The organism is Curtobacterium sp. MCBA15_004 (genome assembly GCF_001865055.2).
GTDB lineage: Bacteria > Actinomycetota > Actinomycetes > Actinomycetales > Microbacteriaceae > Curtobacterium.
The window spans coordinates 625,077-682,747 of the sequence record NZ_CP126266.1 but is presented as its reverse complement, the minus strand read 5'-3'; the positions used below and the strand labels follow the sequence as shown (position 1 = coordinate 682,747).

Sequence of the window (57,671 nt, the reverse complement as noted above, 5' to 3'; positions counted from 1 at the left end):
GGTCGTGTACCCGACACGACCATGCATGACGAAGGAACACCCGTGCCCTCCTCGCACCGCGCCCGACCGCGCCGCCGAACCCTCCGGCTGGTCGCCGGGACCATCGCAACGACACTCGTCGCCGGGAGCGCAGCGCTCCTGAGCCCGATGACGGCCTCCGCGATGGCCAACCTGCCCGTGTCCGGCCTGTACGCCACCGTGAACGGCGACTCGACCATCTACTCGATCGACCGCGCGAGCGGCGCGGCCGCACCGTTCATCACGTCCCCGGGGAAGGTGACCGGGCTGAACCAGCTCGGCGTCTCCGGTGACGGCGGCACGGCGTTCTTCACCAACGGCTCGAACATCTTCCAGTGGACCGCGTCCACCGAGACGTTCAAGACCATCCCCCGGCCGAGCTCCCCGACGGTCGCGACCCAGATGGGTGGCGTCGACCCCAAGACCGGACGGTTCTACTTCGGCGGTCTGGACACGAACACGAACCTCTTCACGTTCCTGTACTACGACCCGGCGACCGGCCTCGTCGCGTCGAAGGCCGTGTCGGTCAAGCCGACCACGACCCCTCCGGGCGGCGCGGGCGACCTCGCGTTCGACCGCCAGGGCAACATGTACTTCATCTCGAGCGGCACGAAGTCCGCTCAGGTGTACCGCGTGAACGCCGCGGACCTCGGTTCCGACAGCACCAAGGCCACGCCGGTCGGACCGGCGATCGGCACGTCGGTCAACCTCACCTCGTTGGCGTTCGGCGACGACGGCTACATCTACATCAGCGGGTCCGGTGCGAACACCTACATGCAGGTGGACCCGGTCACCGGCGCCGTCAGCCCGGCGAAGTCGATCCGCTCCGGCACCACGGCGCTGAACGTGTACGACCTCGGATCGCGTGCGCTCCCGTCCACCGGCCAGTCGCAGGGCGGCTTCGACGAGGGCCGTGCGAAGCCGAGCGACGAGCTGACCACGACCATCAGCGGCGGGGGCATCCCGACGCCGGTGAGCGGGACCACGACTCCGGGAACCGACACCGTCACCGTCGGCCCGATCATCCTGCTGCCCGGCAAGACCTACACGGTCGACCAGACCCCGGGGAACAGCACGACCGACCCGAACGCCTACGACACGACGTACACGTGCACGGACCTGGTCAGTGGCGCGACCGTCGCACAGGGGACGGGCACCACGGCGACCTTCACCGTCCCCGCGGGCGGCGGCGACGTGCAGTGCGTGTTCTCGAACCCGCCCAAGCCGACCGTCACGAACACCTCGTCGACGGGCAACACCGCCGGCCAGCCGGTGACCGTCGACCCGCTGCAGGGCTCCGTCGGCACCATCGACAAGACCACTGTCACGCTCACCCCGAACACGCCGGGCTCGACCGTGTCGAACGGCGGCAAGCAGCTGACCGTCCCCGGCGAGGGCACGTGGACCGTCGACCCGCAGTCGGGCACGGTCACGTTCACGCCGGCGAGCGGCGCCACGGGGAACCCGACCCCGGTGACCTACACGGTCGCCGACACCCACGGCGCCCAGACGTCCGGCCAGATCGCCGTGACGTACAAGGGCAACGCGCAGCCCGACTCCGCGACGACCACCCAGGGTGCGGCCGTGACGATCGACGTCCTCGCGAACGACCAGGGCAGCACCGTCGCCTCGAGCGTCGTGTTCCCCACGAGTGGCCAGCCGAAGGGCGCGCAGGTCTCCACCGACGGCCGGCAGGTGACGATCCCCGGCCAGGGCACGTCCACGATCGACCGGACGACCGGCAAGGTCACCTTCACCCCGGACCCGTCCTTCCGCGGCACCGCGTCCCCGGTCAGCTACCGGGTCGCCGACGCCGACGGGGCGACGTCCACCGCGACGATCACCGTCCGGGTCGACGCCGTCGGCCCCACGGTCACGAACGAGACCGCCACGACGCAGCAGAACACCCTGACCACGGTCGACGTCGTCCGCGACGCCGCTCCAGGCGTGCAGGGCGGGAGTGCCGTCGACCCGACGAAGGTCACCTTCCCGAGCACCGGACAGCCAGCCGGTGCCACCACGAGCACCGACGGCCGCCAAATGACGGTCCCCGGCCAGGGCACGTACGCCGCTGACCCGACCACCGGGAAGATCACCTTCACCCCGGCGCAGGGCTCCACCGGCGCCACGACGCCCATGACCTACCAGGTCGGTGACACCGGCGGCGCGACCGGCACCGGCACGCTGACCGTCACGGTCACCGCCGTCGCACCGACCGCGACCGCCGACACCGTCACCCTCGCGCAGGGCGACTCGACCACGATCGACGTCCTCCGCAACGACACCGCGGGCAACGCGGCGACCCCGCTCGACCCGACCTCGGTGACGTTCACCGGCACCACCGGAACCGGAGCCAGCACCGGCACCGGCACCGCGGTCAGCACCGGCACCGGCACCGCGATCAGCACCGGCACCGGCACCGGGGCCAGCACCGTCAGCACGGACGGCAAGCAGCTGACCGTCCCCGGCGAGGGCACGTACGTGATCGACCCGAAGACCGGGAAGGTCACGTTCACCCCCGAGCCGACCTTCCGCGGCACGACGACGCCCGTGTCCTACCGGGTCGCCGACGTCGACGGCCACCCGGCGACCGCGACGATCACCGCGACGGTCACCCCGGTCGGCCCGGCGGCGCAGGACGACACCGCCACGACCGAGCAGAACACCCCGGTGTCGATCGACGTCCTCGGCAACGACGTCCCCGGCGTCGCGAAGGGCACCCCGATCGACCCGACCAGCGTGGTGTTCCCCGCTGCCGGCCAGCCCGTCGGCGCCTCGGCGTCGGCCGACGGTCGGACGCTCACGGTCCCCGCGGAGGGCACGTACGTGGTCGACCCGTCCACCGGCTCGGTGACGTTCACCCCCGCACCGGGCAGCGTCGGCACGACCACACCGGTGACCTACCGGGTCGCCGACACCGGGAAGGCGACGGCCACGGCGACCATCGCCGTCACCGTCACGTCGGTCAGCCCGACGGCGCACGACGACTGGGCGACGACCCCGAGCGGCACGACCGTGACGATGTCCGTCCTCGGCAACGACGAGGCGGGCAACGTCGCGACGCCGATCATGCGCACCCGCGTGCTGCTCCTCGACGCCTCTCGGGCCTCGGTCTCCCGCATCGCGGTGCCGCGGGTCGGTACCTGGTCGGTCGACGCCGTCGACGGTGCGGTCTCCTTCGCGCCGGCGGCCGGCTTCTCGGGCCCGACGTCGGGGAACTACCGGATCCAGGACGTCGACGGCCACACCAGCGACGCGGTCATGACCGTCACGGTGGGCACCCCGCCCACCGCCGCAGACGACCACCGTGCCGGCGAGCCCGGCACCGGGATCAACGTCGACGTCCTCGGCAACGACAAGGCGGGCACGACCCCGCTCGACCCGTCGTCGGTCCGACTCGTCGACCCGAGCACCGGCACGCTCGTCGGCACCGTGACGGTCCCGTCCGAGGGCACCTTCACGGTCCGACCCACGGGCACGGTCACCTTCACGCCGGTCGCCGGGTACGTCGGCACCGCGACGGTCGACTACTCGGTCGCCGACCAGGACGGCAGCCGCGCCACCGCGACGCTCGCGGTGACCTTCGCGGCCGTCCCGGGCCTCGCGCAGAACCCGGCACCGGGCGGCGGCGTGGTCGTCACCATGCCGAGCGGCGACCGGTTGGCCTTCACCGGCTCGGACGTGCTGTGGCCGGGCCTGGTCGCCTCGTTCGTGCTCATGGCGATCGGGATCGGCATGGTGCTGCTGCACCGCCGCCGCACCGCGACGGCACCCTGACCCGGACGAGACACCGCCGCCGCCCCGCGACGGCACGCTGACCCGGACGGGACGCAGAACGCCGGAGGGCCGGGGACACGTGATCGTGTCCCCGGCCCTCCGGCGTTGCGTCAGCTGATCACCGGGTCAGCAGTCCAGCGGTTCAGACGAGCGTGCGTCGCACGTCGGGCAGCAGCTCGTGGAGCCGCTCGGCCAGACGGTCCTGGGCTTCGTCGAGCGACCGGAAGTCGCCGACGTACTGCCCGTAGGTGTCCGACACGAAGAAGTGCGCACCCTGCTGGTCCACCACTCCCCCGTAGTAGCCGCCGTAGTTCGCGGCCCACAGGCCACTGTCGGCCTCCGACCACACGACGTGCGCGCGGCTCGGAGCGTCCGCGGAGACGACACCGGCGGCGATGCCGGTGATGACCTCGATGGTCGCCGTGTCCACGGTCATCGCGGACTGCTCGCGGTCGGCGACGATCGTGCTCATGGTACTGCTCCTGCGGTTCGGGGTGTGGCTGGTGGTACGGGTGGTGCGCGCACTGCTGGTGGTGCTGGCACTGCTGGTGGAGATGAGGGTGCTCCTGTCGCGTCCGCCGGGTGGCGGACCGGGATGGTCGCTCGGCATCAGAGCGGGCGGATGACCGCCGGCAGCATCACGTGGAGCTGGTCAGCGAGCTTGGTCTGGGCCTCTTCGAGGGTCGCGAACTCACCCACGACGAGCCCGAAGGTGTCGGAGGCGACGTAACGGCCGTCGCGCTTGTCGACGCTGCCGCCGAAGTAGCCGCCGTACGTGGCGACCCACTCGCCCTGGTCTTCCTGGGTCCACGTGGTCTTGGCACGGGAGGCGCGGCCGGCGTGCTCGGCTTCTGCCTCGAGGATCGCGATGATGTCGACGGTCTCCGTGTCGAGGGTGACCTCAGCGCGGGTGTCGGTGGTGACGGTGGTGCTCATGTCGCTCTCCTTCGCGATCCGGGGTACATCTGCTGACACCTGAAACCTACGAGACCGACCCCGTCCGACGCCAGCGAGGCCCGCCGATTCACGGTTCGCACCAATGCGGCCCGGGGGACAGCCCCGGATTCCCGGGCTTCGCGTGCCCCGAAGCGGGGTACAGCAGGAAAACGGGGTACTCGTTCCGCGGATGAACCATCCGGAGGTCGGCTCGCGCGGTCGTGGGGTCGCCGCGACGGCCGGGAGGCACGGCACAGTACGGTCGGGTCCCGTGACCACTGCGCGGAGGACGACACTCGTGCGGATCGTGCTGTGCGCGGCCGTCGTGCTCGTGGTCGCCCTCCTCCTCGTGCCCGGTGTGTCGGAGACGCTGCGGACCGTCGCCGCGCACGCGGCGGGCGCGCTCCGCGCGCTCGGACACGGCACCCTGGCCGTCGACGAGCGGTTCGCGCTCGCGATGGCGGTGACGGCGGTGACCACCCCGCTGCCGCTGCTGCTGGCGGGGGCGAGCCGCGCCTCCCGGCCGGACCGGGTGCGGCAGCGCGCGGTCGTGAGCGGTCTGCTCGTCCTGGTGCTGGCGGTGCTCGCGGCGGCGCACGCCGACGCGCGGGTCGACCGCTTCCGGTCCGTCCTGGTCGCGGGGCTCGTGGGCGTCGCGGTCGGTGCGCTCCTCGACGCGGCCGTGCACGCGCGCGAGCGGGCCGCGCACGCCTCGGTGCGCAGCAAGCGCGTCGCCTGGACGCTGGCGGCCTGCTACGCGGTCGTGGTGGTCCTGGTGGCGACCGCGGGCTCCCCCGTCGACGGCGGCATCCAGCCGTGGCTGACGCGGGCGATCGCGGCCGGACACCGGCTCGGGGCGCCGACCTGGCTCGGGTACGACGCGGTCGAGTTCACCGCGAACGTGGTCTTCTTCGCGCCGTTCGGGTTCCTGGCCGTGCTGCTGTTGGGTGCCCGGCGCTGGTGGGTGGGCATGGCCGGCGGCTTCGTCGTGAGCGTGTGCATCGAGACCGTGCAGGCGCTGTTCCTGCCGGCGCGGTTCGCGTCGGTCGACGACGTGCTCGCGAACACGTCGGGCGCGGTGCTCGGGGTGCTGGCCGGGATCGTGGTGCTGGGGCGGGTGCGGGACCGGTCGTGACCGGCGGCGCGACCGGTCGTGGTCGCGTGCCCGTCGTGGCCCGGTGTTGCGGGGTGCATCCTGCTGAGGCCGTTCGCAGCCCTGCCCGGCATCGGCACCGGCGGCTGGAGATGTGCTCGGAGCGCACCTGTCGGAAACACACGTGATCTACCGTCAGCGCATGGCCCGACCCGAACGCCGCCCGTACCGACCGCCCTCGATGTTCCCGTGGTGGTTGTGGATCGTCGCGCCGCTGGCGGTGGTCGCCGTCGTGGCGATCGCGTTGGTGGTCGCCTGATCGATCATCGGTGCGGAGCGCGCCGACAACGAGGAAGGACCCCCGGCACCGAGGTGCCGGGGGTCCTTCTCAGTGGAGCGAGGCTCAGACGGTCTCGCGCTGGCGACGGACCGACTTGCGGACGACCAGCAGGCCGCCACCGAGGACGATGGCGCCACCGGCTGCCCAGAGGCCGAGGGTGGAGATGGTGCCACCGGTGAAGGCGAGCTGACCGGGGGTGCCGGAGTTGCCGTTGGCGGCGACCGAGGTCGCGCCGGCCGGGACGATGGTGAAGTTGGCGAAGCCGGTGACACCCGAGGTCGCACCGGTGGCGGTGAGGTTGTAGGTGCCCGAGCCGCCGGCCGGGAAGGTGACGCGCACGGTGAGCGAGCCGTCGGCGTTCGCGGTGTAGTTCCGCGAGGTGGTCGCGACGGGCAGGGCACCGAGGGTGACGTTGCCGGCACCGGTGACCTGGACGCGGACGGCCTCGTTGTTCTGGAACGCACCCTTGGTGAACGCGACGGTGGCGGTGCCGCCGGCGGTGTAGGAACCCGAGACGGACACGTCGGAGTCCGGCGTGTAGCCGGCAGCGTTGGCCGCGGTCGGGACGGCGATGAACGCTGCGCCCGCGAGGACGGCAGCGGCGATGAGCTTCTTCATGAAGTGGTTCCCCTAGTGATCTGATCCTTCAGACCCTGACACCCAGAGCCCGTGCACCGCTCGCAAGCCACGTGGTGAACGCACTTGCTATGGCGAAGTTCCCTCAATCTAGCGGGAATCCTCAGGTTGTTGCCACCAGATCCGAAAGTTCTTCGCCCCGTTACAAAGAGGAAACGCAGCCAGGCGGGCCATAGCCGCTGGACACTCCGTAGTTTGGAACAGAAATCCCAGTTCACGGCGGGCTTCGATCATGCTGATGGTCCGCTGGCCGTCGAGGTCCCGGTTGTCGCAAGTACTCAGATTGCGCGGACACCCCCCATTTTGGGGACGGGGTCGACTGCGTTCTGCGGAGCAACACGCCGAGACTTCGCCGACTGACGACCGGCGGAGTCCTATGGTTCGCGCTAGCCCTGCGGGACCGGCGTGGCGCAGTCGAAGCGCAGCGGCAGCGTCTTCGACTGCTGGACGCCCGGCGTGGACAGCACCTCGGTGCCTGCCTTCGCGTCCTGCACCTCGCCGAGGAACGCGACCCGGAAGGTCGCGCTCTCGCCCGGCGCCAGGACCGTCCGGAGCTGTGCGACCGGGTGGCCGTCGTCGATGGCGGTCTGCGCGCCGACCGCCTTGCCGTCCTGCGAGGCACCGAGGAAGATCGCGTTCTTCGGCGCGTAGACCGCGATGAGCGTCTTGATCTTGCCGGGCTCGGTCCCGAAGGCGCCGCCGCCAGTGACGTAATTCGGCAGGCTCGTCGCCGCGTCGGCCGGGGCCGTGTTCGTGATGGTGACCTCGACCGCGGAGGTCGGGAGTCCGTCCTTGCGACAGACCGACGACCCGACCGAGATCGTCTTCTGCAGGTAGTAGTCCATCTTCGACCCGGTGCCGTCGTTCAAGTAGACGCCGAACTGGCGGGTCTCCCGTGACACCGTCGGCAGCTGGCCTGCCAGCGACGTGCCGGCGATGAGCCGCTCTTCGCCGCTGTCAGCACTCCACAGTCGCAGCCGGTCCTCGCCCGACGCCTTCGTCAGCGCCGCGATGAACTGCTTCGCGTCGAACCCCCCGCTCGAGATCTTCTGGAACACCGAGCTCGCGGCGGAGGCGAAGAACGCGTCCTGCACCGCCGGGTTCGGGTACCGGGCGTACACCTCGTTCAGCAGCAGCGGTACCGCGTTGTCCGAGTTCAGCGTGTCGCCGGTCGGGAGCTGCACCGGGCCCGTGGCTTGCAGCAGGTAGCCGAGCGTAACGGGGTCCATCGCGAGGACACCGTCGACCTCGGTGCCGGTCTCGCGCTTCCACATCTCACGCGCGAGCGTCGCGGACACGTCGAACCGCGGCGTCAGCGTGACGTCCTGCATGTAGCGACCCGTGATGTCCCCGTACAGGCCCTTCGTGCCGTCGTCGAGCGGCAACACGGACTCCGGGTACGGGCCGAAGGAACTGCCGGACCGTTGGTCCTGCAACGCGATGCCGCCGTCCTGCACGTTGAGCAGGGCCACGGCGCCGGGGATCCCGCCTCCGGCACGGAGCTCCGCGTTGTTCTGGAAGAGCAGCAGGTACCGGCGATCACCGTCACGACCGAGCATCGCCGGGGCGAGCTGGACGACCCGGTTCGCGACGTCGACCTGGCTCGACACGGTCTGCAGCGCGTTCCGGAGCTGGTCGACCGCGGACGTGACCGGCGACAGCGTCCCGCTGACGTCGATCGCGTCGGCGTCCTGCTTCGCCTTGTCGATCGTCGTCGCCGCCTGCTGCACCGGTGCCTGGGCACGCACGAGGGGCTCGAGGTCGACCTTGCCGTCCTTCGGCGCGAACGAGTCGGTGCCGACCTCACCGACGACGCCGGAGACCGGCTTGATGGCACCGGTCGCGATGTCGTCGACGACCACGGAGACCTGACGGACGGCACGCAGGTTCGTCCCGAAGAACGGTACGTACTGCGACGCGCCCCAGATCGGATCGGCGGTCAGGGACCGCGCCGCGCCGGCCTCGTCCTGCAGGTGGGAGGCGGTCTTCAGCGCACCGTCGGTGTCGCCGCTGCCGAGTTGCGAGCGGAGCGTGCCGACGTCGGCGACGGCGTTCTCCAGGTGCCCCTTCGCGAGCACCCCGCGCACCCCCACCCAGGCGACGGCGAGGATCAGCAGGAGGACGACGGCCAGGACGATCCACAGCACGGTCCGGGCCCTGTTCCCCCGGGGTGCAGCAGCGCGTCGCGACTCGGGCTGGTCGGACATGGGCTCGATACTACGGGTTCCTCATGTCCGATCAGGGTCACTGGCGGATCGAGTCGGCGTGCGCGTGGAACCAGTCGATCGTGCTCCGCAGGCCGTCCTCGAGCCCGATCTGCGCCGTCCAGCCGGCCTCGGCCAACTTCGACACGTCGAGCAGCTTCTGGGGTGTGCCGTCGGGCTTCGACGAGTCCCACATCGTCTCGCCCTCGAACCCGACGACCTTCGCGATCGTCTCGGCGATCTCGCGGATCGTGACGTCGGAGCCGGTTCCGACGTTCACCTGGTCGGGGCCGTCGTAGTGCTCGATGAGGTGGAAGACCGCAGCGGCCATGTCATCGACGTGCAGGAACTCGCGCCGCGGCGTCCCCGTGCCCCAGTTCTCGACCGTGTCGACGCCGTTCTTCACCGCCTCGTCGTACCGGCGGATCAGCGCGGGCAGGACGTGCGACCCCGTCGGCGAGAAGTTGTCGCCGGGCCCGTAGAGGTTCGTCGGCATCGCGGAGATCCACGGCAGACCGTGCTGACGACGCACCGCCTGCACCTGGAGGATGCCGGCGATCTTCGCGATGGCGTACGCGTCGTTGGTCGGCTCGAGGTGCCCGGTCAACAGGGCGTCCTCGTGGATCGGCTGATCAGCCATCTTCGGGTAGATGCACGAGGACCCGAGGAAGACGAGGCGCTCGACGCCGTGCTCGACCGCGGCGTCCATGACGTTGACCTGGATCTGCAGGTTCTCGCTGAGGAAGTCGTGCGGGTACGTGTTGTTCGCCAGGATGCCGCCGACCTTCGCCGCGGCGAGGACGACGTGCTTCGGCCGCTCGCTCGCGAAGAAGTCGAAGACGGCCCCGCGGTCCTTCAGGTCGAGTTCCGAGGACGTCCGGCCGATCACGTCGGTGAACCCCTCGGCCTCGAGCTTGCGGGTCACCGCCGAGCCGACGAGTCCGCGGTGTCCGGCGACGTAGACCCGGTCAGACCGGTCGAGGGGGCCAGGGGTGAACGTGGTCTCGGGCATCAGGACTCCCAGCTCGCGAGCTTCACGGTGTCGATCCACGGGCGACCCTCGTGCTCGAGCGCCTCGATGTCGGCGTCGACCATGATGCGGGCGAGCTCGGCCGTGTCGACCGTCGCCTCCCACCCGAGCTTCTCCTTGGCCTTCGAGGCGTCACCGACCAGGGCGTCGACCTCGCTCGGACGCAGGTACCGCTCGTCGAACCGCACGTGGTCCTCCCAGTTCAGCCCGGCGTGCGAGAACGCGGTCGACAGGAAGTCCTTGACGGTGAAGTTGCCCCCGGTCGCGAGCACGAAGTCGTCAGGCTCGTCGACCTGCAGCATCCGCCACATGCCCTCGACGTACTCCGCGGCGTAGCCCCAGTCGCGGACGGAGTCGAGGTTGCCGAGGTAGACGTGGTCCTCGAGCCCGGCCTTGATGCGTGCGACGGCACGGGTGATCTTGCGGGTCACGAACGTCTCGCCGCGGCGCGGGGACTCGTGGTTGAAGAGGATGCCGTTGACCGCGAACATGCCGTAGGCCTCGCGGTAGTTCCGGGTCACCCAGTAGCTGTAGACCTTCGCGGCGCCGTACGGCGAACGCGGCCAGAACGGCGTCTCCTCGTGCTGCGGCGGCGGGGTCGCGCCGAACATCTCGGACGACGACGCCTGGTAGAACCGCGTGTGGATGCCCGACATGCGGACCGCCTCGAGCATGCGCATCGAGCCCACACCGGTGACGTCACCGGTGTGCTCGGGCTCGTCGAACGAGACCCGCACGTGCGACTGGGCGGCGAGGTTGTAGACCTCGTCCGGCTTCAGCTCTCCGAGCAGGCTCACCAGGCGTGCACCGTCACCGAGGTCGCCGTAGTGCAGGAACAGCTTGGCATCGGGGTTGTGCGGGTCGACGTACAGGTGGTCGATCCGCGAGGTGTTGAACGTGGACGCACGACGGATGACCCCGTGCACCTCGTACCCCTTGCGGAGGAGCAGCTCGGCCAGGTACGACCCGTCCTGCCCGGTGATGCCCGTGATGAGTGCGCGCTTGGTCAACCGTTCCCCACTTCGTCGGCCGAGCGCGACGACGGTGCACTCGGTGTGAGCACGAGCATACGGAGTGCGCGAGCGTCACTCGAATAAGTGTGAACCCGGGGAGTCGCATCGCGCTCCAGGAGTGGCGACGCCTCCCGAAGCGATGACGTTGTCGTGAGTCTCAAACTGGAGGTCCGAGAGGCCGCGCGCCCTAGTGTGTTCCTTGTCGGATGCTCAGGTATCAGCCGAAGGTGCCGACCGAGACGGGCAAGGGGGCCTGCGATGGCTCGGGTGATGATCGTGCAGCCGTACGTGCCGAAGTACCGTCAGCCGCTCTTCGAAGGGCTTAGCGACCGATTGCGCGAACACGGGCACGAGCTGATCATCGTCTCGGGTCAGCCTCAGCGGGGGCAGGCCGTCCGCGGCGATGCGGTCGGCTTGAGCTCGACAAAGGAGCATCTCTACAAGAGCAGATCGGTGAGATTCGGGGCGTTCACCGTCCGATTGGCCCCGTCCCCGCGTGTGTGGAAGGGAGCAGACGCTGTCATCGTGGAACTCGCTGCTGGGTCTCTCGCCTCGTACAGGGCGTTGCTCGGGCGTCTTCCGGTCGGCGTCTGGGGCCACGTCGGCAGTTACGTCGCGCGCGACCGGACGTTGCTCCGCTGGCTGCGAGCTTGGCAGGTGCGACGAGCAGACCACGTTCTTGCCTACACGGAGACAGGAATCGAAACAGCCGTCGCATACGGCGCACGAGTCGACGATGTGACAGCAGTCATGAACACTGTGGACACGACGTCCCTGCGGCGCGCAGTTCTGGCGGAGCGTGAACGCCCGGAGAACGATGTGAGAGCGGATCTCGGCGATCTCTCCGGCCCCCTCTTCGCGGTGATCGGTGGGCTCGATGAAAGCAAGCGAATCGATCTCCTTGTTTCGACGCTCGACCACCTGTGGGCTTCGAGGTCGAACATCCGATTCGTGGTGGCCGGGAAAGGAGCGCTGGAACATCTCCTGCACCCCGCCAGGGACCGTGGGCAGATCGTCCTGGTCGGGTACGCAGACGATGCCGTCAAGGCTCGGATGGCACGAGTCTGCACGGCGATCTTCAATCCCGGCAGAGTCGGTCTCATCGCAGTTGAAAGCCTCGTCCTCGGTCTACCCATCGTGGCAGGTGCCCAACAAGATCACGCGCCGGAGTTCGAATACCTCCGCCCCGACCAGGATTGCGTGATCGTCGCTCCTGATGCGCCAGCCATGGCAGCCGCACTGGTCGGTCTCACGCTCGATCCAGTCCGGACTTCCAGCCTCGCGCGCGCCGCCGAGGCTCGAGCAGACGAATACCCTCTGGACTTCACGATCTCTGCGATGTTCCTTGCGATCGAGGCGCTCCTGTCGAAGCGCGACCGCCGGGGGACACCGGAAGCTTGACACCTGTACTACGTACGTAGGTCCGTCCATCCAGTCGCGTGACACAGATTTCGAGGAACCACAGATGACACTGGTCGGTCGCATCATCGCTGCTCGACGCGGATCGTTCCACCGACTGATCGTGGAACTACTTGCCGTTTACGGGATCGAGATACCGAAGAGCGTCGAGATCGGACCCGGCTTCCGAGTCATGCACCGCGGGTTCGGGATCGTTCTGCACCCGAAGACGCGGATCGGAGCAAACGTGACGCTCTACCACGGCGTCACCATCGGCAGGGGTGACGTGTGGCGCCCGGAGTGCGAGTCCGCACTGCAGGGCTTTGTCCTGGAGGATGGCGCCATCATCGGAGCCGGCGCGAAGATCCTCTGCAGCGACGGCATCCTGGTGATCGGCGAGGGAGCTGTTGTCGGAGCGAATGCAGTCGTGACACATTCGATCCCGCCTGGCGAGATCTGGGCCGGTGCGCCGGCTGGCAAGGTCGGCATCCGTTGATGCGGAACACACGAGCAGACACGAGGATCGGCCTCAGATCATTCCTTGCTGACGACGCTGACAAGCACCGACCCGAAGTGATCCATGGCGGAAGTTTGGGACAGCAGCCTCCGGTAGTACTCGACGCCTGAACGTCCGAATGTCTCCGCGCGTTCTTCATCGGCCCCGATCTCGACGACCGCCGCGAGCAGCGCACGCTCATCCCCCGCGGGGACACACAGGCCAGCGCCGGAGGCCTCGATCTCCTCAGCAGTTACCCCGCCAGGATCGGTTGCCGCCACGACCGGACGACCAGATGCGAAGTACGAAGTCAGCTTGCTCGGTACCGCCATCCCTGAGACGCCGGGAAGCTCGTTCACGAGGAGCACATCGGCAGCGACGAGGGCGAGCGCGTAGTCCTCGTCCGGGAGCGAGGCTATGAAGTCGAGCGCGGGAACACCCTCGCCGGCAGCCACGAGTCGGTCCCGTTGATTACCTCCACCGAGGAGCACGAAACGTATCTTCGGCCCCTCTTCGTTCACCAGAGCAGCCGCTCGGACGACGGTCTCCAGCCCCTGCTTCACTCCCATGTTCCCGGAGTGCAGAGCAATGATCTCGTCGTCTGCCCAACCAATCCTCCTTCTGGCCTCGGCACGACGATCCGACGAGACAGGCTCGATGTGCGTCCAGTTGCGAACGACGTCCACCTGGTCCGACGGCACTCCGAAGAGCCGTTCCACCGACTGCCTGAAGCGGTCGTGGATGACGACGGTCCTGGCGCCCGCCCGCAGGAGCGCTCCTTCGACCCTCCCCACCAAGCGGGCCGCGGCAGCACCCGATCCCGTCTCGGCGACTCCGAGGGTGTAGAGGTCCTGCACCCAGGTGACGACAGGCGTCCGAGGTCTGAGGAGACGCGCTCGGATCATCGTCAGAGCGCAGGCGAACATGCTCGGAGACACGAGGACGATGACATCCGGCCGCCCCCATCTGGTGAACACGGACCTGAGGCCGAAGGAGAGCTCTGACAGGAGCCGGCGAGCCGCAGTCGGGCGGCGCGGCACGTAGTGGAGCTTGCGGCGCAGTGTCACTCCGGCCCGCTCTTCATCATGAGCCCACTCGCCGTACCCTGGAGCGATGCGCCAGTCGGGGTAGTACGGATGAGCAGTGATCACACGCACCTCGAACCGTCCGCTGGCCACGAGGCCTTCCGCGAGCGAGGTGACGTAGGGAGCGTTCCCGCTCGGTTCAGGTGCGTAGTTCTGTGCGAACATAACGACAGACACTCGGGTCGACACCTGAGGACAGTAACAGTCGCTTCGTTGCTGCACCGACCCAGGGAATCGGAAAATCGTGACACGCCAAGATCCTGCTGCTGAGCCGATACGTGTGATCAACCTGAAGGATGCACCCGGTGAACGCTCCTCGTGGGGCAGGTCCGCAGTGCGGGTCTACCTGTGGGGCGTGGTCGAGCTGTTCCTGGTGACGAACCCGCTTCAGATCAGCTCTCGATTGCGGGTCGCTGCCCTCCGGGCCTTCGGAGCGGTGATCGGCGACGGCGTCATCTTCCGCCCACGAACGCGGGTCCGTTTTCCGTGGAAGCTCGAGATCGGCAACGATTGTTGGATAGGTGAGGGCGTCTGGATCCACAACCAGGACGCGGTGAAGATCGGACGGGACGTCGTCGTTTCTCAGGACAGCTTCATCACTACCGGGAGCCACGCCCATCGCCGAGACATGGGACTCATCACCAAGCCGATCAGCATCGATGACGGCGCCTGGGTCACGGCGCGTTGTGTCGTCCTGGGTGGCGCTCGAATCGGGCGTTCGGCCCTGATCCAGCCGATGTCGGTCGTACGGGGTCTCGTCCCGGACAATGCAGTCGCGGTCGGTAATCCGGCCGAAGTCATCGGACAGCGCTTTGCGTGATCGCTCCGTCCGTCACATCGTGACGCTCGTGTCTGCCGACGGTCGCTTCGGAGGCCCCACCAAGGTGGCTCTCGATCTGTGCGCGGAACAACGCCGCAGAGGACAGGACTCCAGCGTGTACGGCGGAGCCGCCGGCTTCGATGATCTCCCCCGAGAGTTCGGTGGCGTCCCGGTGGTCCTCGCACCGACGTGGTCGCTCGTACCGAAGCTCGGTTTCGCCGCGCTCGTCGCACCGGGCCTGACCCGCATGGCGACCAAGGGTCTGACCGGTCACGAGGTCTTTCACGTCCATCTCGCCCGCGATCTCGTCACCTTGCCGGTGGCGATCGAGCTTCGTCGTCGTGGGCTGCCCTACGTGATTCAGACTCACGGCATGATCGACGCGTCTGAGCGACGACTGGCGGGCCTGATTGATCGCCTCATGACACGACGCGCAGTGTCCGGCGCCACCTCGGCATTCGTCCTCACACATGAGGAGCAGACCGAGATCCGGCGACTCTCACGCGGGCAGACGAATGCCCTGATACTCGAGAACGGGGTACCGGATCCGAGCGGCACTTCGGATGACGTCGATCGGCTGGGCGCGCTCTTCCTCGGGCGCCTCCACCCGAGGAAAGGCGCCGCGCTCTTCGCAGCTGCCGCGGGGCACCTGGCGGCCGATCACCCTGCAGGAACGTTCCGGATCGCGGGGCCCGACGAGGGTGACCTGCAGAATGTACGGCATGCCCTTCGGGGTCGTGCAGGAGGCGAGCGAGTGCATCTGGTCGGACCGGTCCAGCCTGACGCAGTGACCACAGTCATGAACGAAGCTGCCGTCTTCGTGCAACCTGCACATGACGAACCGTTCGGCATGACGATCCTCGAGGCCATGTCCGTCGGAACGCCGCCGATCCTGCACGTCACGTCGGCGTTGGCGCCACTCGTGACCGCAGCGAGAGCAGGGTGGACCTTCGACACCGAGGAGGACCTCACGCGCCTTCTCGCGGATCTCCTGGCCGACGAAACTCGCACCAAGGCCGCCGGTCACAATGCGCGAGAGCTTGTCGCCGAACGGTTCTCTGTTCGCGCAGTTGTCGACCGGCTCGAAGGGCTGTACCCAGTTGTTGCCTGATCACTCGGAGCTGATCCCGCCGAGAACTCGTGTGTCGCGTCGTATCCTCTGGGTCACGAACATCGCCGCGCCCTATCGGGTTCCCGTGTGGGAAGCGTTGTCCGCGAGAGCCGACCTCACCGTCGCCCTGCTCGAGAGCGACGAACAGCGTCGACGCGAAGGGCGGAGGGGCAATGACTGGCGTACGGAACTGCTGACAACGGTCCGCCACCGCACTCTCCGAACGCTGAAGTTCCGGCGCGGCGAAACGAGCCTCTACGCACTCATCGACCCTTGGCCTCTTCTGCGGCGCCGTCCCGATGCCGTGCTCCTCGGGGGTTGGGAATCCCCTGCCTACTGGCAACTCCTCCTCTTGGCGCGGCTGGGTCGAGTACGTGCTGTGGGTTTCTACGAATCGACGTTGCACACGAATCGCTTCCGCCGCGGGGTCGTGGCCGCGGCGCGCGCTTGGTATCTGAGGCAGCTCGACGGCATCGTCGTCCCAGGGATCGCTGCGGAGCAAGCGCTCCTCGCGTTCGGTGTCAGCCCGAACCGCATCTTCCGAGGTTTCAACGCTGTCGATGTCAGCAAGATCGCATCGCGGGCAGAGCGGTCTTGTCGGGAACGCTCGGGACACGGCGGCCACACTTTCCTCTTCGTCGGACAGTTGATCGAAAGGAAGCAGCCCGATGTCCTGCTACGCGCCTTCGCATCGATCAGACAGCCCTCTGACGTCCTGCGATTCGTCGGGGACGGAGAGCTCCGCGCCGAGCTCGAGATCGCGGCGAAACAACTGGGGGTCGCTCACCAGGTGATCTTCTCTGGGGTCCTCGACAACGACGACACGATCGACGCCATGGTTCTCTCGGACACGCTTGTCCTCCCCTCGGTCGAGGAAGTGTGGGGCCTCGTCGTCAACGAGGCTCTCGCGGCAGGAATGCACGTGGTGGTGAGCAAGAACAGCGGCGTTGCTGCGTCCACCGCCACGATGCGCGGCGTCTACATCACCGAACCGAACGAAGTCGACCTGACGGAAGTGATGACGCTCTCGCGTGAGGAGTGGACCGGCCGGATCCGTGACCCTGAGGTACTAGCTCACACACCCGATGCCTTCGCAGACGTATTCCTTCAAGCACTGTCTGAGGGGCGACCCAGGGCTCTGTTCACGTCCAGCTGACGTCGCCGCGCACCACACGAGCAGGATTACCTGCGATCAAGCTGCGCGGCTCAGTCACGCTGCGCGTGACGACCGAGCCCCCGGCGACCACGCAGCCATCTGCGATGTGCACGCCCTTGAAGATCATCGCGCCGCTTCCGATCCAGACCGAATCGCCGATCACGATGGGTCGAGAGCGCACCGCCGAGCCATCGCGGCTCTCGAAGAGGTGCTGATCGTCGTCCAGGATCTGAACGTTCCACCCGATGGCGCAGTTGCGACCGACGGTGAGGCGTTCAGAAACGATCACCTTCGTGTAGGGAGAGAAATACGAGTCGCGCCCGACCTCGAGCACTGCGCCTGGACCGATGTCGAACCTCGCCCCGACGCCGATCGCGACGTGCCCCTCGACTCGCATGGTCCCGCGAAGGCGCAAGATGCCGCGGTCCGCGGACGAAGCAAATCCGTATGACAGCGTGCCCAAGGTGAGACGAGACGCGGACCCCAGGAGTTGTGGCACGCCGACGACCCGGAAACGACGACCGACCAACACACGACGCCCTCGGACGAGATGACGGAGCGTGCCGAACCACGAGATTCGGAACTCTCCGAACAACAAGTCGAGCATTCTCCGCATGCACCGAACTTAGACGTAGGAGCCGCTAGCCACGGGGGCACCCGGTCGAGCTAGAGTAGGGAGGTGCAGGGGGACCGTCGTCGAGGAATCGCGCTCCTGATCGGTGTGCCGCTCACCGCAGTCCTGGCTGCAGCTGTCACGATCAGTCCACGAGCAATCCTCGTGCTGCCCGCTGCGCTAGCGCTGGTTCTCGTTGTCCGCTTCTCTTGGGCGCGAGCGGCCTTCTTCATGCTCGGGGCGTTCCTCGTGTTCCAGACTTCATCGGGACTGAGCACGCCGAAGGTCTTCTACTTCGCGGTAGTCGCACTGTCGGTGTTGGTGAGTCTCGCGAGATTGCGGCGGATCAGCCACGACCCCGTGATCCACAACCTGAAACCTGCCTATCTCGGCGGCCTCGGCATCATCCTCTGGCAGCTCCTCTTCGTTCTGCCTTACTCCGTCGGAGTTCGGGGCGTGAGCGTCGAGAACTGGCTCAGGGACGGAGCAACCTACGTGCTGATCGGATGCGCGGTCATCATCGCGATGGACGCTGTCAGCTCGACGTCTACCCGCCTGGCCCGGGGCCTCGTCATCGCCGTCGGAACCGTCGCTGCCTTCAGCTTTGCCTCTCGCTGGATCTCTGCACGAGGGCTCGTCGGTGCGGCGGACACAGATGGTGACGCCACTCTGCTCTCATCGCTCACCGCTCTGACCCTGGCCGTCGCCCTCGCGTTCACGCTCGCGCTTGCCGGCACCAGGCTCCGGTGGCTCTGGCTGCTGCTCGGAGTGGTCTTCGTACTGGCGATCCTGGTCACCGGGACTCGTACCGGAGTCGTCTTCGGAGCGGTACTCGTCGGGATCGTCGGCTCCCGTGTGAAGATGCGTGCACCGGTACGTCGTGTCCTGGCTGGAGCTGGGATAGGTGTCGCGGCGGTGGCGGCCGCTATCCCGATCACGGCGTCGTTCTTCACGAACGAAGACTTCCTGACGCAACGCCTCACGAGCATCTGGTCAACGATTCAGAACGGCGTCGGTTCGGACCAGTCGGGCGCTATTCGCGGGCGCGCCTATGAGTACTGCTTACAGATCTGGCAACAACACTTGCTGCTCGGCCGCGGCGAGGGTTGGGCGTTCGTGAACCCCACCACCGGTGTCCTCGGATCTGACTTCTCGGTGGACAGCCCTCTGGTGTACCTGGCGAAGTTCGGCATTGTTGGCTGTCTGGTACTCGCGACCTGCTTGGTGTCCATCTTCGTACCGCTGATCCGACGCGGCCGCAGCTCCAACTGGCTCCTCGAGAACACCGCCGTTCGTGGCTGTGCCGCGATCTTGCTCGCGCTTCTCCCGTTCGGCGCGACTCTCGAGGACAAGGGCTTCGGCATCACCATCGCGCTGGCGGTCCTGCTCGTCGGGTCAGCTATGCGCGCCCAACGCAGGGACGTCTCAGACCTGCTTGCGACCAGCGAAGGAAGCCAGCAGACTCTCGCCGCGCCGACGGAGGCCCTCGGCAACGCGGACCGCGCGCCCGTCGTAGACCTTCCCGGTAGAGCCTGACTGTCCCGCGAACACCGGCCGCTCGGGGAATCGAGCGATGTCCACAACACCGATCGCTGACGCACGAGCGACGGAGCCCGCCACGACGTGCTCGAGGAACACTCCCGCCCGCTCGTCGATGTGGCCCACATCGGCAAGCAGAACATCGCGCCACACTGCGACCGAGGCGCCGAGGAAACGCGTGTCTGCGAAGCTCCGGTCCACCGTCATGCGAACCGCCACTTCATGCGGTTCAAGGCGCCGGACGAGCCTTGCTGCGTTCGCGAGCACGAGGCGTCCCGTCGCCTTGTAGACCGTTCGATCCTCTCCGCATTCCAGCGCAACTGCTGCGAGCCCCCGCCTGATCGCATCGACTTCCATCGGGCCCTTGCCGACGTCGTTGATCGGCGGAGGAGCCTGGTACGTCATGACGCGAACCCCCGGCCGCAATGGTCCGGGTACCAGCGTCAAGATCTCATCGGGGTCCACTCCACTCGTCTCGACGACGACCAGTTCGGCCTTCGAGGACCGAACCAGGTCCACCCATCGCGCAATTGCGATCTTGTACTGCTCCAGCCGTACCGCCGGATCACTCTGCGCCACGTGCAACTGCGTGTTCGGCGTCACAGCGGCGGTCAACAGCACGGTACTGGTCATTTCGGAACCCCTGAGGACTGTCTCGCCCGCAAGCGGAAGACGCCGACGCCGAGGGCAATGAAAATGAACAATTGGGCGACGAGAGCGGCGGTCGCAGCGCCGAGCGCCCCCGCGCCACGTGCCAGGACCGCGACGAGCGTGAGCTGTCCGAGCGCGGCGATCAGCATGACCACGGCGACGAACCGGTCGCGGTGCATCGCTTGGAGCACCACGACCAATGGCTGGCAGATGATGGAGGGGATGACGACGAGGGCAAGCACCTGAAGAACTGCGGCTGACCCCGAGTAGGAACCGCCGAGCAGGAGGTCCACAACAGCCGGCGCGGCGAAGAACACCGCGAGCGCGAGCACTATCGCCGCAGCAGGCATCCAGATCGCTCGCCTCACCTCAAGCCACGTAGCGCGCAGGTCCGCGCTCCTCGCAGCGTAGGGCGCGAGTGCGGACGAGAAAGCTGCAGCCAACAGACTCATCGGCTGCGTCCAGCGACTCACGGCTCCGTACACACCCGCGGCAGCGCTGCCTGCGACTGAGGAGAGCAACGTCAGGTCGAGGGCCTGGGAACTCGTTGCCACGACAGTGAGCCCGAAGTAATGCGCTCCTCGCCACGGGAATCGGAAACGTACCCGTGCAGTTCGGCCTCCGTGCTGCGAGAGCCGCCGCCCGAGGATCGCAGCGCCGATCGAGCCGACCGAGAGGGATATCCACAGGGCCGTCGGGGTCGACACGCTGACCGCGAGCAAGACGAAGAAGATCACCGAGGCGAAAACGCGATCGGCGACGATCACCAGGGCGACCAAGTCGCCGCGAGCCGCGCTGCGCAGCTGCACTTGACAGGCCTGATTCGCGACGAGGGCGACCGCGATCGGGCCGGCGATCCAGATGAGCGACCCGGGGACCAAGAGCAGTGTTGCTCCGCACCACACCGCGGCTGCCAGGAGCGCTATGACTATCTTCGAAAGGAGCCGACCGTTGAACTCATCAAGAGCGAGTGTTCCTCTCGCGAGCTCGCGAGTCCAGTGGTTGTTGGTGCCGAAGTCGATGAACCCCGCGGCCGCCGTACCCAGTGCGATACCGGCGACCGTCGAGCCGAATTCTGAAGGGGTGACGCCTCGAGCGGCGAGGAGGTAGAGCACCGCGACGAGCACCTGTGATCCGCCCGTCGCGGCAGCGAGCAGGAGCGCTTGGTGTGCCATCGGCCGTTCGCTCCCGCGCAAGAGCTTCCTCACAGCAGCGCGTCGGTGAAGCCGTCGCTGCCAGTGCGCAGCACCGGCACCGGAGCTGGGAGCGTTGTTGCTCGAGAAAGGCTGTGCCCGAGCGACCCCACTGAAAGGTCTGTCCACTCGCCGAGCCCTTGCAGAGCTGCGAGATCCCTCTGCAAGCTGATCGCTCCCGCCGCGACCACGCGTGTCCCGACCGCGGCTGCCTTGCCGAGCAAGCCGCTCGGACCTTCGTTGGAGTGTGCCAACACAACGCAGTCCGCGGCCCCCACCGCGGCGTCGAGTTCCTCATCGGAGAGCAACCGATCGATGACGACTGCGGATCCGGTCTTCTCGAGCTGGCGGAGACCGGTCCGCACGTCGTTCGAGACATCCGTGTCGATGATCCCTGCGACCAGGAGGCTCCAAGGCGCTTCGACCTGCTGCAATCCGCCGAGGATGACGTCCAGGTTCTTGCGCCCGGAAATCGCACCCAACACCGCGAACCAGTAGCGGTCCTGGCGCAGGCCGTGCGCACCGCGGAACTCTGCGACCTGGCTCGCCTGAGTGCTGACGCGCACTGGGTCGACGGCTGGGGCGAAACGTGATTCGCCGGACCAACCCGCGGACTTCAACACGCGCAGATCGACTCCGCTCATCCCGTTGACTCTTCGGAAGGCAAGAGTTCGCACTCCTGACTTCACCCGGGCGATCGCTCGGGCGGCTCCGCCATCGCCACGCGGTTGAGCGTGTTCCCGCATGATGAGCAGGCTGATCCTCCCGAAGCCGGCCCAAGACCGCCTTCGAGCCAGTTCGAGGGCGAAACGATCACCATCTGGAACGACCGTCCGCGTCGCCCGAACTCGGATCGACAAAGCCGAGACTTCGGTCAGGCCCATGCGCGGTTCCCGCAGGACGTCGACGCGCCCGAGGAGAGGAGCGAGGTGGACAGCCTCAGCACGCGAGTCACCGTCGCTGTGCAGGAGCAGGATGACTGCCGCCCCGCGATCGAGGGCGGCCTGGGCCAGTAGTCGCGCGTAGAAAAGCCTGTGACCGGTCGAGTTCTGTTCGACGATCAGCACGCGGTCCTTTGCCATCAATGAGCCTCGTTCCCCGGCGACAGTACCGCACGGATGGTTCGCCAGAGGATCACGAGATCGCTCGTGATCGACCAGTTCTCCACGTAGTACAGATCCAGCCGGAGGGCGTCCTCCCAGCCGAGTGACGAGCGCCCGCCCACCTGCCACAGGCCGCTCATGCCGGGCTTGAGGAGGAGTCGTCGCTGCGCCGCGGCGTCGTAGAGCGCCACTTCGCCCTCGCGCTGGGGGCGGGGACCCACGAGACTCATCGTTCCGAAGAACACGTTGAACAGCTGCGGGAACTCGTCGAGCGAGTGCTTCCGCAAGAAGTGTCCGATCGGGGTGATGCGCGGATCGTTGTCGAGCTTGAAGAGCGGGGTGTCGCCCTTGCCTTGCGCTGCGAGCAGCGCCGCGAGCTCTGCGTCGGCGTTGACGCGCATCGAGCGGAACTTGAGCATGTCGAAGGGCACGCCGTTCAACCCGATCCGTTCCTGCTTGTAGAGCACCGGCCCGGCACTCGTCAGTTTGACCACGAGGGCGAGCACGATGAGGAGCGGGGAGAGAGCGACGATGAGGGCGGCAGAGCCCACGATGTCGAACGCGCGCTTGGCGAAGAGGGCGGAGCCGTCGTAGCGCGGCATCTCGACGTGGATCAGCGGGAGGCCGGCGACCGGACGGGTGTGGATGCGCGGGCCGTTCACCTCGGTGAGGCTCGGCGCGACGATCAGGTGTTCCCGGCCGCCCTCGAGTTCCCAGCTCAACTCCCGCACTGCTTGTGCGCCGAGATCGTCGGAGCTCGTCACGGCGACGGTGTCCGCGCCGATGCTCCGCAGTGCGACGACCGCGTCGGGAATGCGACCGAGGATCGGGACCCCCGTCGAACCCAGCGCCGAACCGACCGCGCCGGAGGGCACGCACGCTCCGACGACGCGGTACCCCTCCTCGGGGTGCCGCAGGAGCTCACGCGCGATGTGCTCGACCGACGCGGTCGACCCGACCAGCATCACGTGCGCCGAGTACCGCCCGCTGCGCCGCTGTGCGTTCAGCCACTGCCGCCACATCCACCGGGTCAGGACGAGCAGCAGGACACCGAGAGGGAAGGCGATGAAGATGTAGCCGCGCGCGATGTCGAGCTTGAAGGCGTACGCGATGATCGCGACCAACGCGAACAGGCGGATGGCGGAGTCGACGATGCGGCGGTACTCGCCCGCCCCCGTCCCGACGTAGCGTGGGTCCCTGGTGTCGTAGAGCGCCAGGACGACGAGCCATGCGGCGATGAGGACCACTGACACGGTCGTGTAGCCGAGAGCAAGGTCTGCGGGACTTCCCGCGACCCGCCGACTGTCGAAGCCAAACCATGCGATCTGCACACCGAACACGACCCAGACGAGGGCGAGCACGTCCGTGATGACGAGCCGCCGCGAGTAGGTGGCCTCCCAGCCGTCGCGCCGGACGGCAGTCCGCTCGACGACACTCACCACGTCGCGCCCCCGTCGGTCGACACCGCGACCGCGTCCCCCACCCACGTCCACACGTTGACGCCCGCACGGTCGATCGCGATCTGCGCGCCGTCGTCCGCCGGCTCGCAGCCGACGGCCTTGGCGGTGGTCGCAGGCGTCACGCCGACGGCGCTCATGGTCGCGATCTGCACGCCCTGGCACTCCGGCACACCGACGCGGGCGAGCGTGTACGAGGCGTCGTTCACGGCGACCCCGCGGACACCCGCGAGCGGCACCGACACCCACGAGCCGGTCCCAGCACGCCACTGCACGGTGGTGTCGCAGACGACGATCGCCGAGCGGACGCCCTGGAACGCGTCGAGCGGCTCCGCGCAGGGCGCCGGGACCGCGACGCCGTTGAGCAGCAGGCCGTCGGGCGTGATCGCGGCGCCGGCGGCGCCGGCGGTGGCCGCCTTCCAGGTCGCGCCGTCGTCGACGCTGGTGCGTTCGGTCGGCGTGCATCCGTCGCCGACGGCGGCGAGGATCGACAGTCCGCTGGTCGTGGCGCGCATGCCCCACAGGGCACGCACGTCCGGGCCGAGCGCGACGGGTTGCCAGGTGGTCCCCGCGTCGACGGTGTGCTCCAGCACCACGTCCGCAGCGGAACACGACGCACTGGAGGCGCGCCATGCCTCCCGGCCGTCGACGGCGGACAGCAGGTGGCGGGCCGGGATGCTCGACGCACCCTGCGCGGTGCCGCCCGCGCCCGGCGTCGCGGAGGCCGACGGCGTCGGCGACGGTGTCGCCGTCGCGTCGTCGGAGGGCTCGCTCGAGTAGGTGGGCGCCGGACGGGGCGTCCCCGTGGTGGCGGGGTCGGTGCGGCCGAGCGCGAGCGCGACGAGCACCACGTCGATGACGACCAGCGCGACGATCACGACGGCGACGCCGATCAGCGTGTTCCGTCGCAGTGCACCGCCGAGGCTTCGGGTCCCCCGGTCACGAGCCATGTCGTCGTCCCCCGTCTCAGCGGTCGGCGCGGCGCAGCGTGCCGAGCTTCCCGCGGGCCTTCTTCGGCGGCTTCGCGGACGGCTGCGACGGCTGCTCGTCGTCGAGGCCGTACCCGTAGCCGTAGCCGTAGCGCCCGTAGCCGTAGGCCCCCGGGCCACGGACCGGCATCATCGTGATGACGAAGCCGGCGATCGGCGCGCCGACGTTCTCGAGCGACGCGACCGCGGCGGCGAGCTGGCCCTTGTGCGTCTTGCCGGACGCGACCGCGAGGATGGCGCCGGACGCCTTCTTCGACAGGATCGCGGCGTCGGTGACGGGCAGCAGGGGCGGGGCGTCGAACAGCACGTAGTCGAACTGCTGCTCCAGCGTCGCGATGAGCTCCTCCATCGCCTTCGAACCGAGGAGCTCCGACGGGTTCGGCGGGATCTGCCCGGCGGGCAGGACGACGAGGTTGCCGCGACCCCAGGGGTGCGCGACGTCCTCGAGCGTGGCGCGGCCGATGAGCACGTCGGTCAGGCCGGCGGAGCCGTCGACGTCCATGTACTCGCCGACGCGCGGGCGGCGCAGGTCGGCGTCGATGAGGATGACGCGGAAGCCGGCGCTGTCGAGCGCGATCGCCAGGTTCGCGACGGTGGTGCTCTTGCCCTCGGACTGCATCGACGAGGTCATCACGAAGGTGCGCGAGCCGGTGCCGAGGTCGAGGAACTGCAGGTTCGTGCGGAGCGTGCGGAAGGACTCGGCGCGCGGGCTGCGCGGGTCGACCTGCACGATGAGGGGTCGCTCGGCGGCCTTGCCGTCGAACGCGATGCCGCCGACGACGGGCTTGTCGCTGATCTTCTCGACGTCGACCTCGGTGCGGACGCGGTTGTCGAGGGTCTCGCGCAGGACCGCGATGCCGACGCCGAGCGCGAGCCCGACGAGCAGGCCGAGGGCGATGTTCACGGGGACGTTGGGGCTGATCGGCGCGAGCGGCACGTCGGCCTGCTTCACCCGGGTCAGCTTGACGGTGCCCTTGCCGTTCGCGTCGGTGGACTCGATGTCCTGCACGACGTTGGTCAGGCTCGCCGAGACGGCGTTCGCGATCTCGGTGGCCTGCACCGGGTTCGTGTCGGTCACGGTGATCGAGATGAGCGTGGTGCTCGTCGGCGCCGTCGCCGAGACCATCGACGCGAGCTGGTCGGCGTTCATGTCGAGCCGGAGCGACGAGATGACCGGCAGGAGCACGATGGGCGTCTGCACCAGGTTCGAGTAGGTCAGCACGCGCTGCTGCGTGAACGTGTTGCCCTGCGCCAGGTCGCTCGCACTGCCCGAGGTCTCGGTCGAGACGAACACCTGCGCACTCGCCGAGTACACGGGCTTCTTGAGCAGGGAGAACCCGGCCGCCGCGGCGACACCCACGAGGGCGAGCACGACGATCAGCACCCATCCCTTGCGCAGCACTGTGATGTAGTCGCGCAGTTCCACGCGGCCCGCCTTCCCCGATCCTGACCGTTCCTGTGGTCCCGACACAGGGTCTGCAGGGGTTCTCCCAGCAGTCGGCTTGTAAATAGTGCCACACGGATGAGGCCTACTCGCCTGTTGTGGCGGAAGTGACTCGACCGTCCTCTACGCTCGCCCCATGACGACGCAGCCGGACGCGGACACCACCGAGCCCTCGACCGCCCGGCAGCGGGACCTCGTCGCCCTGCTGGTCGCCCTCGTGGTGGCCGTCGTGCTCGCCCGGATCGTGAGCAGCCTGACCCTCCGCGGGGCCATCCAGCCGCCCGCGCTGCAGGTCCTCGCAGGCAACCTGTCGGTGTGGGTGCCGCTCGTGCTCGGCGCGGTGTGGGTGATCGCACGGACGGGCAAGGGCACGCTCGGCCGGTTCCGGATCGAGCTCGGCGACCTGGTGTTCGCGCTCGGGATCGTGATCCTCGCGCGGGTGGTCGACGTCGTGCTCGCGATCGCCCTGACCGGGACCACCGGACTGACCCCGGCACCGTCGCTCGGGGCACCGGACGTGGGGCTGCTCGTCGTCTCTGCCGTCGGCATCGTGATCGTGAGCCCGGTCATCGAGGAGACGTTCTTCCGCGGGCTGTTCCAGCGGACCCTGGCGGCCGAGCTGACACCGCGCACGCAGTGGCTCGCGGTCGTGCTGACGGCGTTCCTGTTCGCCCTGTCCCACCTGTTCCTCGGCGCCGCGACGACCACGATCGCCGGGTTCCAGGTGTTCGTCACGACGTTCGTGCTCGGGCTGCTGACCGGCACCCTCGTCGCGATGACGAACCGGATCGGTGCGGCGGTCGTCGCGCACGTGCTGTTCAACGCCGTGGCGGTCGTCGCGACCTGGCCGCGCTGAGCGGCTCCTCCGGGAGTCGACCGGGCAGCGTCGGCGGCGCCGCTGCCACCGGCGTGGCCGGCTGGACGTGCTCGACCTGCTCGGCCGAGGGCCCGACCCGCCGCCGCTGGCTCGACTCGCCGCCGCCGGTCCGCTCCCCCGTCCCCGGGTGTGGTGGGGTTGCACCATGACCAGCGAGCTCGTGCCGTGGTTGGTCGCCGGGGGGCTCGCGGTCGTCGTGGTCCTCCTGGTGATCGTCCTGCGGCGGAACCAGTCCTCGGCCCGTGCCGCCCTCGCCGACGCCGAACGGCTCCGTGACCACCAGACCGGCACGCTCGAGCGGGAGCACCGCGAGCGCACCGCCGCGGCCGAGGCCGAGCACGTCCGCCAGCTCGCCGCCGCCGACGTCGCACGCCAGCAGGCCCTTGCCGACGCCGAGCAGAGCCGCGACCTCGCCCGCCGCGGCATGCGGTGGGAGGAGGCCTCGCAGCGCACCATCCACGAGGTCTGCCGTGCGGTCGGGGTGAACGGCGCCCTGTTCACCAACGTCGTCTTCGCCCCCGTCGCCCGCGCCGAGCGCGACCGGAGCCGCAGCTTCGTCGCCCAGCTCGACCACGTGCTGGTGCTCGAGTCGGGCCACGTGCTCGTCGTCGAGAACAAGCGGTGGAACGGCATCGTGTTCGACGGCCGCAAGCCGAGCACCGTGCACCACGCCTTCCGGAACCTGCTCGACGAGTCCTCGCTGACCGGCTCCTTCGCGGTGCAGGTGCGCAGCCGCCGGGTGCTCGACCACGCCGACGAGGTCGAGCACTGGTGGCAGGTGCGCGTGCAGGCCGGCGGCGCCTCGCCCGCGCGACAGGTCCGGCAGCAGGCCCGCCGGCTCAAGCACTTCCTGAGTGACGAGGACGGCGGCGGCCCCTCGTGGGTGCACTCGGCCGTGTTCTACTCCGGCGACGCCGCCGCGTACGTCCAGGCCGAGGACCGCGGGGAGAGCGAGACCGGCAGCGGCGGTGCCTCGACCGCGATCGTGACCGACGCCACCGAGCTGCAGAACCTCGTCACGACCCTGGTGCGCCGGAACGCCGTGCCGAACCGGGCCCGCACCGACGCCGTCGTGCGGAAGCTGCTCGGGCAGGGTGCCCACACGGTGACGCTCGGCACCTACCGGCTGCCCGAGCTGCGCGACTGAGCACGGCCCGGGCCACCCCGGCACACGATCCGCGCGCCCCCGCACACGACGACGCCCCCGCTGCAGTGCAGCGGGGGCGTCGTGTCGTCCGGAGGGCGGACCGGCTCAGCGCAGTGCGCGCAGGGCGTCCGCGATCGGCGCGAGTGCGGAGTCGATCTCGTCCGCGACCCGCACGTGCGTCGAGTCGGACCGCCGGTAGGGGTCGTCGACGTCGTCGTCCGCGGGGTCGGCCGGCGGCGGGACGGTCCCCCGCAGCCGGGCGATCCGGTCGACCAGGTCCTGCGCGGGCTCGATCCCGGCGAGGTCGCCCGGCTCGAGCCCGTCGAGCACGCGGGCGAACTGCTTGATCGTGAAGGCCCGCTTGGCCGTCCGGGGCGCGAGCGACACCACGGCGGCACGGTGCGACCGCTCGGCCGTCAGCACGAGGTCCGCCGACGCCGCGATCTGCTCGGTCAGGTAGCGCGAGCGGTGCGTCGACGGGTCGCCGCCGAGCCGCGCGGACTGCGCCGCGGCGGGACCGTCCATCGCGGCACCGTCGTCGGCGATCGTGCCCGCCGACTCGACCGTGAACGCGTGGGCGTCCGGGCCGAGCCGAGCGGTCAGCACCTGGGCGCCGAGCGGGGACCGGCAGATGTTGCCGCTGCAGACGAACAGGATCCGCATCGTCAGAGCGCCGCCCCGAGCAGGTCGTGCCGCACGACGATCGCGTCACGGCCCGGGCCGACGCCGATCGCCGAGATGCGGGCACCCGACATCGCCTCGACCGCGAGCACGTAGTCCTGCGCGTTCTTCGGCAGGTCGTCGAACGAGCGGGCGCCCGTGATGTCCTCGGACCAGCCGGGGAAGTCCTGGTAGATCGGCTTCGCGTGGTGGAAGTCGGACTGGTTGACCGGGACCTCGTCCACGCGCTGCCCGTCGACCTCGTACGCGACGCACACGGGGATGGTCTCGAGGCCGGTCAGGACGTCGAGCTTGGTGAGCACGAAGTCGGTCACGCCGTTGATGCGCGCCGTGTACCGGGCGATCGGGGCGTCGTACCAGCCGCAGCGACGGGGACGACCGGTCGTGGTGCCGAACTCGAAGCCGTTCGCGCGGAGGAACTCCCCCGACTCGTCGAACAGCTCGGTCGGGAACGGACCGGCGCCGACGCGGGTCGTGTACGCCTTGACGATGCCGATGATCCGCTCGAGCTTGCCCGGGCCGATGCCGGAACCGGTCGCGGCACCGCCGGCGGTCGCGGACGACGAGGTCACGAACGGGTAGGTGCCGTGGTCGACGTCGAGCATGGTGGCCTGGCCGGCCTCGAACAGGACGGTCTCGCCCCGCTCGAGCGCCTGGTGGATCTCGAGCGCGGTGTCGGCGACCATCGGGCGCAGGCGGTCGGCGTACGACAGCAGCGACTCGACGACCTCTTCGGCGTCGATCGCGCGACGGTTGAAGACCTTGACGAGTAGGTGGTTCTTCTGGTCGAGGGCCGCTTCGACCTTCTGGCGCAGGATGTTCTCGTCGAAGATGTCCTGGATGCGGATGCCGACGCGGTTGATCTTGTCGGCGTAGGTCGGCCCGATGCCGCGACCGGTCGTGCCGATCTGACGCTTGCCGAGGAAGCGCTCGGTCACCTTGTCGATCGTGCGGTGGTAGTGCGTGATGACGTGCGCGTTCGCCGAGACGCGGAGCTTCGAGACGTCGACCCCGCGGGCCTTGAGCGCGTCGAGCTCCTGGAACAGCACCTCGATGTCGACGACGACGCCGTTGCCGATGACCGGGGTGACGCCGGGCGTGAGGATGCCCGAGGGCAGCAGGTGCAGGGCGTACTTCTCGCCGCCGACGACGACCGTGTGCCCGGCGTTGTTGCCGCCGTTGAACTTCACGACGTAGTCGATGCGGGAGCCGAGGAGGTCTGTTGCCTTCCCCTTGCCCTCGTCACCCCACTGGGCACCGATGATGACTGCTGCGGGCATGGAGGTTCTCCTCACGTTGGCGGAGGACCGCACCGGCGGGCTGGGCCGGTGGTCCACCCGAGTCTATCGACTGGTCACCTCCGCGTCACCCGCCTGTGGAGAGCACGGCCGCACCGCACCGACGATATCGGGGACTCGTCCCGGCCAGGGCCGGGACCCGGGCGGTCACGGCGACCACGCGGGTCCGGCCCGACCACGGACGGACGGGAGGCGCGGTGCCAGCCGGCACCGCGCCTCCCGTCCGTCGTGGGGTGACGTTCCGCGCTCAGATGCGGAAGAAGTCCTGGTAGGACGGGTCGCCGACCGGCTGGGAGTGACCCGGCTCGGCGAGGCGTTCCTCGATCATCGCCTGGATGACGTCCGGCGGCGTGAGGCCGCGACGACGCCACTCCATCGGGTTCGCCCGGAGCTGCATCAGGCTGTTCTGCGTTCGCATGCCTGCAGCGTGTCACCGATTGTCTAGTTTGTCTAACTACATGTCCCCTTGCCGCACTGGGCGCCCGGGCGCGGGGAGGAACCGGACAGCAGGACGCCCCGCCACCGTTCCGTGACGGGGCGTCCTGCTGTCGGCTAGCGGCGCGGAGCCACCGCCGCGGTCTCGGCGGAGGTCGCCGTGCCGTCCTGGTAGCCGGACGCCTTCGCGGTGACCGTCACCTGGAAGCGGTGCCCCGCGTCCGTGGTGCCGAGCGAGTACTGCTGCCCGGTCGCACCCGGCACCGCGACACCGTCACGGAGCCACTGGTACGAGTACGTCACCTTCTTGCCGTCCCACGACCCGTGCTGCGCCTTGAGGGTCTTGCCGACCTTCGGGGTGCCCGAGATCGTGACCGCGCTGCCCGGGCGGAGCGCCAGCGTCGGCGCGGTCTGCGCCGCCGCGAGGGTGTCCGCCTGGTCGCCCACCGCGTTGCCGAGGTGGAGCAGCAGGATGCGCGCGTTCGTGACGTCGGCCGGACGCGTGACCTGCAGCGAGCCCTGGTCCGCGAAGAGCACACCGGTGGTGGTGCCCTGCGCGAAGGTCAGCGCCGGCTTCGTCGGGTCGTACGTCGCCTGGGCGGTCTCGTCGACGACGTTGGAGCCGCTCGTGGCGAGGGCCGGGGCGTACGCCGACTCGGTGAGCACCGAGTAGTCGAACGGACCGGTCGCGCCGATCGTCGACGCCGAGACCGTCAGGACCTTCACGGCGCTGTCGAACGTGTTGACGTCCTGCCCCGCGGTCCCGCCGTTCAGCGGCTGCGAGTCGACGGTCTCGCCCGTCGCCAGGTCCACCGTGGTGGCGAACGTGGCGTCGACCGTCGCCGACTTCGCGTCGTACACCAGGTAGTCCGGCTTGCCGTCGCGGTTCGTGTCGATCATGACCTCGACGTTCGTGACGGCACCGGGGTTCGCGTCGGCGCCGGCGGTCTGCACGCCGAACGCGAGCGTGTCGGACGCCTTGTCGTAGTTCGCACCGTACGAGCGGATGTCCGCCGCCTGGAGCGACTGCTTCGCCGCACCGGCCGGGAACGACTCCTGGCCGTCCGTCCCGCCGAGCACGAACGGCGCGACGACCGAGTGGTACCCGGTCACGGCGTCGCCCTGGTCGACCGCACGCCCGGCGAGCGCGAGGTCGGCCTGCGTCTGGGTGCCCGAGAACGCGATGTCCTTGCCGTGCACCGCGCTGACCGGCTTCGGCGCCACGTACGCACCGAGGCGGAGCGGGTTGAGCGACGTGTCGGTCGGCGTGAAGGCCACGACGCCCGAGGCCGCCGCGACGAACTCACGCTGGTACCCGGACTGCACCGACTCCTGGGTGGGGTCGATGACGCGACGCAGCTTCGACGGGTCGGCGATCGTGAACGTCAGCTTGACCGTCGCGGTGCCGTGGGCCGGAGCCGTGACCCGCTTGGTGCTCAGCGTGAACGCGACGCCCGGCTGGTCGACCTGCGGCTGGTAGGCCACGTCGTAGGTGTGCGCCCGGCCGTCGGTGTTCTGGATCTGCAGCGTGCGGGACTCGGTCGCGGCACCGCTGACCTCCACGACACCGTACGAGGCGGTGACGAGCTGGTCGTTCTCGACGCTGCGGACCGTGGTGCCGGCGGTGACCGCCTGCAGCGCGTCGACGCGGCCGGTGCCCTGGCGGAGCAGCGTGGCCGTGCGGTCGCCCTGCTCCACGTCGTGCGTCGCGGTGTTCATCACGGCGGCCTTGACCTGCGGGGCCGTCCACGACGGGTGCGACTGGAACGTCAGCGCGACGATGCCGGCCACGTGCGGGGTCGCCATCGAGGTGCCGCTCATCGACATGCGGCCGTCACCGGTGCCGTTGGCCGCCGAGATCACGTTGACCCCGGGGCCGGCGACGTCGGGCTTGACGATGTCGTCGAACGAGCCGTGCACACCACGGCTGGTGAACGACGCGAGCGTGTTCACGTTCGCCTGCTCGGTCGCCAGCTGGAAGCCCTTGAGCTCCTGTGCGAACTGCACGTGCAGGGTCCCGGCCCGGGCAGCGGCCTGGAGGCTCGCCACACTGTCCGACGTGAGCTCGGCCCCCGGGATGGTCGCGTTGCCCGCGACGCCCGAGTCGAAGCTCGTCACGGTGCCGGCGAGCAGGACGCCGATGCCGCCCGCTGCCTGCACGTTGGTGAAGCGGACGCCCGAGCCGCACTCGAGTGCGCCGTCGGTCCACTTCAGCCAGACGACCTTGCCCTTCACCTCGGCAGCCTCGTCGGCGCTGAACGCCTGGCAGCCGTCGACGTTGGTGGTCGGCACGACGACGTCGCCCTCGACCGGCAGGGTGCCCTGGTAGTTCTGCGAGTACTGCGACCGGTAGGTCTTCGCGACGTCCGCGGGGGCGGTCGCCTTCACGCCGTCGAACAGGGACTGCCCGGTGGCGCTCGCGGCGACGGTCAGCGCGCCCTCGGCGTTGCCCGGCGAACCACCGATGTCGGTGAAGTCGTCGGCGTTGCCCGAGGCGATGACGGGCAGGACACCGCGGGCGGTGAGCGCGTCGATCTTGGCGTTGTCGGGGTCGTCCGGTGCGCCGTAGTCGGAACCGAGCGACAGGTTGAGGACGTTGATGTCCTTGCCCTCGGTCAGGGCCTTGCCGACCCAGTCGAGCGCGGCGCCGGTGAGGTCGGTCGAACCGCCGCCGTCACCGAACACCTTGAGGGCGTACAGGCCGGCCTGGGGCGCGGTGCCCGGACCGATCCACATGTCCTGGACCTGCTGCGTGGTGAGCTTCGCGTAGTCGCCGCGGAAGGTCTTCTTGTCCGCGGTGAGGCCGAAGCCCGCGGCGGTGCCGGCGACGTGGGTGCCGTGGTCGCCGCCCTTGCCGTCGATCGGGTTGGCGTCGGGCTTCGGGGTCGGGTCGTACGCGGCGCTCTTGGTGTCCGCGTTGTACGTGGGACCGGCGAAGTCGTAGCCGCCGAGGAACTTCGAGCCGTCGTACCAGCTCTTGTCCGGCGCGTTCGTGCTCGCGAGGGCCTGCTGGTACGCGGCGGTGGTGCCCGGTCCGCCGAAGTCCGCCTGCGTGTAGTCGAGGCCGGTGTCGAGCACGGCGACGTTGACACCCTTGCCGGTCCGACCGGTCTGCTGCCAGGCGTCGAGCGCCCGGGTGTAGACGTCGCTCGCCGCGTTCTTCGGGGCGACGCCGTCCGCGCCGGGGGTGAGCAGGTCGGGGTCGACGCCGCTCGGTGCCCGCGAGGCGTCACCCGGGGTCGGGTCGACGATCTTCTTCGGGGTGAGCGGGATGACGCTCTCGACGTCGGACCGCTCGGCGATGCTGCGGAGCGCGTCGACGTCGGCGACGACGGCGACACCCGGGACGGTGTACTCGGTCGAGTACAGCTCGGTCGCCTTCGCGTCGGCCTGCTTGACGGCGGCGCTCACGGCGTCGACGGTCGAGGCGATCGCCTTGACGCGCTGCTCAGCCTGGGCGGAGCGCGACGTCGACTTCGTCAGGTCGCCGCCCTTGGCCTTCGCGTCGACGGCGAGCGCCCCCTCGCCGGTCGTCCGCACGAACGCGGCGATCGTCTTCGAGGGCTTCGCGTCGCGCAGGGGCTGGGCGAGCTTGAGGTCGGCCGACGACAGGCCCGTCGGGGCGGCGTTCGCGGCACCGCCGACGGCGAGTCCACCGCACGTCAGGGCCACGGCGGCGATGCCGGCGGTCAGGACGCGGGTCACGCGGCTGCGCGGCGACCGGCCGTGCTGCGGGTCGGGGGTCGTCCGGGCGGACGGGTCGATGGGGGTGGTGGGTGGGCGTTCGGGTGTTGCACGGTTCACAGGGCGCACTCCTCGGGCTCCGTCCGTGGTGGGAATTCCTGTGAAGTTATGCGTTCGTTCACAGGGGCCGCAGTCGGCACTTCGGGGGACTGACCCTTGTTCGGGGGTACAGCTCCTGCGAACTTGCACACACGTGTGCACGTTATTACGATGGGCTCCATGACCTCCGCCGACCAGCCCGCGCGCGCCACACGGCGGGACGCGACCGAGAACCGGGCCGCCCTGCTCGAGGCGGCGAAGACCACGCTGCAGCAGGACCCGGACGCCTCGCTCGAGACGATCGCCGCCGCCGCGGGACTGTCCCGCCGTGCGGTCTACGGACACTTCCCCTCGCGGGACGACCTCGTGCGCGAGGTCGTGACCGCCGGCGCCGCCCGGATCGCCGCCGCCGTGCCGTCCCCCGCCGTGCTCGCCGACCTGCCCCCCGCCGCCCGGCTCGCCGCGATCGCGGTGACCCTGTGGTCCGAGGTGTCGCACGTGCGCTCGATGGCCCGGGTGGCCGTCCGCAGCCCCTTCGCCGAGTCGGTCGCGCAGGTGTTCGCCCCGCTCCGCGCCCAGGTGCGTGCCGCGTGCGCGCTCGGGATCGCCGACGGGTCGATGCGCGACGACGTCGACGCGGACACCCTCGCCCGCCTGGTCGAGGGTGCCTGCATCGTCGTGCTCGACGAGGCCACGCGGTCCGGTACGAGCGTCGAGGCCGGCCGCCGCACGGTCGTCCTGTCGGCACTCGGGACCGCGGGCATCGACTGGCGCACCGCGCTGCTCTCCGAACCCCCGGCGCCGGTGTCCCCCACCGCGTCCGCGCAGCCCGCCAGCGCGGTGTCCCCCACCGCGTCCGCGCAGCCCACCCCAGCGGTGTCCCCCACCGCGTCGACGTCCCCGACCACCACCACACCCGTCCCGGCCGGCACCACGGCCCCGGAGGACCACGCATGACCCTCGAACTCGACCACGTCGGCATCGGCGAGGAGCCCGGCGCCCCGCTGCCCGTCGTCTCCGCCGTCGCCGCACCCGGACGCCCCGGGGTCGTCGCCGTCGAGACGGAGCAGGCACCCGTGCTCGCGTCCCTCGTCGCCGGCGGCCGGATGCGTCCCGACACCGGGCGTGTGCTGCTCGACGGCCGCGAGGACCCCGCTGCCCTGCGCCGCACCTTCGCCCTCGTCGACACCCCCGGCGTCGCCGAGCCCTTCCCGGTGATGAGCCTGCGCCGGATCGTGCGCGAGGAGCTCGCGTTCGCCGGGCAGCGCCCCTCCCGAGCGCACGTCGACACGGTGCTCGACGAGCTCGGGATGCGGCACCTCGCCGACACGCACGTGCAGCGGGTCCCGACCGAGGTGCGGGTCCGGCTGCTCGTGGAGCTCGCGCTGCTGCGGGACGGGGTCGAGGGCATCGTGCTCACGGCGCCCGAGCGGCACGGGGGCGCCGTGGCGGAGTGGTTCGCGGTGGTGCGCGAGGTCGCACGCCGTGGCGTGACCGTCGTCCTCGTCACCTCGAAGGCCGCGGCCGACGCGGTCGCGGCGCTGCTCGACACCGTCGACGCGACCGACCACGACGCGTCCCCAGGTGACGCGACCGGCCCGGATGAGTCGGGCGCACACGAGACCGGCGCAGCCGGTCCCGCTCCCGTACCTGCGCGGGGCGCCACCGCCCCGACCGAGGGTCCCGCCGACGCGACCCCGGACGGACGAGGCGAGCCGCGCCTCCCGTCCGACACCGACCCCGAAGACCCCGCAACCGTCCCGACGGAGGCACACGCGTGACCATCCCCTCGCTCGTCCGCGCCGAACTGGCGCGCCTCACCGCGACGCCGCTCGCCCGCCTCGCGTTCATCGCCCTCATGGTGGTGCCGCTGCTGTACGGCGGCGCCTACCTGTGGGCGAACCGCGACCCCTACGCGCAGCTCGACCAGATCCCGGCCGCGATCGTCGACCAGGACGCCGGCGCGACCCTCGACGGCGACCACGTCGACTACGGCAAGGACGTCGCGAAGGAGGCGATCGACGGCGCGAAGTTCAAGTGGACCGAGACCTCCGCGGCCGATGCTCGCTCCGGCGTGCGGAACGGCACCTACGACTTCGTCGTCACCATCCCGCACGACTTCTCCGAGTCCCTGGTGTCGGCGCAGGGCGACGACCCCCGACGTGCCGAGCTCGTGATGACCACGGCGGACACGAACTCCTACCTCGCCTCGACCATCGCGGAGCAGGCCGGCAAGACCATGCGCACCGCCGTCGCCGAGCGCGTCGGCAAGCAGGCGGCGAAGACCCTGCTCGTGGGGCTCGCCGACGTACGCGACAGCCTCGGCGACGCCGTCGACGGGGCCGGACAGCTCGCCTCCGGGGCCACCACGGCCGCGGACGGCGCCGGGCAGCTCGCCGACGGCACCGGCAAGCTCGCCGCCGGGGCCACCCAGCTCGCCGACGGGACCGCCGCGCTGCCGTCCCAGACGAAGCAGCTGGACTCGGGCGCGCAGCAGGTGGCGTCCGGGGCGTCGACCCTGGCGTCCGGACTCGCCGACGCACAGCGACAGACCGCCGCGCTGCCGGCACAGACCCAGCAGCTCGCCGACGGGGCGAAGCAGGTGTCGGACGGTCTGACGACCCTGACGCAGCAGACCGACCCGGCGCTCCAGGCGCTGCAGACCGCGTCGCCCGAGACCGTCACGGCGGCGATCACGAAGGCCGCCGCCGACCGCGGGGTCACCCTCACGCCGGAGCAGCAGGCCGTGGTCGCCGCGACCGTGCAGGCCCAGCTCGCGGATGCGACGACGCAGCAGCAGCTCGCCGACGCGAAGACCGCGCTGCAGGGGCTCGACCGGCTCCGGGACGGCTCGCAGCAGGTCTCCGCCGGTGCGTCCCAGCTGGCCACGGCCGCGCCGACCCTGTCGAACGGCATCGCCTCGGCCGCCGACGGTGCGTCGAAGCTGGCGTCCGGTTCGTCGCAGGTCGCCGCGGGCACCTCGAAGCTCGCCGCGGCCGCACCCACGCTGTCGTCCGGCGCGTCCTCGCTCGCCACCGGTGCCACGTCGGCCGACCAGGGCGCGAAGTCCCTCGCCTCCGGCCTGACCGACCTGGAGTCCGGCTCGAAGGAGCTCGCGTCGAAGCTCGACGAGGGCCGCACGAAGATCCCGGCGTCCACCGCCACGCAGCGGAACGAGCAGGCGTCCGTCATCTCCGACCCGGTCAAGGTCGGCGACGACAACATCGCCTCGGCGTCGAACTACGGTGCCGGCCTCGCGCCGTTCTTCATCTCGCTCGCGGCCTGGATCGGCATGTACGCGCTGTTCCTCATCCTCAAGCCGATCTCGAAGCGCGCGATCACCGCGGTGCGCAAGCCGCTGTCGGTCGTGCTCGGCGGCTGGCTCACCCCGGCACTGCTCGGCGTCGTGCAGATGGCGGCGCTGTTCCTGATCGTGCGGTTCGCGCTCGACCTGGACGTGGTGCACACCGGCGCGACGATCGGGATCATGATGCTGGCCTCGGCGACGTTCGCGGCGATCATCATGGCGCTCAACGTGCTGCTCGGGTCGGTCGGGCAGTTCCTCGGCCTGGTGCTCATGCTCGTGCAGCTCGTCACCGCCGGCGGGACGTTCCCGTGGCAGACGCTCCCCGGGCCCCTGGCCGCGCTGCACTTCGCCCTGCCGATGACGTACTCCGTCGACGCGATCCGGCAGACGATGTACGGCGGGTCGGCGGGTGCCGCGTGGTCGGACGCCGGCGTGCTGGCGTGCTGGCTGCTCGGGGCGCTGCTGCTGTCGCTCGTCGTGACCGCGCGGCAGACCCGCTCCCGGACGCTGCGCGACCTGCGCCCGAGCCTGATCGGGTAGCGCGGGGCGGGGGCGCGGGGGGCGGCCCCGCCCCCGCGCGGATGGAGCAGAAGACGTCGAGTTCGGGCCCCCGAACTCGACGTCTTCTGCTCCATCCGCGCACGGGGGCCGGGGCGCGCGGGCGGCCGCCGCTCGTCGATGGAGCAGGAAAGGTCGGGTGGCCGCTTCCGACCCGACGTCTTCTGCTCCATCCGCGGGCACGGGAGCGCGGGCGCGCGGGCGCGCGGGCGCGCGGGCGCACCGGCGCGCGTCACGAGCGTGCACGGAGGAGTGCGGCCAGCTCGGCGAGCGCCGCGCCCCGGTTCGTCGTCAGGTCCTGCCGCGTCCACCGCAGCACGGACCAGCCGAGGGCGGCGAAGGCCCGGTGTCGGCGGAGGTCGTGCTCCCACTGCTGCTGGTCGGTCCGGTGGTGGTCGCCCTCGTACTCGATCACGATGCGTTGTCGTCGGTACGCGAAGTCCACCCGCCCGACGAACCGGCCGGTCGCGTCGGTGATCTCGACCTGCAGCTCGGGCTCCGGCAGCCCGGCGCGCACGATCCCGAGTCGCGCGTTCGTCTCCTGCGGCGAACCGGCTCCGACCCGGACGAGCTCGAGCGCGCGACGGAGCGTCGGTGCGCCGCGGCACGGTCCGCGAGCGGCGAGTGCCGCGCGCAGGTCCTCGACGCTGGTCGCACACGTCCGGCTCGTCACGACGGCGTCGCCGAGCGCCACGAGGTCGTCGAGCCCGAGGAGCGCCCCGCACTCGACCCACGTCGTCGCGGGACTGCTCACCGGCATCCCCCACCGCTGCCGGACGACCGCGTGGGCAGCGGCGGTCCGGTGTCCGCGCACGCCGTGGCGTCGCATCTGCGCGGCGGGCAGGACGCTCGTCACGTGCACCGGGTCGTCGCCGGGGTGCGCCCTCGGCAGCGGGAGCCCCCACAGCACGGCGGCGGAGACGTGACTGACGAACTGCCCCGGCTGCAGGACCGGGCGGAAGGCGCGGATGCGGTCGACCCCGGTGGGTGGCCGCGAGCGGTGCCACCGGAGGGACCGGCTCGGTCGGTCCAGGTCCCCACGGCGCAGTCGTTCCCGGTGCACCCCTTCCCGGTCGGCCGCGGCGACGTCGAACGGACGGGTACGGAGCGCGGGCGGGAGTGCTCGTGGCTGCATGCTCCGAGCCTCCGGGTGCCGGGCGCGACCCAGGGCCGGGCCGCCGCATCTGTGGACACGCGCCACGGGCCTCCCGTCTGTGGAGGAGGCACCCACCCACCGCGGCCCCCACCCGCGGCGGATGGAGCAGAAGACGTCGGGTACCGGGCATCGACCCGACATCTTCTGCTCCATCCCCGGGGAACAGGGACCGGGAGTCCGGGGCCGGGACCCGGGAGGCCGGACCCCGCAGGCCGGACCCAGGCGCCGGGCCGGTAGGGTCGAGGGACACCACGGGAGGTCGAAGGCGATCATGGGAGACGGCAAGCCCGCCACCATCTACGACGTGGCCGCGCGCGCCGGCGTCTCGAAGTCGCTCGTGTCGCTCGTGCTGCAACGCTCGCCCCGTGTGAGCGACCAGCGGCGGCAGGCCGTGCTGCAGGCCATCCAGGAGCTCGACTACCGCCCCTCGACCGCGGCCGTCTCGCTCGCGGGCACCCGCAGCCGCACGGTCGGGGTCGTCCTCGACGACTTCCGGAACCCGTGGTTCGTCGACGTCCTGACCGGCCTGCGCGAGGCCCTCCAGGACCAGGGCCACCGCCTGGTCGTCGCCGACCGGTTCCTCAACACGGGCCTGGACGCCTCCCCCGTCGAGGGCTTCCTGTCCATGCGCGTCGAGGGCATCGTCATCGTGGGCGAGCCGGACACCGACCTCGCGATCCCGGCGAGCATGCCGGTCGTGGTCGCCGGCGGACGCGCCGCCCTCCCCCGCGCCGACACCGTCGCGAACGACGACCGCGCGGGAGGCCGCATGGCCGCCGAGCACCTGCTCGCACTCGGGCACACGCGCATCGGGTTCGTCGGCGCGACGTCGGCCGCCTCGGTGGAGCGGCTCACCGGCCTGGAGGCAGGGCTCGCCGCCGCCACGGACCCCACCGCCGCCCCGGGGTCGGCACCCACCCCCTCGGTCACCGGCGCCCCGTCGGTCGCGACCGCCGCGCCCGCTGCCGCCCCGTCCGTCGCCGGCACCGAGCGCACCGCGGACACCGCGCGCGCCGCCGGCGCCCCGTCGGTCGCCTCGGTCGTGCTGCGCGGGGAGCCCACCGAGGAGGCCGGCGCCCGCGCCCTCGACGAACTCCTCGACACCCACCCCGACGTCACCGCGGTGTTCGCCGCGAACGACGTGATGGCCCTCGGCGCGATGTCGGCCCTGGCCGCGCGGGGTCTCCGCGTGCCCGAGGACGTGTCGGTCATGGGCTACGACGACACACCGCTCGCGGCGACGGCCTACGTCGGGCTGACGAGCATCGACGACCGTAGCGTCGAGATCGGCCGGGGCGCGGGCGAGCGGTTGCTCGCGCGCATCGCCGACCCGACCACCGAGGCACACGAGACCCTCGTCGAACCCCGGCTCGTCGCGCGCCGCACCACCGCCGCCCGCTGACCCGATCGGCGCCCCTCCGCCGGAAGCCGGAAGCCGGAAGCCGGAAGCCGGAAGCCGGAAGCCGGAAGCCGGAAGCCGGAAGCCGGGCAGCACAGCACCGCCGGCACGGAACCCGCCCGCGCCGCACGACCGCAGCCCGCACTCCCGGACCGGCAGCCCCGCCCGTCAGCGCGGCAGCGTCGCGTGCTGGACGACCCAGCTGTGCATGACGATCGCCGCCGCCGCCGAGGCGTTCACGCTCCGCGTCGACCCGAACTGCGTGATCTCCAGGTGTGCGTCCGCGCCGGCGACGGCCTCGTCGGTCAGGCCGGGCCCCTCCTGGCCGAACAGGAACACGCACCGCTCCGGGATCGCGGCGGTCTCGATGCGCTCGGCGCCCGGGGTGTTGTCGATCGCCACGATCGGCCGGCCCTCGGCGCGCATCGCCGCGGTGAACGCCGCGACGTCGGGGTGGTACCGGACGTGCTGGTACCGGTCGGTGACCATCGCGCCGCGCTTGTTCCACCGCCGCCGTCCGATGATGTGCACGGTCCCGGCGAGGAACGCGTTGGCGCTCCGCACGATCGACCCGATGTTCAGGTCGTGCTGCCAGTTCTCGATCGCCACGTCGAACGCGTGCCGGCGGGTGTCGAGGTCCGCGACGATGGCCTCCATCGACCAGTACCGGTAGCGGTCGACGACGTTGCGGGTGTCCCCGGCCGCGAGGAGCTCCGGGTCGAGCCGCGGGTCGTCGGGCCACGGCTCGGGGTGCGGTCCGACGCCGTTCGTGGTCGCCTCGTGGGACGGCGGGAGGACCGGCGGTGCGGCCGCGCCGGCGACCGCCGGGTCGGCGTCGGGTCGGCTCACGTGGGCCGGTGCCGTCGACGGGACCACGGGGTCGGACGGGAGGCGCTCGGTCACGTGACCAGCGTAGGGCGCGTGGGTCGCGCCTCCCGTCCGGCGACCCGGCGGACCCGCCGGTCCCGCGGGCGGAGGCCGGTCCTGCCGGTCCAGCCGGTCCAGCCAGGCCCGACCCGTCCTGCCGGTCCAGCCGGTCCAGCCAGGCCCGACCCGTCCTGCCGGTCCAGCCGGTCCCGGCCCGTCCTGCCGGTCCTGCCGGTCCAGCTGACCCAGCCAGTCGGGCGTCCGCCAGGACCGCCCGCGGCTCAGGAGGTGCCGGGGCGGAGGAAGTCCTCGGGGCCGGGGTCCCGCGTCGTCGCCGTGAAGATGCGCTTCCGGTCGCCCGGCCGCGCCGGGTCGTACAGCACCGTGACGGGCATGCCGACGACGGGTCCCTCGCCGTGCGCGAAGCCCTCGGTCCGTTCCACCCAGCGCCGCACGCCCTGCAGGTCGACGAACGAGAACGTCCACCGCAGCAGGGTGCGCGACGCGTCGGGGCTGGTCCCGCCGCTGACCGCGGTGACCTCGCCGACGACCCCGCGACCGTTCGCGAGCACGTCGGTGAGGCGTGCCCGTCGGTTGCCGCGTCCGAGCCGTGTCACGCCGCCGGCCACGAGGAGCAGCACCGTGACCAGCGTCGCGAGGGCGGGCACCCACCAGACCGTCGCGTACCAGATCCACTCGCCGAGGCCCCAGACCTCGTCGTGCCCGAACGTGGGGTCGACGGCGACCCCGACGCGGTCGGGCGCGGGCCACCGCGACGTCTCCCACCAGAGCATCGCCGTCGCGCCGAGGAACCACGGCTGCAGCGGTCCGACGCCCGCGAAGTCGCTCGTCCGGCCGGACCACCGGTGGTTCCAGCGGGAGTACACGGCCACGGCGACGAGGGTGCCGACGACGGCCCCGGGTGCGGCCCACCAGACCGACTCCGGGTCGGGGCTGTCCGAGAAGACGCTGTTCACCTGCATCATCCGGAAGACCAGGACGAAGCGGGACACCGCGAGGCCCGCGACCGCTCCGGCAGCGGCGACGAGCACGGCGCCGACGACGGTCATCACGAGGGCACGGTTCGTCCCCCGCCAGGCCGCCTCGCGCTCGCGGCGGACCTGCTGGGGGTCGACGGTGCTCACGCGCGGGCGCCCGGTCCGTCCGGCCCGTCGCCCGCGGTGCTGCCTCCCGCAGTGCTGACGGCGTCCGGCCCGTCGCCCGCCGTGCCGGGGGTGCCCGTGCCGTGCGTCCGGACCCGCGCCTCGATGCCGGCCAGCAGCACGTCCAGCCCGAGGGCGAACCGATCGTCGTACGAGTGCTCGCCGAGGATCTCCCCGACGAGTCGGTGCCGTTCCGGGCGTCCGGCGTCGGCGTCGCCCCGGCCGACCTGCACGCCGGCGTGCCCGACGACGAAGTCGTACACGACGAAGAACGCGTACATCGCCTCGCGCTCGGGGAGCCCGGCCTGCTGCAGTGCACCGACGACCTTCGCCACGACGGCGTCGGACTCGGTCGAGGCGAGCGGGGCGCGCTGGCTGTGCGACTCGAGCACGAGCGGGTGCGTCCGCATGAGGTCGCGGAAGGTCGTGGCGAAGGTGCGCACCACCGCCCGCCAGTCCTCGGGCCAGACGAAGGTCGCGGTGAACTCGTCGACCGTGCGGCGGACGAGCTCGGCGTGCAGGTCGTCGAGGCCGCCGATGGTCCGGTGCACGGTCATCGGGGCGACGCCGAGCTTGGCGCCGAGGGCACGGAAGGACAGGCGGTCGAGGCCCTCCTCGTTCGCGATCTCGGTCGCGGCGTCGACGACCTGCTCGCGGGACAGCACGTTCGGACGGCCGCGGCGACGGGCGGGCGGCGCGGGCTCGTCCGACGGCGTCGTCGGGGCGTCCGGTCCGCCGGTGGGGCGGGGTGCGCTGCTCGGGGAGCCTGGGTCGACGAGCACGGGGGTCCTCCTGATCCGGTACGGGTACGAAAATCCTAGGGCAAAGCCGAACGACGGTCGGTGTCCGCCCGGCCAGACCTCGGTGGCCCACCGGCCAGGCGTCCGGACGCACGACCGCCCACCCGCGCAGCCCTGGCGTCCCGCGCGCCCGGCTCCCCGTGGCCGGCGCCCGGTACGGTGGCACCATGGCGACGCGTGACGAGGTCGAGTGCTGGCTGACCGACATGGACGGTGTGCTCGTCCACGAGAACCAGGCCCTGCCGGGAGCCCCCGAGCTCATCCAGCAGTGGCTCGACGAGGGCACCGAGTTCCTCGTCCTGACGAACAACTCGATCTTCACGCCGCGTGACCTCAGCGCACGGCTCCGGAGCTCCGGGCTGCACGTGCCCGAGGAACGCATCTGGACGAGCGCCCTGGCCACCGCCGACTTCTGCCGCTCGCAGATGCCCGGCGGCTCCGCGTTCGTCATCGGCGAGGCCGGCATGACCACGGCCCTGCACGAGGCGGGGTTCATCATGACCGAGACCGCGCCGGACTACGTGGTCGTCGGCGAGACCCGCAACTACTCGTTCGAGGCGATCACCAAGGCCGTCCGGCTCATCCGCGACGGTGCCCGGTTCATCGTGACGAACCCCGACGCCACCGGCCCGAGCGCCGAGGGCGTGCTGCCCGCGACGGGCGCCATCGCCGCGATGATCGAGAAGGCCACCGGCAAGCAGCCCTACGTGGTGGGCAAGCCGAACCCGATGATGTTCCGGTCGGCGATGAACCGGATCGGGGCACACTCCGAGAACACGGGCATGATCGGCGACCGCATGGACACCGACGTGCAGGCCGGCATCGAGGCCGGGCTGCACACCGTCCTCGTCCTGACCGGGATCAGCGACCAGGCCGAGATCGACCGGTACCCGTTCCGTCCGAGCGAGGTCATCAGCGGCGTGCACGAGCTGGTCCGCCCCGAGCCGATCGAGGTCGAGCTCTAGCGCGCCGGAACCGGCTCACTCCACCGTCACGAGCGTCCCGAGCGGCAACGCGTCCAGCGCGGCCACGGCCTCGGCGGACAGCCGCACGCACCCGTGCGACACCGCACCCGAGGTCGTCGCGTTCCAGTGCAGCCCGATCAACCCGCCGTCGTGGCCCCCGTACGGCTCGTCGGCCGCGCTCGAGTGCAGCGAGGTGAGCTGGATCGGGTGCTCCCCGGTGCCCTGCGACGGGTCGGCGTACCGCTCCTCCAGGTAGCCGGTGACCCCGGTCGGCGTCGGGGTGTCCGCCGTCCCGACGCCCGCCGCGAAGTGCTGCTGCACCGCCCCGGTCGACGCGGAGACGATCGACACGGACTGCTCCGTCGTCGAGACCACCACGCGCGCGGTCGGTGCCGCCACGGCGGTCAGCAGGTCGGCCGGCACCCACGCCGCGGTCTGCGCCGCCGCACCCCCGGCACCCGCCGCGGAGGGCAGCTGCCGCCGTGCGGGCGTCAGCACGAGCTCCCAGGGCCCCTGCCGTCGCAGCCCGACGACCGTCGTCGGCTGCTGCAGGAAGTCGGTCTTCGCGAACCGCGCCACGGGGGCGGTCCGACCGTCGCCGAAGAGCGGCGCGTCGGCGGTCAGGTGGAACACGTGGGCCGCGGTGGTCGTCCGGTCCCACGGCAGCAGGCCGTCGACCACGGCGGAGTACTGCGCCTCGGGCAGGGCGGCGAGCGCCGCGGCGTCCACATGCGGCACGCCGGGCACGGGCGTCGAGGACGCGGCTGCCGAGTGGGTCGTCACGGCGGCCGGGGCGGGGCCGCCGGCGGTCAGGAGCGGGACGGCGATCGCGGCCCCCGCGACGGCGGCGGCGACGCCGACGGTGGTCCAGAGGGTGGAGCGCTGCACGAGGAGGACTTCCGGTGTCGGGGTGGCGGTGGGGACGGACGGGAGGCGCGGGGCGGCGGGGCACCGTGCCTCCCGCCCGTCACGGGGCGGCGGACGGGAGGCGCGCTGCGGACCGGCACCGCGCCTCCCCTCCGTCAGGGGTGGCGGACAGGAGGCGCGGTGCGGGCGGGCACCGCGCCTCCCCTCCGTCGGGGGTGGCGGATCAGCCGCTGACGACGGGCAGGTGCACCCCGGCCGGCACGGCGCCGGCTGCGCCGCCACCGCCCGCGGTCGCCACGGCCGTCACCGTGATGCCGAGCGGCGCGGCGAGCGCCGAGGCGCCGGAGGTGTCGACCAGGTCGAGCGTGTGCGTGCCCGCGGGCGTCGTCGCGGGGATCGTGACGGAGCCGGTCGCGGTGCCGTCGGCCGCGACCGTCAGCGTGCCGACCGTCACCGGGTCGGACCGCAGCACGACCCGGAGCGTGGCACCGGCGGGCAGGCCGGTCCCGCGCAGGGCGATCGCGTTGCCGGCCTGGACGGTGGTGCCCTGCGGGGCGGTCAGCACCCCGGAGACGACCGTGGCCGTGCCGCCGGTGGACAGCACCTTCGCGGTGCCGTCGGACGCGATCGCGACCGTGGCGCTCGTCGCGGCGGCCAGGTCGAGGCGCTCCCACGAGCCGGCGGCGGAGCCGGTCTGGTCGAGGGGGTAGCCCGAGTCGATCTCGGTCTGGGCGAGCACGGCGGTGCGCTGCGCGTCGGTCAGCGTCGGGAACGCCGTGCGGAGCAGGTCGGACGCACCGGCCGGCACCGAGGGGGCCTGACCGGCGACGCCCGTGCGGGGGAAGCCGTAGGTCATGCGCTCGCGGTAGACCGTGACGGCCGATGCACGGTCGGTGACGACCTGCGCGGTGCCGCCGGGCATGGCCTGCCCGCCGTAGGGGTCGTCCGTGTAGCGCTTCTCGGCCGCGATGCACGACGCGAGGGTGCCGCCGCACTTCGCCTGCAGGTAGCCGACGAGCTCGGCGCGGGCGGGCTCGAGGACCTGGGTGCGGTACTGCGCGTCCGACCAGCGGGCGGCGAGGGCGGCCTCACCGTCGATGCGACCGCCCATGATGTCGAGCGGGTAGTGCACGCCGAGCACGATGCGGTCGTTGCCGGCCTCGGACGTGCGGGCGAGGATCTCGGGCGCGAGCTCGGGGACGAGCGTCGCGAGCGTGATGCCGGCCTGGTACGCCGTGGTGGCGTGCCCGGACGGGTACGAGCCGCCCTTGCAGATGCCCTGCTGGCCGTACGAGGCGTCGAGCGCGACGTCGTTCGGCGAGAACTCGTGCGTGGTGTCCGTCGTGGCGGGCACCCGCGTGATCGTGAGGTTGCCCTTCGCGTCCGCCCAGGCCTTGCCGACGCGGTTCGCGGTCAGCGAGGACGCGTTGACGGTCGCCGGGTTGCAGTTCACCTGGTCGTCGCCCGCCGGCAGCGTCGCCGTGGGGTCGGTCGGCAGGTAGGGGCGCGGGTAGCTGAAGTGCGCCTTCGCGTCGCCGGTGCCGACGTACGCACCGGACGTGCCGGTCGACGAGTTGATCAGCGCGTTCGTCAGCGGGAGCGCGCCGCTCTGCCGCCCCTGCACGAAGAGCCCGCTGAGCACGTCGCCGAGCCCTTGGGACACCGTGAAGGACTGGTCGTAGGCGGTGTGGGTCGCGTTGTCGTACTCGGCGTCCTGCAGGGCCCGGAACTGCTGCGCGGGCGTCGCGTGCTGGTTGATCCAGCTCGTCAGCTGGTCGTTCGTGGCGAGCGTCGCGGGGTCGTCGACGGTGCCGTGCAGGTCGTTCTTCCCGGCGGACGTCCAGTACTGGTCGTAGCCGTTGAGCAGGGCGATCAGGTTCGGCTTCGCCGAGTCGCTCGGGTACGTCGCCGCCTGGGCGACGAGCGGTGTCCCGAGCACGAGGGCGGTCGCGACCGTCGCGACGGTCACCCCGCTGAGTGCGGTTCTGCGCATGTGTGGTGGTCGCCCGCGGGCGACGCCCCTTTCCTCGATGTACCGGAGTGGAAACACCGTGACGCTAAGGAGGGGCGGTTGCCGGACGGGGAACGTTCCCCCACCGGCGGGTGAACCGGACCGCAGGCTGTGGGGGTTCGCAGGCGGTCAGGCCACGGTCGCCAGGCGCGGCTCGGCACCCTGCCCCGCGTCCACCCCGACGGGTGGCACGTCCCGCCACCGGCGCCGCAGGCGGCGCGGCCGGTCGTCGTGCCACGCGACCATGCCGCCGGCGACGAGCCCGAACGCGAGCACGCCGAACGCCACGAGCCCGATCGCCCCGACGGGCAGCAGGCTCGCCAGGTCCCCGGTGTCCACCGTCGCCGACACCGCGATCGAGCCGAAGTCCCAGAACGCGTGCAGGAGCACGGGCAGCAGCAGGTTGCCGGTCAGCCGCCGGGACAGGTACAGCGTCGAGCCGAACGAGGCCGCGAACACCACCTGGAGCAGGGTCGAGCCGACGGGGGCCCCGGCGAGCACGTTGAGCAGGTGCAGCAGCCCGAAGAGCACGCACGAGGCGATCCACACGCCGAACTCCGGCAACCGGCGGCGGAGCCCGACGAGCAGCACCCCGCGGGTCAGGAGTTCCTCGAAGACGCCGACGAAGAGCACCCCGACGGTCAGCAGCACGAAGTAGTGGCCGGGCAGCGACGACCACCCGACGAAGGGCAGCTTGGCCGCGCACACCACGACGATGAGGACCGGTGCCGTCATCGTCCAGCGCATCGGGGTCCGGCCCGGGTCGACGGTCGCGGTCCGCCACCAGCCGAGGGCCGTCACGTACAGCGCGAGCACGACGACCGCGATGCCCTCGGGCAGGACGAGCGCGTGCACGACGCTGTCGACGGTCCGGCCGAGGGAGTCGTAGTCGTCGCTCGGGCGGGACCGCCACGCGCTCACGGCGGCGAACGCCACGAGCGGGGCGAGTCCGAGCAGCAGGGACGGCGGTACCGGCCAGCGGCGTCCGCGGTCGCCCGTCCCCGTGACGCCCGTCGTAGGCGTGACGGCCGTGGCCCCGCGCCGTCCGTACCATTGAGGCATGCGGCTCCCCTCCCTCAGCACCATGGCAGAGGACTACGTGAAACTCGTGTGGAAGGACGGCGAGCGCGGCGGGACCGGTCTGGCGACGCGGGACATCGCCGCGGCGCTCGGGGTGTCCGCGTCGACCGTGTCGGGCAACCTCCGCAAGCTCGACCGCGACGGCCTGATCGAGCACACCCCGTACTACGGCGTCGTCCTCACGCCCCTCGGCCAGCAGGTCGCGGTGGCGATGGTCCGACGGCACCGGCTCATCGAGACGTTCCTGGTGCAGCGGCTCGGCTACGGCTGGGACGAGGTGCACACCGAGGCCGAGGCGCTCGAGCACGCGGTGTCCGAGACGTTCCTCGACCGCGTGGACGCCGACCTGGGCAACCCGACGCACGACCCGCACGGCGACCCGATCCCGCGCGCGGACGGCACCGTGCCCGACTCCCCCGGCACGCTGCTCGGACAGGTCGCGCCCGGGTCGTGCGGCACCGTCGACCGGGTGTCCGACGACGACCCGTCGCTGCTGCGCTACTTCGACGAGCTCGGCGTCGGGCTCGGGACGCACCTGCGCGTGGAGCAGGTGCGGGACTACGCGGGCGTGATCGCCGTCGCCCGCCGGGGCCCTGGCGGCGAGGAGTCCCTCGTCGACCTGCCGGCCGCGGCCGCGAGCGCGATCTGGCTCGCCCCCGACGCCGACTGACGCTCCCGCACCCCGCGCGCGGGAGCCGAGTGTGCGGAACACGTCGCTCGCACCGACCGAGCGTGACGGATCGTGCCCGCGCGGCGGCCGCCGCACGGCGTGTCCCGCGCGCTCGCGGCGGCCGTCAGCCGGCCGTCGTGCCCCGGCGCAGCGGACCGTCAGCTGCGAGCAGTCCCCGCCCGCCGGAACGGCGCCGCGAGCGTCGGCAGGACCGCCGCGCGCTGCACCCACAGCACCACGAGCGCGACGGCCACGTGCACGCCGCTCAGCACCCACCGCCCGCTCGTGTCGGTGACGACGAACTGCACCGCGAACAGGGCCAGGAGCGCGATCGCCGACCACCGGTGGAACCGCAGCGCGACGATGATCGCCACGCCGAGCACGGTCTGCGACGCGGTGAGCACGAACTCCTCGACCTGCCGGGCGTCGAGCGGCAGCCCGCCCGTCGTCCCGCCGCCGAGCACGTGCGCGATCGGCAGCGAGCCGACGAGCAGCGACCACTGGTTGACCTTCGACGCGATGAGCATCCCGATCGCCGCCCCGCCCATCCCGCGCAGTGCGAAGAGCGCGGCGACGATGAACTCCGGCGCCTCGGTCGCGATCGGTGCGAGCCACTGCACGAGGAAGTAGCTGTCGACGCCGAGCGCGCTGCCGGACTGCACCAGGGCGTCGGCGAACGGCTCGGCCGACGCCAGGATCACCGCGGCCGCGACGACGAACAGCGCGACGACCGTCCAGCGACGGGCCCGCTGCGGCATCGCGGCGATGTTCCCGGCCATGCCGACGAGCTCCTCGTCGTCGTCACCGTCGGGCACCTGCGACGCACGCCACAGGTACGCGGCGAACGCGGCGAGCAGCAGCACCCCGAACCACACCGGGATCGACCCCATGGCCGGGATGAGGAACGCGACGAGGGCGAGCAGCGCGAGGAAGCCGATGTCCAGCCGCGAGGACTGCTCGAGCCGGAGCACCTTCGTCGCCGCTGCCGGGAGCGCCCCGACCCGCACGTACCGCCGGGCGACGAGCAACGAGATCACCACGACGAGCGGCCAGCCGAACCCGAGGAGCAGCCGGTTCGACCCGGTCATGTTGGCGGCGGCGAACTGCTCGTAGGCGGGCTCCGAGCCGGACCGGAACGCGTAGTACAGGTCGACGGCGTACTCGGGCAGCACGGCGATGAGCGCGAGCAGGGCGATCGCGAGCGCACCCGCGATGTCCTTCTGCGCGGCCTCGGCGGCCCACGCGAGCAGGAACGAGGCCGCGACGACGGCCCCGCCGAACACGAGCAGGTCGACGACGGGGTTCGGCGCGAGCCCACCGACGCGGAAGACGACGGCGGGCAGGGCGAGCACGACGCACAGGGCGATGCGCGCCCAGGCGCTGCGCCCCATCCGTCGGGGCGCGCTCGACGTGTCGGTGGTCCGGGTGGACCCGGTGGCGGGCGCGGTGGTGTCGATCACGGGGTGGTCCCTTGGTCGGGCCGCACCGACTTGCGCAGGGGGTGGGAGCGCTTCGGCACGACAGAACGGCCGAAGGTCTCGCTCGCCCGCCGGGTGGGACCGGACGGGTGGTGCACCGGGCCGATCGTCGTGATGGCCAGTGTGTCGATGCACGCGCTGGGAGCTACTCCCCTTCGCCGACCACTCTGCCCGCCGCCGATCGGCACGTGCAAGCCGATCCGCCCTGTTCGGCGGCCCGAATCCGGGTGTTCCCCGGCCCGCCCCGGGCCGCCGGGCGCGGCCGTCCCGTCGCGCGGCGCACGACACGCGCGACCGCGTCCGCTCGGTGGAGCAGGAAGCGTCGGGTCGGCGGGCGCGACCCGACGTCGTCTGCTCCGTCGACGCGGTCAGCGCGACCAGGGGACGGACGGGAGGCGCGGTGCGGGCCCGCCACGGGCCTCCCGTCCGTCAGGGGGTCAGCCGGAGGCGCGCCCGCTGCGTCCCAGGGCCATCTCGCGTCGTGCGCGCTCGACGGCGAGCGCCGAGCCGGCGTCCGGGTCGGCGAGGAGCCGCTCGGTGTCCGCGACGTGCTCGCGGACGGCCTCGCCGCGGCGCGCGGCGGCGTCCGCGAGGACGGGGGCGACGACCTCCTCGCCGAGGGTGACGAGTGCCCGGCTCAGCGCGAGTCGCCGCTCCCGGTCCCCGGTGCCGAGTTCCCGCGCGAGCCGGCGGGCCAGGGCCGGGCGCTCGTCGGCGGGCGCGAGCAGGACCGCGGCGCGCCAGGCTGTCCGGGAGACGCCGGGGTCGGGGTCGCCCAGTGCCTCGGCGACCGCCGGGTACACCGACCCGTCGCGGATCTTCGACAGGGTGTGCAGCGCCTGCGACCGGGCCTGCGCCTCGGGGCGGTCGAGCTGGTCGACCAACCGGGGCACGACCAGAGCGGCCGGGAGCCGCACGAGCGACCACGTCAGCGCCTCGCGCACCTGCAGGTCCGGATCGACCGCGCACCGTTCGAGCAGCACGTCGAGGTCGGCCGGGTCGGCTGCGGTCCCGAGCGCCATCACGGCACGCAGGCGCACCGAGGACCGGGGGTCGGTGAGGGCTTCGAGGGCGGTGGTCATCCGTCGATGCAACACCGCGCACCCGTGCGGCACCGCGACGCGGACCCACCCGGGGACCAGAGCGCGGGCGTAGCGTGGCGCGGTCCGGGCCCGTCCCGGCCACCCCCACGACCACGAAAGGACCCCCGCATGCCCCGCATCGGAACCAGCGACCTCCACGTGTTCCCCCTCGCCCTCGGCGGCAACGTCTTCGGCTGGACCGCCGACGAGCAGACCTCGCACCGCGTGCTCGACGCGTTCACCGGCGCCGGCGGCGACTTCGTCGACTCGGCCGACGTGTACTCCGCCTGGGCGCCCGGCAACGAGGGCGGCGAGTCGGAGCGGGTCATCGGCTCGTGGCTGCGGGCCTCGGGCAAGCGCGACGACGTCGTGATCGCCACGAAGGTGTCGCAGCACCCGCAGTACAGCGGCCTGTCGGCGGCCAACGTCGCCGCGGCGGCCCGGGCCAGCCTGGAGCGCCTCGGCACCGACCGGATCGACCTGTACTACGCGCACTTCGACGACCAGGACACCCCGCTCGAGGAGACCGTCCGCGCGTTCGACCAGCTCGTCCGTGAGGGCCTCGTGCGCTACACGGCCATCTCGAACTACTCGCGCGAGCGGGCCGAGGAGTGGATCCGCATCGCGAAGGCCGAGGGGCTCGCGCTGCCGGTCGCGATCCAGCCGCACTACAACCTCGTCACGCGCGAGCCCTACGAGTCGGAGATCGCGCCGCTCGCCGCCGCGGAGGGCCTGGGCGTCGTACCGTACTTCGCCCTCGCCGCCGGGTTCCTCACCGGCAAGTACCGGACGAAGGAGGACTTCGCGGGCAAGGACCGCGAGGGCCAGGTGTCGGGCTACTTCTCGGACGCGGGGCTGGCCGTGGTCGACACGCTCGACCGCATCGCCGGTGCGCACGATGCCGAGATCGCCTCGGTGGCGCTGGCCTGGCTGCAGGGCCGGCCGGACGTCGTCGCGCCGATCGCGAGCGCGCGGAACACCGAGCAGCTGCCCGCGCTGCTCGCCTCGGCGGAGCTCGAGCTCACCGCCGACGAGGTGCAGGCGCTCGACGACGCGTCGGCGGCGGTGCCCGCGCAGGCGTGAAGCCCCGGGTGTCGCCCCGGGTCGGAGGTCTCCGGCCCGGGGCGGTGCTCCTACTTGCCGGAGGGCGCCAGCGAGCCGGTCAGCATGTCCCCGGAGGACCGCGTCGCGAAGCACGAGATGAACGTGTTGCCCTGGTCCCACGTGGTCTGGTCGGGGGCGTAGGCGCCCTGGACCTGCACGTCGCCGACCTTCGCGGCCGCCGCGGTGTCGATCGCCTGCGCCGTCTGGCACGCCTTCGCCGCCTGTGCCGCGAGGGCGTCCGGCCCGGGCCACTGGCTCGCCTCGACCTGCAGGCGGGCGGTCAGCTGGGCGGTGTGCGGCGTCGAGCAGTCGACGACCGTGTACGAGTCCGCCCAGGCGTTCGTGTACGGCGTCAGGCACTCGCCGCCGGCCAGGTCGGTCCAGGTGTGGACCCCGGGCCCGGCCTGCGTGGTGGCGAACCGGAGCGTCGCCGCGGGCTGCGCGGCGGGCGTGCTGTCCGCAGCCGCCTCGGGCGTCGTCGCCGGGGTCGCGGGCGCCGACGCGGCAGCGCTCGAGGTCACCGCGGGCCGCTGCTCGTCGATCGAGCCGCCGAGGATCCACCGGGTCAGGGCGAAGACCGCGACGAGCAGCAGGACGATGAGCACGATCGAGCCGCCGATGAGGAGCTGCTTGCCGCGCTTGCCCTCGCTCCGGAGCCGAGCGACGCCCTCGTTGATGAAGTTGTCGCGGTCGCCGTCGTCCGCCCGTGCGGACGGGGTCGACCCGTTCCCGCGCGCGGACGCGGCGGAGCCCGGCGCTCCGGCACCGGACGCGTGACCGACGGAGGGCTGTTCGGCGGGGACGGCGCGACGGGCCTGCTGCTCGTCGGGCCGGACGACGGCGGGCATCATCCGCGTGCCGGTCACCTCGGGGTCGTACCCGGTCTCGTCGAGCTGCTGCACGGCCTCGGTGCCGAACAGGTCCTTGATGACGCCGGTGTCGCTCGTCTCGCGGCCGTCCCACTCGGACTGGTCGAGGTCGTCGGGCGCCGTCGCCGGGAGCCGGTCGGGCTCCTCGACAGGGACCTGGTCGGGTTCCCCGGCGGCGCGCTGGTCGGGGTCGGCGGCCCACGGCAGGTGGTCGGCCGGGGTGGCGGCTGGCCGGGGCGCCGGCTCGGGCTCGACGAGCGGCGGGGCGGGTGCGGCGGCGGGCTCAGCAGCAGCGGTCTCGGGGAAGGACGGCTCGGCGGCGGTCGACTCGTCGCTGCCCGGTGCCGCTGCCGCTGGTGCCGCTGCCGAAGCGGGTATGACCGGTCCGAGGGGGAACCCACCGGGAGGGGTGTCGACCTCGCCCGAGACGACGTCGTCGTCGGACTCGTCGGCGAGCGACCAGGACCCGGCGCCGAACGCTGTGGTGTCGAACGAGTCGGTGGTGAGCGTCGCGGGGACCTCGCCGGTCTCGTCGTCGCGGATCGCCCAGTCGAACGGACGCTCCGCAGCGGCGGCCCCGGCGGCCCCGGCGACTCCGGCGGCTCCGCTGCCGTCGTCGGCACCCTGCAGGCGCAGCAGCTCGGTGAAGCTCGGCGGCTCCTGGGCGGACGGCAGGACCTCGGGTCCGGAGGGCAGCACGCCGTGCACGCCGAGCGGCTGTGCGACCGGACCGGTCGGGGTCGGCGGGGCGGCGGCGGCCGTGGGCCCGGGGCCGGTGGCCCGGCCGAGCCAGTCGACGTCGGTGCGGCCCTGGCCGAACGGGTCGGCGCGGCGTCGCTCGTCCTCGACGGCCCGGTTGTCGGCGGCGCGCTGGTCGCGGTGCGTCATCGCGGTCGGCAGGGCGATCGACGACGGGTGCTGCGCGCCCCCGGTCGGCGGGACGGGCGCTGCCGGCGGGATCCGGTCGCTGAGCGTCGCGCGCTCGTGCTCGATGCTCGCCTGCGGGTTCACCGAGGGTTCGCGGAGCTCGGCACCCATGGGGATCGCCTGCGTCGCGCCGGCGTCCAGCGGCTCGGCACCCGCGCGGGGAGCACCTGCGGCAGGCTCAGCAGGCGCAGCGTCAGCGGTGCCGGCACCGGCACCGGCACCGGCACCGGAAGCGGCGTCGGCCGCGAACGGCTCCGGCAGCGGCGCCCCGGTCTCGCGGGCCGCGCGCTCGGCCTCGCGCCGCTCGCGGCGCGAGGGCCACTCGTCGGCCGTCCGCGGCGCACCGAAGATGTCGGCGGCACTGCGGAGACCCGTGAACGGAGCGTCCGAGGCGGGCGCGGGGCGGGCCTCCCGTCCGTCCGCCCCGTCTGCCGGGCCGGCCGTACCGTCGGGCTCGCGCGCGTCGTCCGGACGCTCCCCGGTCACGCGCTCAGCCCCAGGTCGGCCAACCCGATCGCCGCGAAGTACGGGTACCCCGCAGCCTCGATCCGCTCCTTCGCCCCGGTGTCCCGGTCGACGACGACCGCGACCGCGGCGATGACCGCGCCCTCGCGCTCGAGCGCCTCGGCGGCCTTGAGCGGCGACCCACCGGTGGTCGAGGTGTCCTCGAGCACGACGACGCGCTTGCCGCGCACGTCCGGGCCCTCGACCTGGCGGCCGCGACCGTGGTCCTTCGGCTCCTTGCGGACGACGAACGCGTCGTAGGACAGTCCGCGGGCGGCGGCCTGGTGCAGCACCGCGCTCGCGATCGGGTCGGCGCCCATGGTGAGCCCACCGACCGCGTCGACGTCGGGGACCTGCTGCAGCAGGTCCGTCATGACCTGGCCGATGAGCGGCGCGACGCGGTGGTCGAGGCTCACCTTGCGGAGGTCGATGTAGTACGAGGCCTGCTTCCCGCTGGTCAGCGTGAAGTCGCCGTGGAACACGGCATCGTCCGAGATGTGCTGGATCAGCTGTTCGCGCGCGTCGGTCACAGCCCACAAGGGTAGTCGGTCACCCCCGGATCGCGCCCGTCGGCCGCTCCCCGCGCCCGCAGGTGGCGCCCCGGCACCCTCGGTACGCTCCGCAGCATGCCCCACGTCGCGCCCGGAACCAGCGACGGGACGCCGTCCCCGGCGCCGGGTGCGCTGGCGGCGCCACCGGTCCGCCGGCCGTCCCGCCCGGTCTGGTCGACGGTCGGCCGGGAGGCACTGGGCGCGCTGGTCGCGCTGGCCCTGTCCGTCATCGCCCTGCGCCACCTCGTGGCCACCGAGCGGGTCGCCCTGCTCTGGTACGACGGCGACTCCGTCCTGCTGCCGCTCGTCGAGCGGTCGATCCGCCTCGGGCAGCCGTTCGAGTGGGCGATGTCCCCGGCGCTGTTCTTCTTCCCCGAGCTGCCGGTCTACCTGCTCTGCTCCCTCGTCACGGCGACGCCGCAGCAGGCGCTGGCCCTGAACGGCGTCCTCGTCCTGCTCGCCGTGTACGCCCTCGTGCGCGCGGCGGCGAACGAGCTCATGCCGGCGGCCCGTCGGTCGGCGCGGATCGCGGTCTCGGCGGTGGCGCTCGGGTTCGTGACGCTGCTCGTGCTCACCGAGTCGTCGGCCACCGCGAACTCGCTCGAGCTGGCCTCGCTGCTGCTCACGACCACGTACTACTACGGGGCCCTGCTGGCGATGCTCGGCACCGCGGTGCTCGTGCTCCGGGCGGTCCGGACCGGGCGCGCGTCGACGACGGTGCTCGTGGTCCTCGTCGTGCTCGCGGCGTGCACCACGGCGTCGAACCCGCTGTACGTGCCGTGGTCGGCCGGTCCGGTCGTCGTGACCCTGGTCCTCCTCGCGCTCGCACGGCGACTCCCCTGGCGTCCGGTGGTCGGCGTCGCCGCCGCCCTGGCCGTCGGCGCGGTCGTCGGGTACCTGCTCCGGGTGCCGCTCCGGCCGTTCGTGTCGCTCGACCCGTCGACCTACGTGCACCCCGACCGGGCGGGCACGACGGTGTCGTTCTTCGCGGCGCTGACCGACGACCGCGCCGGGTCGGCCTCCGGGGACGCCGGGCTGCTGCTGCTGTTCGTCGGGGTGCTGCTCGCCGCGGGCGGCACCGTCTGGGCGTGGCGGGCACGCACGAGCCGGACCGTCCTCGTCGCGACCGCGCTGCCGCTCGTGACCGTCGTCGCGGTGTCGGTCGGCGTGGTCGTCGCCGGGTCGTCGACGCCGCGGTACCTCGAGCCCGTCGTCACCGCGCCGCTGCTCGCCCTCGTGGCGGTCGCCGAGCTCACCCGCTCGGCGGTCCGGTCGACCCGGGTGCACCAGCCACGTCGCGGGGTGCGCACCGCCCTCGCGGTCGCGGGCGCGGTCGCCCTGGTCGCCGGGATCGCGACCGCACCCGGGACGCTGTCCGCCGTGGCCCACGCGCGGTACGCACCCGCCGCGTGCCTCGACCGGTGGGCCGACGGCCGACGGGTGACCGGGGTCGGACAGTTCTGGACGGTGCGCCCGCTCGCCGCGTACGCCTCGTCGGACGTCGAGCTCCTGCAGGTCCGCGACACCTTCGAGACGTACCCGTGGCTGGTCGACCTCGGGGCCTACCGGGACGCCCGGCCGACCTTCGTGGTGATCGGGGCGAACGACGTCTGGACCACGGCCGTCGAGGACTCGCTCGGCCGTCCGGCGGCGATCACGCACTGCGACGGGTTCGACGTCTACGACTACGCGGGCACCGCCGGCGCGGCCGTCCTGCAGCGCGACGTGGTGGGCAGCGCCGACCGGATCCGGCGCGACCGCGGGTTCTGACACCGCACGGAGTTGTCCACAGCGGCGCGCCACCGCCGCGGGATGCCTGAACGGATGTATAGGCTCGACTCCGTGACTCGTCCCACAAGCCACCGCTCCCCGCGTTCCACCGTGCGCATCCGTCTCGCCGCCACCGCCCTGGCCCTGACCGGTCTGTTCGCGTCGGTGGTGCTGGACGCGCCGAACGCCAGCGCCGCGACGTACCCCTCGTGGGCCGACG

Annotated in this window: 49 protein-coding genes (1 of these 49 only partly in view); 20 read left to right on the top strand and 29 right to left on the bottom strand. The window is 71.5% G+C overall.

Annotation, left to right across the window (positions count from 1 at the left end; all coding sequences use genetic code 11):
• Positions 1-42: 42 nt before the first annotated feature.
• Positions 43-3,795, top strand: a complete 3,753-nt coding sequence (locus QOL16_RS03235) for a tandem-95 repeat protein (protein WP_071285180.1) — start codon at positions 43-45, stop codon at positions 3,793-3,795.
• 142 nt (positions 3,796-3,937) lie between these two features.
• On the opposite strand, the gene QOL16_RS03230 is transcribed toward QOL16_RS03235, so the two are convergent.
• Entirely contained in the window at positions 3,938-4,267 is a 330-nt protein-coding gene (locus QOL16_RS03230; RefSeq protein ID WP_071249526.1) for a hypothetical protein, read from the bottom strand.
• On the opposite strand from QOL16_RS03230, the gene QOL16_RS03225 reads away from it, so the two are divergent.
• Positions 4,266-4,421, top strand: coding sequence for a hypothetical protein (locus tag QOL16_RS03225; protein ID WP_171898738.1), 156 nt, complete (start codon positions 4,266-4,268; stop codon positions 4,419-4,421). The genes QOL16_RS03230 and QOL16_RS03225 overlap by 2 nt on opposite strands.
• Here QOL16_RS03225 and QOL16_RS03220 read toward each other — a convergent pair.
• On the bottom strand, positions 4,405-4,731 hold the full coding sequence (locus QOL16_RS03220; protein WP_065961360.1) for a hypothetical protein: 327 nt from the start codon (positions 4,729-4,731) through the stop codon (positions 4,405-4,407). The two genes, QOL16_RS03225 and QOL16_RS03220, sit on opposite strands and share 17 nt — an antisense overlap.
• A 271-nt stretch (positions 4,732-5,002) precedes the next feature.
• Here QOL16_RS03220 and QOL16_RS03215 point away from each other — a divergent pair, with 271 nt between their 5' ends.
• Positions 5,003-5,866: a VanZ family protein gene (locus QOL16_RS03215; protein WP_175473130.1), complete on the top strand. Its 864-nt coding sequence runs from the start codon at positions 5,003-5,005 to the stop codon at positions 5,864-5,866.
• A gap of 361 nt (positions 5,867-6,227) precedes the next feature.
• Here the strand turns inward: QOL16_RS03215 and QOL16_RS03210 are convergent, their stop codons facing one another.
• The 4 genes from QOL16_RS03210 to gmd form a co-directional block, all read right to left on the bottom strand.
• Positions 6,228-6,782 carry a hypothetical protein gene (locus QOL16_RS03210; protein ID WP_071285181.1) on the bottom strand — a complete coding sequence of 185 codons (555 nt, stop codon included), beginning with the start codon at positions 6,780-6,782 and terminating at the stop codon, positions 6,228-6,230.
• Between the two features lie 404 nt (positions 6,783-7,186).
• On the bottom strand, positions 7,187-9,007 hold the full coding sequence (locus QOL16_RS03205) for a DUF4012 domain-containing protein (protein ID WP_071285182.1): 1,821 nt from the start codon (positions 9,005-9,007) through the stop codon (positions 7,187-7,189).
• A gap of 37 nt (positions 9,008-9,044) precedes the next feature.
• Entirely contained in the window at positions 9,045-10,016 is a 972-nt protein-coding gene (locus tag QOL16_RS03200; RefSeq protein ID WP_071285183.1) for a GDP-L-fucose synthase, read from the bottom strand.
• A complete protein-coding gene (gene gmd / locus QOL16_RS03195) occupies positions 10,016-11,044 on the bottom strand; it encodes a GDP-mannose 4,6-dehydratase (protein WP_071249518.1) in 1,029 nt (342 codons plus the stop codon). Before gmd ends, QOL16_RS03200 begins: the two co-directional genes overlap by 1 nt.
• A gap of 273 nt (positions 11,045-11,317) precedes the next feature.
• On the opposite strand from gmd, the gene QOL16_RS03190 reads away from it, so the two are divergent.
• A complete protein-coding gene (locus QOL16_RS03190; RefSeq protein ID WP_254780314.1) occupies positions 11,318-12,448 on the top strand; it encodes a glycosyltransferase in 1,131 nt (376 codons plus the stop codon).
• Between the two features lie 64 nt (positions 12,449-12,512).
• Positions 12,513-12,941 (top strand): serine O-acetyltransferase, encoded by a 429-nt coding sequence (locus QOL16_RS03185; protein ID WP_175473132.1) that lies wholly within the window; start codon positions 12,513-12,515, stop codon positions 12,939-12,941.
• A 38-nt stretch (positions 12,942-12,979) separates the two neighbouring features.
• Here the strand turns inward: QOL16_RS03185 and QOL16_RS03180 are convergent, their stop codons facing one another.
• Positions 12,980-14,215 (bottom strand): glycosyltransferase family 4 protein, encoded by a 1,236-nt coding sequence (locus QOL16_RS03180; RefSeq protein WP_254780312.1) that lies wholly within the window; start codon positions 14,213-14,215, stop codon positions 12,980-12,982.
• A 91-nt stretch (positions 14,216-14,306) separates the two neighbouring features.
• Between QOL16_RS03180 and QOL16_RS03175 the strand changes: the two genes are divergently transcribed.
• The 3 genes from QOL16_RS03175 (at position 14,307) to QOL16_RS03165 (ending at position 17,113) form a co-directional block, all read left to right on the top strand.
• A complete protein-coding gene (locus QOL16_RS03175; RefSeq protein ID WP_254780313.1) occupies positions 14,307-14,846 on the top strand; it encodes an acetyltransferase in 540 nt (179 codons plus the stop codon).
• Between the two features lie 19 nt (positions 14,847-14,865).
• Positions 14,866-15,957 carry a glycosyltransferase gene (locus tag QOL16_RS03170; protein ID WP_175473133.1) on the top strand — a complete coding sequence of 364 codons (1,092 nt, stop codon included), beginning with the start codon at positions 14,866-14,868 and terminating at the stop codon, positions 15,955-15,957.
• An 85-nt stretch (positions 15,958-16,042) separates the two neighbouring features.
• Positions 16,043-17,113 carry a glycosyltransferase gene (locus QOL16_RS03165; protein WP_175473134.1) on the top strand — a complete coding sequence of 357 codons (1,071 nt, stop codon included), beginning with the start codon at positions 16,043-16,045 and terminating at the stop codon, positions 17,111-17,113.
• Here the strand turns inward: QOL16_RS03165 and QOL16_RS03160 are convergent.
• Positions 17,100-17,720 (bottom strand): DapH/DapD/GlmU-related protein, encoded by a 621-nt coding sequence (locus tag QOL16_RS03160; RefSeq protein WP_071285188.1) that lies wholly within the window; start codon positions 17,718-17,720, stop codon positions 17,100-17,102. The genes QOL16_RS03165 and QOL16_RS03160 overlap by 14 nt on opposite strands.
• Before the next feature lie 72 nt (positions 17,721-17,792).
• Here QOL16_RS03160 and QOL16_RS03155 point away from each other — a divergent pair, with 72 nt between their 5' ends.
• Positions 17,793-19,262, top strand: coding sequence for a hypothetical protein (locus tag QOL16_RS03155; RefSeq protein ID WP_139266493.1), 1,470 nt, complete (start codon positions 17,793-17,795; stop codon positions 19,260-19,262).
• Here the strand turns inward: QOL16_RS03155 and QOL16_RS03150 are convergent.
• From QOL16_RS03150 to QOL16_RS03125, 6 genes are read right to left on the bottom strand one after another with little or no spacing between them, the layout of a single operon-like run.
• On the bottom strand, positions 19,152-19,898 hold the full coding sequence (locus tag QOL16_RS03150) for a hypothetical protein (protein ID WP_139266494.1): 747 nt from the start codon (positions 19,896-19,898) through the stop codon (positions 19,152-19,154). The genes QOL16_RS03155 and QOL16_RS03150 overlap by 111 nt on opposite strands.
• On the bottom strand, positions 19,895-21,091 hold the full coding sequence (locus QOL16_RS03145) for a polysaccharide biosynthesis C-terminal domain-containing protein (RefSeq protein WP_139266495.1): 1,197 nt from the start codon (positions 21,089-21,091) through the stop codon (positions 19,895-19,897). The genes QOL16_RS03150 and QOL16_RS03145 overlap by 4 nt, the downstream gene beginning before the upstream one ends.
• A gap of 29 nt (positions 21,092-21,120) precedes the next feature.
• Positions 21,121-22,191, bottom strand: coding sequence for a hypothetical protein (locus QOL16_RS03140; protein ID WP_071285193.1), 1,071 nt, complete (start codon positions 22,189-22,191; stop codon positions 21,121-21,123).
• A complete protein-coding gene (locus QOL16_RS03135; protein WP_071285236.1) occupies positions 22,191-23,654 on the bottom strand; it encodes a sugar transferase in 1,464 nt (487 codons plus the stop codon). The genes QOL16_RS03140 and QOL16_RS03135 overlap by 1 nt, the downstream gene beginning before the upstream one ends.
• Positions 23,648-24,619: a hypothetical protein gene (locus QOL16_RS03130; RefSeq protein WP_071285195.1), complete on the bottom strand. Its 972-nt coding sequence runs from the start codon at positions 24,617-24,619 to the stop codon at positions 23,648-23,650. The genes QOL16_RS03135 and QOL16_RS03130 overlap by 7 nt, the downstream gene beginning before the upstream one ends.
• A gap of 16 nt (positions 24,620-24,635) precedes the next feature.
• Positions 24,636-26,084, bottom strand: coding sequence for a polysaccharide biosynthesis tyrosine autokinase (locus QOL16_RS03125; RefSeq protein WP_071285197.1), 1,449 nt, complete (start codon positions 26,082-26,084; stop codon positions 24,636-24,638).
• Positions 26,085-26,238: 154 nt separating this feature from the next.
• Between QOL16_RS03125 and QOL16_RS03120 the strand changes: the two genes are divergently transcribed.
• Together QOL16_RS03120 and QOL16_RS03115 are read left to right on the top strand one after the other, a co-directional pair.
• A complete protein-coding gene (locus tag QOL16_RS03120) occupies positions 26,239-26,958 on the top strand; it encodes a CPBP family intramembrane glutamic endopeptidase (protein ID WP_071249504.1) in 720 nt (239 codons plus the stop codon).
• Positions 26,959-27,124: 166 nt separating this feature from the next.
• Entirely contained in the window at positions 27,125-28,126 is a 1,002-nt protein-coding gene (locus QOL16_RS03115) for a nuclease-related domain-containing protein (RefSeq protein WP_139266496.1), read from the top strand.
• A 105-nt stretch (positions 28,127-28,231) separates the two neighbouring features.
• On the opposite strand, the gene QOL16_RS03110 is transcribed toward QOL16_RS03115, so the two are convergent.
• From QOL16_RS03110 to QOL16_RS03095, 4 genes are all read right to left on the bottom strand, one after another.
• On the bottom strand, positions 28,232-28,789 hold the full coding sequence (locus tag QOL16_RS03110; RefSeq protein WP_071285201.1) for a hypothetical protein: 558 nt from the start codon (positions 28,787-28,789) through the stop codon (positions 28,232-28,234).
• 2 nt (positions 28,790-28,791) lie between these two features.
• On the bottom strand, positions 28,792-30,087 hold the full coding sequence (locus QOL16_RS03105; RefSeq protein WP_065961336.1) for an adenylosuccinate synthase: 1,296 nt from the start codon (positions 30,085-30,087) through the stop codon (positions 28,792-28,794).
• A 265-nt stretch (positions 30,088-30,352) separates the two neighbouring features.
• Positions 30,353-30,523 (bottom strand): hypothetical protein, encoded by a 171-nt coding sequence (locus QOL16_RS03100; protein WP_171898736.1) that lies wholly within the window; start codon positions 30,521-30,523, stop codon positions 30,353-30,355.
• Between the two features lie 134 nt (positions 30,524-30,657).
• Positions 30,658-34,344, bottom strand: coding sequence for a S8 family serine peptidase (locus QOL16_RS03095; RefSeq protein WP_071285204.1), 3,687 nt, complete (start codon positions 34,342-34,344; stop codon positions 30,658-30,660).
• 159 nt (positions 34,345-34,503) lie between these two features.
• Between QOL16_RS03095 and QOL16_RS03090 the strand changes: the two genes are divergently transcribed.
• The 3 genes from QOL16_RS03090 to QOL16_RS03080 are packed head-to-tail and all read left to right on the top strand — an operon-like array spanning position 34,504 to position 38,170.
• Positions 34,504-35,280 (top strand): TetR/AcrR family transcriptional regulator, encoded by a 777-nt coding sequence (locus tag QOL16_RS03090; protein WP_071285238.1) that lies wholly within the window; start codon positions 34,504-34,506, stop codon positions 35,278-35,280.
• A complete protein-coding gene (locus QOL16_RS03085) occupies positions 35,277-36,104 on the top strand; it encodes a hypothetical protein (protein WP_071285206.1) in 828 nt (275 codons plus the stop codon). The genes QOL16_RS03090 and QOL16_RS03085 overlap by 4 nt, the downstream gene beginning before the upstream one ends.
• Positions 36,101-38,170: a YhgE/Pip family protein gene (locus QOL16_RS03080; protein ID WP_071285208.1), complete on the top strand. Its 2,070-nt coding sequence runs from the start codon at positions 36,101-36,103 to the stop codon at positions 38,168-38,170. The genes QOL16_RS03085 and QOL16_RS03080 overlap by 4 nt, the downstream gene beginning before the upstream one ends.
• A gap of 250 nt (positions 38,171-38,420) precedes the next feature.
• Here QOL16_RS03080 and QOL16_RS03075 read toward each other — a convergent pair whose 3' ends face one another.
• On the bottom strand, positions 38,421-39,323 hold the full coding sequence (locus QOL16_RS03075) for a DUF559 domain-containing protein (protein WP_071285210.1): 903 nt from the start codon (positions 39,321-39,323) through the stop codon (positions 38,421-38,423).
• 292 nt (positions 39,324-39,615) lie between these two features.
• Between QOL16_RS03075 and QOL16_RS03070 the strand changes: the two genes are divergently transcribed.
• On the top strand, positions 39,616-40,746 hold the full coding sequence (locus QOL16_RS03070) for a LacI family DNA-binding transcriptional regulator (RefSeq protein ID WP_071285212.1): 1,131 nt from the start codon (positions 39,616-39,618) through the stop codon (positions 40,744-40,746).
• Positions 40,747-40,911: 165 nt separating this feature from the next.
• Here QOL16_RS03070 and QOL16_RS03065 read toward each other — a convergent pair whose 3' ends face one another.
• The 3 genes from QOL16_RS03065 to QOL16_RS03055 all read right to left on the bottom strand — a co-directional run bounded on the left by QOL16_RS03065 (position 40,912) and on the right by QOL16_RS03055 (position 43,555).
• Positions 40,912-41,592 (bottom strand): TrmH family RNA methyltransferase, encoded by a 681-nt coding sequence (locus tag QOL16_RS03065; RefSeq protein ID WP_071285240.1) that lies wholly within the window; start codon positions 41,590-41,592, stop codon positions 40,912-40,914.
• 299 nt (positions 41,593-41,891) lie between these two features.
• The gene (locus QOL16_RS03060) at positions 41,892-42,755 is read right to left on the bottom strand and encodes a DUF3592 domain-containing protein (RefSeq protein WP_071285214.1); all 864 of its coding nucleotides are present in this window, start codon (positions 42,753-42,755) and stop codon (positions 41,892-41,894) included.
• Entirely contained in the window at positions 42,752-43,555 is an 804-nt protein-coding gene (locus QOL16_RS03055) for a TetR/AcrR family transcriptional regulator C-terminal domain-containing protein (RefSeq protein WP_071285216.1), read from the bottom strand. The genes QOL16_RS03060 and QOL16_RS03055 overlap by 4 nt, the downstream gene beginning before the upstream one ends.
• Before the next feature lie 185 nt (positions 43,556-43,740).
• Between QOL16_RS03055 and QOL16_RS03050 the strand changes: the two genes are divergently transcribed.
• On the top strand, positions 43,741-44,538 hold the full coding sequence (locus QOL16_RS03050; RefSeq protein ID WP_065965045.1) for an HAD-IIA family hydrolase: 798 nt from the start codon (positions 43,741-43,743) through the stop codon (positions 44,536-44,538).
• Positions 44,539-44,553: 15 nt separating this feature from the next.
• Here the strand turns inward: QOL16_RS03050 and QOL16_RS03045 are convergent, their stop codons facing one another.
• The 3 genes from QOL16_RS03045 to QOL16_RS03035 form a co-directional block, all read right to left on the bottom strand.
• Positions 44,554-45,426 (bottom strand): L,D-transpeptidase, encoded by an 873-nt coding sequence (locus QOL16_RS03045; protein WP_071285217.1) that lies wholly within the window; start codon positions 45,424-45,426, stop codon positions 44,554-44,556.
• Between the two features lie 202 nt (positions 45,427-45,628).
• Positions 45,629-47,398: a phosphatase PAP2 family protein gene (locus tag QOL16_RS03040; RefSeq protein ID WP_083395150.1), complete on the bottom strand. Its 1,770-nt coding sequence runs from the start codon at positions 47,396-47,398 to the stop codon at positions 45,629-45,631.
• 147 nt (positions 47,399-47,545) lie between these two features.
• Complete coding sequence (locus QOL16_RS03035) at positions 47,546-48,478, bottom strand: CPBP family intramembrane glutamic endopeptidase (protein WP_175473135.1); 933 nt, start codon at positions 48,476-48,478, stop codon at positions 47,546-47,548.
• Here QOL16_RS03035 and QOL16_RS03030 point away from each other — a divergent pair.
• Positions 48,477-49,166 (top strand): metal-dependent transcriptional regulator, encoded by a 690-nt coding sequence (locus QOL16_RS03030; RefSeq protein ID WP_071248823.1) that lies wholly within the window; start codon positions 48,477-48,479, stop codon positions 49,164-49,166. The genes QOL16_RS03035 and QOL16_RS03030 overlap by 2 nt on opposite strands.
• Positions 49,167-49,324: 158 nt before the next feature.
• Here the strand turns inward: QOL16_RS03030 and QOL16_RS03025 are convergent, their stop codons facing one another.
• Positions 49,325-50,626, bottom strand: a complete 1,302-nt coding sequence (locus QOL16_RS03025) for a sodium:proton exchanger (RefSeq protein WP_217637642.1) — start codon at positions 50,624-50,626, stop codon at positions 49,325-49,327.
• Positions 50,627-51,081: 455 nt separating this feature from the next.
• Positions 51,082-51,726, bottom strand: a complete 645-nt coding sequence (locus tag QOL16_RS03020) for a HEAT repeat domain-containing protein (protein WP_071285223.1) — start codon at positions 51,724-51,726, stop codon at positions 51,082-51,084.
• 129 nt (positions 51,727-51,855) lie between these two features.
• Here QOL16_RS03020 and QOL16_RS03015 point away from each other — a divergent pair, with 129 nt between their 5' ends.
• A complete protein-coding gene (locus tag QOL16_RS03015) occupies positions 51,856-52,809 on the top strand; it encodes an aldo/keto reductase (protein ID WP_071248830.1) in 954 nt (317 codons plus the stop codon).
• A gap of 50 nt (positions 52,810-52,859) precedes the next feature.
• On the opposite strand, the gene QOL16_RS03010 is transcribed toward QOL16_RS03015, so the two are convergent.
• Entirely contained in the window at positions 52,860-55,112 is a 2,253-nt protein-coding gene (locus QOL16_RS03010; protein ID WP_071285225.1) for a hypothetical protein, read from the bottom strand.
• Positions 55,109-55,660 carry an orotate phosphoribosyltransferase gene (pyrE, locus tag QOL16_RS03005; protein ID WP_065965026.1) on the bottom strand — a complete coding sequence of 184 codons (552 nt, stop codon included), beginning with the start codon at positions 55,658-55,660 and terminating at the stop codon, positions 55,109-55,111. Before pyrE ends, QOL16_RS03010 begins: the two co-directional genes overlap by 4 nt.
• 96 nt (positions 55,661-55,756) lie before the next feature.
• Between pyrE and QOL16_RS03000 the strand changes: the two genes are divergently transcribed.
• A complete protein-coding gene (locus QOL16_RS03000) occupies positions 55,757-57,451 on the top strand; it encodes a hypothetical protein (RefSeq protein WP_071285227.1) in 1,695 nt (564 codons plus the stop codon).
• Between the two features lie 72 nt (positions 57,452-57,523).
• Positions 57,524-57,671, top strand: partial view of a M23 family metallopeptidase gene (locus QOL16_RS02995; protein ID WP_139266497.1) — the start only. It continues 1,193 nt past the right edge of the window; 148 of the gene's 1,341 nt are visible here — the first part of the coding sequence; it begins with the start codon at positions 57,524-57,526; the stop codon falls past the right edge of the window.

What these genes read in the sequence shown, in the direction of transcription:
- QOL16_RS03225 (WP_171898738.1), top strand. Translation starts at nt 4,266, where the DNA reads ATGGTACTGCTCCTGCGGTTCGGGGTGTGGCTGGTGGTACGGGTGGTG.
- QOL16_RS03230 (WP_071249526.1), bottom strand. Translation starts at nt 4,267, where the DNA reads ATGAGCACGATCGTCGCCGACCGCGAGCAGTCCGCGATGACCGTGGAC.
- QOL16_RS03220 (WP_065961360.1), bottom strand. Translation starts at nt 4,731, where the DNA reads ATGAGCACCACCGTCACCACCGACACCCGCGCTGAGGTCACCCTCGAC.
- QOL16_RS03210 (WP_071285181.1), bottom strand. Translation starts at nt 6,782, where the DNA reads ATGAAGAAGCTCATCGCCGCTGCCGTCCTCGCGGGCGCAGCGTTCATC.
- QOL16_RS03205 (WP_071285182.1), bottom strand. Translation starts at nt 9,007, where the DNA reads ATGTCCGACCAGCCCGAGTCGCGACGCGCTGCTGCACCCCGGGGGAAC.
- QOL16_RS03200 (WP_071285183.1), bottom strand. Translation starts at nt 10,016, where the DNA reads ATGCCCGAGACCACGTTCACCCCTGGCCCCCTCGACCGGTCTGACCGG.
- QOL16_RS03190 (WP_254780314.1), top strand. Translation starts at nt 11,318, where the DNA reads ATGATCGTGCAGCCGTACGTGCCGAAGTACCGTCAGCCGCTCTTCGAA.
- QOL16_RS03185 (WP_175473132.1), top strand. Translation starts at nt 12,513, where the DNA reads ATGACACTGGTCGGTCGCATCATCGCTGCTCGACGCGGATCGTTCCAC.
- QOL16_RS03160 (WP_071285188.1), bottom strand. Translation starts at nt 17,720, where the DNA reads ATGCTCGACTTGTTGTTCGGAGAGTTCCGAATCTCGTGGTTCGGCACG.
- QOL16_RS03150 (WP_139266494.1), bottom strand. Translation starts at nt 19,898, where the DNA reads ATGACCAGTACCGTGCTGTTGACCGCCGCTGTGACGCCGAACACGCAG.
- QOL16_RS03145 (WP_139266495.1), bottom strand. Translation starts at nt 21,091, where the DNA reads ATGGCACACCAAGCGCTCCTGCTCGCTGCCGCGACGGGCGGATCACAG.
- QOL16_RS03140 (WP_071285193.1), bottom strand. Translation starts at nt 22,191, where the DNA reads ATGGCAAAGGACCGCGTGCTGATCGTCGAACAGAACTCGACCGGTCAC.
- QOL16_RS03130 (WP_071285195.1), bottom strand. Translation starts at nt 24,619, where the DNA reads ATGGCTCGTGACCGGGGGACCCGAAGCCTCGGCGGTGCACTGCGACGG.
- QOL16_RS03120 (WP_071249504.1), top strand. Translation starts at nt 26,239, where the DNA reads ATGACGACGCAGCCGGACGCGGACACCACCGAGCCCTCGACCGCCCGG.
- QOL16_RS03115 (WP_139266496.1), top strand. Translation starts at nt 27,125, where the DNA reads ATGACCAGCGAGCTCGTGCCGTGGTTGGTCGCCGGGGGGCTCGCGGTC.
- QOL16_RS03110 (WP_071285201.1), bottom strand. Translation starts at nt 28,789, where the DNA reads ATGCGGATCCTGTTCGTCTGCAGCGGCAACATCTGCCGGTCCCCGCTC.
- QOL16_RS03105 (WP_065961336.1), bottom strand. Translation starts at nt 30,087, where the DNA reads ATGCCCGCAGCAGTCATCATCGGTGCCCAGTGGGGTGACGAGGGCAAG.
- QOL16_RS03100 (WP_171898736.1), bottom strand. Translation starts at nt 30,523, where the DNA reads ATGCGAACGCAGAACAGCCTGATGCAGCTCCGGGCGAACCCGATGGAG.
- QOL16_RS03090 (WP_071285238.1), top strand. Translation starts at nt 34,504, where the DNA reads ATGACCTCCGCCGACCAGCCCGCGCGCGCCACACGGCGGGACGCGACC.
- QOL16_RS03085 (WP_071285206.1), top strand. Translation starts at nt 35,277, where the DNA reads ATGACCCTCGAACTCGACCACGTCGGCATCGGCGAGGAGCCCGGCGCC.
- QOL16_RS03075 (WP_071285210.1), bottom strand. Translation starts at nt 39,323, where the DNA reads ATGCAGCCACGAGCACTCCCGCCCGCGCTCCGTACCCGTCCGTTCGAC.
- QOL16_RS03070 (WP_071285212.1), top strand. Translation starts at nt 39,616, where the DNA reads ATGGGAGACGGCAAGCCCGCCACCATCTACGACGTGGCCGCGCGCGCC.
- QOL16_RS03050 (WP_065965045.1), top strand. Translation starts at nt 43,741, where the DNA reads ATGGCGACGCGTGACGAGGTCGAGTGCTGGCTGACCGACATGGACGGT.
- QOL16_RS03040 (WP_083395150.1), bottom strand. Translation starts at nt 47,398, where the DNA reads ATGCGCAGAACCGCACTCAGCGGGGTGACCGTCGCGACGGTCGCGACC.
- QOL16_RS03030 (WP_071248823.1), top strand. Translation starts at nt 48,477, where the DNA reads ATGCGGCTCCCCTCCCTCAGCACCATGGCAGAGGACTACGTGAAACTC.
- QOL16_RS03035 (WP_175473135.1), bottom strand. Translation starts at nt 48,478, where the DNA reads ATGCCTCAATGGTACGGACGGCGCGGGGCCACGGCCGTCACGCCTACG.
- QOL16_RS03020 (WP_071285223.1), bottom strand. Translation starts at nt 51,726, where the DNA reads ATGACCACCGCCCTCGAAGCCCTCACCGACCCCCGGTCCTCGGTGCGC.
- QOL16_RS03015 (WP_071248830.1), top strand. Translation starts at nt 51,856, where the DNA reads ATGCCCCGCATCGGAACCAGCGACCTCCACGTGTTCCCCCTCGCCCTC.
- QOL16_RS03000 (WP_071285227.1), top strand. Translation starts at nt 55,757, where the DNA reads ATGCCCCACGTCGCGCCCGGAACCAGCGACGGGACGCCGTCCCCGGCG.